General features: G+C 70.0%; 49 protein-coding genes and 1 riboswitch (2 of these 50 only partly in view). Of the genes, 13 read left to right on the forward strand and 36 right to left on the reverse strand.

What is annotated here, in order from left to right:
- Together ACEYYH_RS19205 and ACEYYH_RS19210 are read right to left on the reverse strand one after the other, a co-directional pair.
- Nucleotides 1-825, reverse strand: partial view of an electron transfer flavoprotein subunit alpha/FixB family protein gene (locus ACEYYH_RS19205; protein ID WP_374975894.1) — the 5' portion only. Its footprint begins 141 nt before the window's first position; 825 of the gene's 966 nt are visible here — the first part of the coding sequence; it begins with the start codon at nucleotides 823-825; the stop codon falls past the left edge of the window.
- Between the two features lie 10 nt (nucleotides 826-835).
- Nucleotides 836-1,612: an electron transfer flavoprotein subunit beta/FixA family protein gene (locus ACEYYH_RS19210; protein WP_374975895.1), complete on the reverse strand. Its 777-nt coding sequence runs from the start codon at nucleotides 1,610-1,612 to the stop codon at nucleotides 836-838.
- Nucleotides 1,613-1,791: 179 nt separating this feature from the next.
- On the opposite strand from ACEYYH_RS19210, the gene ACEYYH_RS19215 reads away from it, so the two are divergent.
- Nucleotides 1,792-2,328 (forward strand): MarR family winged helix-turn-helix transcriptional regulator, encoded by a 537-nt coding sequence (locus ACEYYH_RS19215; RefSeq protein WP_374975896.1) that lies wholly within the window; start codon nucleotides 1,792-1,794, stop codon nucleotides 2,326-2,328.
- 8 nt (nucleotides 2,329-2,336) lie between these two features.
- Here ACEYYH_RS19215 and ACEYYH_RS19220 read toward each other — a convergent pair whose 3' ends face one another.
- From ACEYYH_RS19220 to ACEYYH_RS19230, 3 genes are all read right to left on the reverse strand, one after another.
- A complete protein-coding gene (locus tag ACEYYH_RS19220) occupies nucleotides 2,337-3,113 on the reverse strand; it encodes an enoyl-CoA hydratase (protein WP_374975897.1) in 777 nt (258 codons plus the stop codon).
- Nucleotides 3,114-3,281: 168 nt separating this feature from the next.
- Nucleotides 3,282-4,181 carry a 3-hydroxyisobutyrate dehydrogenase gene (gene mmsB, locus ACEYYH_RS19225; RefSeq protein ID WP_374975898.1) on the reverse strand — a complete coding sequence of 300 codons (900 nt, stop codon included), beginning with the start codon at nucleotides 4,179-4,181 and terminating at the stop codon, nucleotides 3,282-3,284.
- A gap of 25 nt (nucleotides 4,182-4,206) precedes the next feature.
- Nucleotides 4,207-5,379 carry an acyl-CoA dehydrogenase family protein gene (locus ACEYYH_RS19230; protein WP_374975899.1) on the reverse strand — a complete coding sequence of 391 codons (1,173 nt, stop codon included), beginning with the start codon at nucleotides 5,377-5,379 and terminating at the stop codon, nucleotides 4,207-4,209.
- 207 nt (nucleotides 5,380-5,586) lie between these two features.
- On the opposite strand from ACEYYH_RS19230, the gene ACEYYH_RS19235 reads away from it, so the two are divergent.
- Nucleotides 5,587-9,402 (forward strand): choice-of-anchor I family protein, encoded by a 3,816-nt coding sequence (locus tag ACEYYH_RS19235; protein ID WP_374975900.1) that lies wholly within the window; start codon nucleotides 5,587-5,589, stop codon nucleotides 9,400-9,402.
- Nucleotides 9,403-9,458: 56 nt separating this feature from the next.
- Here the strand turns inward: ACEYYH_RS19235 and ACEYYH_RS19240 are convergent, their stop codons facing one another.
- Entirely contained in the window at nucleotides 9,459-9,791 is a 333-nt protein-coding gene (locus tag ACEYYH_RS19240; RefSeq protein WP_374975901.1) for a YciI family protein, read from the reverse strand.
- A 298-nt stretch (nucleotides 9,792-10,089) separates the two neighbouring features.
- Here ACEYYH_RS19240 and ACEYYH_RS19245 point away from each other — a divergent pair, with 298 nt between their 5' ends.
- Nucleotides 10,090-10,269: a hypothetical protein gene (locus ACEYYH_RS19245; RefSeq protein WP_374975902.1), complete on the forward strand. Its 180-nt coding sequence runs from the start codon at nucleotides 10,090-10,092 to the stop codon at nucleotides 10,267-10,269.
- Between the two features lie 64 nt (nucleotides 10,270-10,333).
- On the opposite strand, the gene pulA is transcribed toward ACEYYH_RS19245, so the two are convergent.
- Nucleotides 10,334-16,057: a pullulanase-type alpha-1,6-glucosidase gene (gene pulA / locus ACEYYH_RS19250; RefSeq protein WP_374975903.1), complete on the reverse strand. Its 5,724-nt coding sequence runs from the start codon at nucleotides 16,055-16,057 to the stop codon at nucleotides 10,334-10,336.
- A 255-nt stretch (nucleotides 16,058-16,312) separates the two neighbouring features.
- Here pulA and ACEYYH_RS19255 point away from each other — a divergent pair, with 255 nt between their 5' ends.
- Complete coding sequence (locus ACEYYH_RS19255) at nucleotides 16,313-16,543, forward strand: DUF1232 domain-containing protein (RefSeq protein ID WP_374975904.1); 231 nt, start codon at nucleotides 16,313-16,315, stop codon at nucleotides 16,541-16,543.
- A gap of 196 nt (nucleotides 16,544-16,739) precedes the next feature.
- Here ACEYYH_RS19255 and ACEYYH_RS19260 read toward each other — a convergent pair whose 3' ends face one another.
- The 6 genes from ACEYYH_RS19260 to ACEYYH_RS19285 all read right to left on the reverse strand — a co-directional run bounded on the left by ACEYYH_RS19260 (nucleotide 16,740) and on the right by ACEYYH_RS19285 (nucleotide 22,847).
- A complete protein-coding gene (locus ACEYYH_RS19260) occupies nucleotides 16,740-17,918 on the reverse strand; it encodes a thiolase family protein (protein ID WP_374975905.1) in 1,179 nt (392 codons plus the stop codon).
- 78 nt (nucleotides 17,919-17,996) lie between these two features.
- Nucleotides 17,997-18,452: a hotdog fold thioesterase gene (locus ACEYYH_RS19265; protein ID WP_116195546.1), complete on the reverse strand. Its 456-nt coding sequence runs from the start codon at nucleotides 18,450-18,452 to the stop codon at nucleotides 17,997-17,999.
- Nucleotides 18,453-18,456: 4 nt separating this feature from the next.
- Entirely contained in the window at nucleotides 18,457-19,647 is a 1,191-nt protein-coding gene (locus tag ACEYYH_RS19270) for a bifunctional 2-methylcitrate synthase/citrate synthase (protein ID WP_374975906.1), read from the reverse strand.
- 82 nt (nucleotides 19,648-19,729) lie between these two features.
- The gene (gene prpB / locus ACEYYH_RS19275) at nucleotides 19,730-20,638 is read right to left on the reverse strand and encodes a methylisocitrate lyase (RefSeq protein ID WP_374975907.1); all 909 of its coding nucleotides are present in this window, start codon (nucleotides 20,636-20,638) and stop codon (nucleotides 19,730-19,732) included.
- On the reverse strand, nucleotides 20,638-22,164 hold the full coding sequence (locus ACEYYH_RS19280; protein ID WP_374975908.1) for an MmgE/PrpD family protein: 1,527 nt from the start codon (nucleotides 22,162-22,164) through the stop codon (nucleotides 20,638-20,640). Before ACEYYH_RS19280 ends, prpB begins: the two co-directional genes overlap by 1 nt.
- On the reverse strand, nucleotides 22,161-22,847 hold the full coding sequence (locus tag ACEYYH_RS19285; protein WP_374978263.1) for a GntR family transcriptional regulator: 687 nt from the start codon (nucleotides 22,845-22,847) through the stop codon (nucleotides 22,161-22,163). The genes ACEYYH_RS19280 and ACEYYH_RS19285 overlap by 4 nt, the downstream gene beginning before the upstream one ends.
- 164 nt (nucleotides 22,848-23,011) lie before the next feature.
- Between ACEYYH_RS19285 and ACEYYH_RS19290 the strand changes: the two genes are divergently transcribed.
- The 4 genes from ACEYYH_RS19290 to ACEYYH_RS19305 are packed head-to-tail and all read left to right on the forward strand — an operon-like array spanning nucleotide 23,012 to nucleotide 26,616.
- Nucleotides 23,012-23,935 (forward strand): ATP-binding cassette domain-containing protein, encoded by a 924-nt coding sequence (locus ACEYYH_RS19290; protein ID WP_374975909.1) that lies wholly within the window; start codon nucleotides 23,012-23,014, stop codon nucleotides 23,933-23,935.
- A complete protein-coding gene (locus ACEYYH_RS19295; protein ID WP_374975910.1) occupies nucleotides 23,932-25,551 on the forward strand; it encodes an ABC transporter permease in 1,620 nt (539 codons plus the stop codon). Before ACEYYH_RS19290 ends, ACEYYH_RS19295 begins: the two co-directional genes overlap by 4 nt.
- Nucleotides 25,552-25,559: 8 nt before the next feature.
- Nucleotides 25,560-26,075 (forward strand): GbsR/MarR family transcriptional regulator, encoded by a 516-nt coding sequence (locus ACEYYH_RS19300; protein ID WP_374975911.1) that lies wholly within the window; start codon nucleotides 25,560-25,562, stop codon nucleotides 26,073-26,075.
- A gap of 10 nt (nucleotides 26,076-26,085) precedes the next feature.
- Complete coding sequence (locus ACEYYH_RS19305; protein ID WP_374975912.1) at nucleotides 26,086-26,616, forward strand: ribonuclease H; 531 nt, start codon at nucleotides 26,086-26,088, stop codon at nucleotides 26,614-26,616.
- A 9-nt stretch (nucleotides 26,617-26,625) separates the two neighbouring features.
- On the opposite strand, the gene ACEYYH_RS19310 is transcribed toward ACEYYH_RS19305, so the two are convergent.
- The 7 genes from ACEYYH_RS19310 to rlmN form a co-directional block, all read right to left on the reverse strand.
- Nucleotides 26,626-26,988 carry a VOC family protein gene (locus ACEYYH_RS19310; protein WP_374975913.1) on the reverse strand — a complete coding sequence of 121 codons (363 nt, stop codon included), beginning with the start codon at nucleotides 26,986-26,988 and terminating at the stop codon, nucleotides 26,626-26,628.
- A gap of 167 nt (nucleotides 26,989-27,155) precedes the next feature.
- Complete coding sequence (locus tag ACEYYH_RS19315; RefSeq protein ID WP_374975914.1) at nucleotides 27,156-27,641, reverse strand: NUDIX domain-containing protein; 486 nt, start codon at nucleotides 27,639-27,641, stop codon at nucleotides 27,156-27,158.
- A 3-nt stretch (nucleotides 27,642-27,644) separates the two neighbouring features.
- Complete coding sequence (locus tag ACEYYH_RS19320; protein WP_374975915.1) at nucleotides 27,645-28,658, reverse strand: aldo/keto reductase family protein; 1,014 nt, start codon at nucleotides 28,656-28,658, stop codon at nucleotides 27,645-27,647.
- Between the two features lie 53 nt (nucleotides 28,659-28,711).
- Complete coding sequence (locus tag ACEYYH_RS19325) at nucleotides 28,712-30,838, reverse strand: ABC transporter ATP-binding protein (RefSeq protein ID WP_374975916.1); 2,127 nt, start codon at nucleotides 30,836-30,838, stop codon at nucleotides 28,712-28,714.
- A complete protein-coding gene (locus ACEYYH_RS19330) occupies nucleotides 30,835-32,568 on the reverse strand; it encodes an ABC transporter ATP-binding protein (protein ID WP_374975917.1) in 1,734 nt (577 codons plus the stop codon). The genes ACEYYH_RS19325 and ACEYYH_RS19330 overlap by 4 nt, the downstream gene beginning before the upstream one ends.
- 273 nt (nucleotides 32,569-32,841) lie before the next feature.
- Nucleotides 32,842-34,458, reverse strand: coding sequence for a DUF4407 domain-containing protein (locus tag ACEYYH_RS19335; RefSeq protein ID WP_374975918.1), 1,617 nt, complete (start codon nucleotides 34,456-34,458; stop codon nucleotides 32,842-32,844).
- A 104-nt stretch (nucleotides 34,459-34,562) separates the two neighbouring features.
- Entirely contained in the window at nucleotides 34,563-35,804 is a 1,242-nt protein-coding gene (gene rlmN, locus ACEYYH_RS19340; protein ID WP_374975919.1) for a 23S rRNA (adenine(2503)-C(2))-methyltransferase RlmN, read from the reverse strand.
- A 65-nt stretch (nucleotides 35,805-35,869) separates the two neighbouring features.
- Here rlmN and ACEYYH_RS19345 point away from each other — a divergent pair, with 65 nt between their 5' ends.
- Complete coding sequence (locus ACEYYH_RS19345) at nucleotides 35,870-36,508, forward strand: LysE family translocator (RefSeq protein WP_374975920.1); 639 nt, start codon at nucleotides 35,870-35,872, stop codon at nucleotides 36,506-36,508.
- Nucleotides 36,508-37,389: an HAD family hydrolase gene (locus ACEYYH_RS19350; RefSeq protein WP_374975921.1), complete on the forward strand. Its 882-nt coding sequence runs from the start codon at nucleotides 36,508-36,510 to the stop codon at nucleotides 37,387-37,389. Before ACEYYH_RS19345 ends, ACEYYH_RS19350 begins: the two co-directional genes overlap by 1 nt.
- A 10-nt stretch (nucleotides 37,390-37,399) precedes the next feature.
- Here ACEYYH_RS19350 and ACEYYH_RS19355 read toward each other — a convergent pair whose 3' ends face one another.
- From ACEYYH_RS19355 to ACEYYH_RS19400, 10 genes are all read right to left on the reverse strand, one after another.
- The gene (locus tag ACEYYH_RS19355; RefSeq protein ID WP_374975922.1) at nucleotides 37,400-38,407 is read right to left on the reverse strand and encodes a LacI family DNA-binding transcriptional regulator; all 1,008 of its coding nucleotides are present in this window, start codon (nucleotides 38,405-38,407) and stop codon (nucleotides 37,400-37,402) included.
- 2 nt (nucleotides 38,408-38,409) lie between these two features.
- A complete protein-coding gene (locus ACEYYH_RS19360) occupies nucleotides 38,410-41,469 on the reverse strand; it encodes a glycoside hydrolase family 2 TIM barrel-domain containing protein (RefSeq protein ID WP_374975923.1) in 3,060 nt (1,019 codons plus the stop codon).
- A complete protein-coding gene (locus ACEYYH_RS19365; RefSeq protein ID WP_374975924.1) occupies nucleotides 41,466-42,284 on the reverse strand; it encodes a carbohydrate ABC transporter permease in 819 nt (272 codons plus the stop codon). The genes ACEYYH_RS19360 and ACEYYH_RS19365 overlap by 4 nt, the downstream gene beginning before the upstream one ends.
- Nucleotides 42,268-43,239: a carbohydrate ABC transporter permease gene (locus tag ACEYYH_RS19370; protein WP_374975925.1), complete on the reverse strand. Its 972-nt coding sequence runs from the start codon at nucleotides 43,237-43,239 to the stop codon at nucleotides 42,268-42,270. The genes ACEYYH_RS19365 and ACEYYH_RS19370 overlap by 17 nt, the downstream gene beginning before the upstream one ends.
- Nucleotides 43,240-43,324: 85 nt before the next feature.
- Complete coding sequence (locus tag ACEYYH_RS19375) at nucleotides 43,325-44,629, reverse strand: extracellular solute-binding protein (RefSeq protein ID WP_374975926.1); 1,305 nt, start codon at nucleotides 44,627-44,629, stop codon at nucleotides 43,325-43,327.
- Nucleotides 44,630-45,041: 412 nt separating this feature from the next.
- Nucleotides 45,042-45,407, reverse strand: a complete 366-nt coding sequence (locus tag ACEYYH_RS19380) for a VOC family protein (RefSeq protein WP_374975927.1) — start codon at nucleotides 45,405-45,407, stop codon at nucleotides 45,042-45,044.
- A 121-nt stretch (nucleotides 45,408-45,528) separates the two neighbouring features.
- On the reverse strand, nucleotides 45,529-46,368 hold the full coding sequence (locus tag ACEYYH_RS19385; protein WP_374975928.1) for an SDR family oxidoreductase: 840 nt from the start codon (nucleotides 46,366-46,368) through the stop codon (nucleotides 45,529-45,531).
- A 23-nt stretch (nucleotides 46,369-46,391) separates the two neighbouring features.
- Nucleotides 46,392-47,168: an enoyl-CoA hydratase/isomerase family protein gene (locus ACEYYH_RS19390; RefSeq protein ID WP_374975929.1), complete on the reverse strand. Its 777-nt coding sequence runs from the start codon at nucleotides 47,166-47,168 to the stop codon at nucleotides 46,392-46,394.
- 8 nt (nucleotides 47,169-47,176) lie between these two features.
- Nucleotides 47,177-47,938: an SDR family NAD(P)-dependent oxidoreductase gene (locus ACEYYH_RS19395; RefSeq protein ID WP_374975930.1), complete on the reverse strand. Its 762-nt coding sequence runs from the start codon at nucleotides 47,936-47,938 to the stop codon at nucleotides 47,177-47,179.
- A gap of 120 nt (nucleotides 47,939-48,058) precedes the next feature.
- A complete protein-coding gene (locus tag ACEYYH_RS19400; RefSeq protein ID WP_374975931.1) occupies nucleotides 48,059-48,574 on the reverse strand; it encodes a hypothetical protein in 516 nt (171 codons plus the stop codon).
- 68 nt (nucleotides 48,575-48,642) lie between these two features.
- On the opposite strand from ACEYYH_RS19400, the gene ACEYYH_RS19405 reads away from it, so the two are divergent.
- Both ACEYYH_RS19405 and ACEYYH_RS19410 read left to right on the forward strand, forming a co-directional pair.
- On the forward strand, nucleotides 48,643-49,368 hold the full coding sequence (locus tag ACEYYH_RS19405) for a phosphotransferase (RefSeq protein WP_374975932.1): 726 nt from the start codon (nucleotides 48,643-48,645) through the stop codon (nucleotides 49,366-49,368).
- Nucleotides 49,365-49,871: an SRPBCC domain-containing protein gene (locus ACEYYH_RS19410; RefSeq protein WP_374975933.1), complete on the forward strand. Its 507-nt coding sequence runs from the start codon at nucleotides 49,365-49,367 to the stop codon at nucleotides 49,869-49,871. The genes ACEYYH_RS19405 and ACEYYH_RS19410 overlap by 4 nt, the downstream gene beginning before the upstream one ends.
- 12 nt (nucleotides 49,872-49,883) lie before the next feature.
- Here the strand turns inward: ACEYYH_RS19410 and ACEYYH_RS19415 are convergent, their stop codons facing one another.
- From ACEYYH_RS19415 to ACEYYH_RS19425, 3 genes are all read right to left on the reverse strand, one after another.
- Nucleotides 49,884-50,681, reverse strand: a complete 798-nt coding sequence (locus ACEYYH_RS19415) for an energy-coupling factor transporter transmembrane component T family protein (protein WP_374975934.1) — start codon at nucleotides 50,679-50,681, stop codon at nucleotides 49,884-49,886.
- A complete protein-coding gene (locus tag ACEYYH_RS19420; protein WP_374975935.1) occupies nucleotides 50,678-52,153 on the reverse strand; it encodes an ABC transporter ATP-binding protein in 1,476 nt (491 codons plus the stop codon). Before ACEYYH_RS19420 ends, ACEYYH_RS19415 begins: the two co-directional genes overlap by 4 nt.
- A 1-nt stretch (nucleotide 52,154) precedes the next feature.
- Nucleotides 52,155-52,799: an ECF transporter S component gene (locus tag ACEYYH_RS19425; RefSeq protein WP_374975936.1), complete on the reverse strand. Its 645-nt coding sequence runs from the start codon at nucleotides 52,797-52,799 to the stop codon at nucleotides 52,155-52,157.
- Nucleotides 52,792-52,901: riboswitch (TPP riboswitch) on the reverse strand. (Overlaps the previous gene by 8 nt.)
- 36 nt (nucleotides 52,902-52,937) lie before the next feature.
- Between ACEYYH_RS19425 and ACEYYH_RS19430 the strand changes: the two genes are divergently transcribed.
- Complete coding sequence (locus ACEYYH_RS19430; protein ID WP_374975937.1) at nucleotides 52,938-54,587, forward strand: D-alanyl-D-alanine carboxypeptidase family protein; 1,650 nt, start codon at nucleotides 52,938-52,940, stop codon at nucleotides 54,585-54,587.
- 18 nt (nucleotides 54,588-54,605) lie between these two features.
- Here the strand turns inward: ACEYYH_RS19430 and ACEYYH_RS19435 are convergent, their stop codons facing one another.
- The 3 genes in view from ACEYYH_RS19435 to ACEYYH_RS19445 are tightly spaced (at most 13 nt apart) and all read right to left on the reverse strand, a layout consistent with a single transcriptional unit that may run on beyond the window.
- Nucleotides 54,606-55,019, reverse strand: coding sequence for an RbsD/FucU family protein (locus tag ACEYYH_RS19435; RefSeq protein ID WP_374975938.1), 414 nt, complete (start codon nucleotides 55,017-55,019; stop codon nucleotides 54,606-54,608).
- A 13-nt stretch (nucleotides 55,020-55,032) separates the two neighbouring features.
- Nucleotides 55,033-56,010, reverse strand: a complete 978-nt coding sequence (locus tag ACEYYH_RS19440) for an aldo/keto reductase (RefSeq protein ID WP_374975939.1) — start codon at nucleotides 56,008-56,010, stop codon at nucleotides 55,033-55,035.
- Nucleotides 55,997-57,146, reverse strand: the 3' portion of a protein-coding gene (locus ACEYYH_RS19445) for an L-fuconate dehydratase (protein ID WP_374975940.1). Its footprint extends 146 nt past the window's final position; the window shows 1,150 of its 1,296 coding nt (coding positions 147-1,296); its start codon lies off the right edge, out of view; it ends in the stop codon at nucleotides 55,997-55,999. Before ACEYYH_RS19445 ends, ACEYYH_RS19440 begins: the two co-directional genes overlap by 14 nt.

A 57,146-nucleotide genomic window follows, 5' to 3' on the forward strand; every position in this document is an offset into this window, starting at 1 on the left:
GCCGGCCTTGTGCTGGATCGCGCCCGAGATGCCGAGAGCCACGTACAGCTGCGGCGCCACCGACACACCGGTCTGACCCACCTGGTACGAGTACGGAACATAGCCGGCGTCGACCGCGGCGCGCGACGCGCCCACCGCCGCGCCGAGCGCATCGGCCAGCTGCTCGACGAGCGCGAACTTCTCGCCGGATCCGAGACCGCGCCCGCCCGACACCACCTTCGCCGCACCACGCAACTCCGGACGCGACGACGACACCACGGCCTCGTCCACCGAGGTCACGGTCGCGGCGCGACGGCCGGACGCACGCACCTCGAGCGGCTCGGCCTCGACGCCGGCGACCGCCTCGGCACGGGCATCGATCGAGCCCTGCCGGATCGTGATGACCGGCGCGCCCCACGTGACGGCCGAGTCGACGTTGTAAGCCCCGCCGTAGACCGAGTGGTGCGCCACCACACCCTCCGCGTCGCGCGAGACGCCGACCGCGTCGACCGCGACGCCCGAGCGGGTGCGGGCGGCGTACCGGCCGGCGACCTCGCGGCCCTCCACCGAGTTCGCCACCAGGATCGCGTCGGGGCGCACCAGATCGGCGGCCTCCGTCAGCGCGTCCACCCGCGGAACCGTCAGAGAGTCGCCGGCCGGCGCGACCAGCACCGACGCGGCGCCCAGGGCCGCAGCATCCGTCGCCAACGCGGCATCACCGACGATCACCGCGACCGGCGTGCCCACCGAGGCGGCGGCACCCAGCAGCTCGGCCGCCGTCTTGGCCAGCCCGCCCGAGGGCGTGGTGTCGAGGAGGACCAGGATCGAGTCGTCCGCAAAAGTCATGGGAGCCACCTCACGCGAGCCGGTTCTGGATGAGGAAGTCCGCGAGCTTCTGCCCCGCGTCCCCCTCGTCGACGATCTTCACGCCGGCCGCACGCGGCGGCTTCTCGCTGAGCGAGATCACGATCGAGCGCGACGCGTCGGGGTCGTGCGGGTCGATCTCGAGCTCGGCGAGAGACAGGGTCTCGAACGGCTTCTTCTTCGCCGCCATGATGCCCTTGAAGTTCGGGAAGCGCGCGTCGGGCAGCGCCTCGGTGATCGAGATCACCGCCGGCAGCGCCGCCGTCACCTGCAGCGTCGCGCCGTCGGACGCACGCGTGCCGAGCACCTCGCCCTCGCGGATCTCGACCGCGCTCAGATACGTCGCCGACGGCACGTCGAGGATCTCGGCCACCATCGCCGGGACGATCCCGCCCACCCCGTCGGTCGACAGGTTGCCGCCGATCACCAGATCGAACCCGGTGCGCTGCAGCGCCGCCGCGAGCACCTCTGCCGTCAGCCCCAGGTCTGCCCCGAGAAGGCCCTCGTCGACGACCTGCACGGCCGACGCGGCGCCCATCGCAAGACCCTTTCGCACCGTCGCCGACGCCGATTCCGGCGTCATCGAGAGCACGACGACCTCGGTTCCCGGCGTCTTGTCGGCGTACGACAGCGCCACCTCGAGCGCACGTTCACCGATCTCGTCGATCACGGTCTCGCTCGCGGCGCGATCGGCAAGTCCCGTCTCCAGCGACAGCTTGCGATCCCCATAGGTATCCGGGACTTCCTTGACCAGGACGACGATCTTCATACGATCTCCTCACGCTGGGCACGAGTCTATGGCGCGCGGCGCAATGTACCCAATCCCGTGTCACGAACCGGCGATGAGCGACGCGTGACCCGCCGTGTGTATACATAAAGCGGGTTTCGACGTATCCGCCGTCCCTCACCACACCCCCGGACCGATACGGTGGGGACGAGGAGGTCGTCATGGCAGCACCCAAGCGTCTTCCGGTCGACCCGATCGCCGAGGCCAAGCGCCAGTGGATCGCCCATGGCTGGGAGAGCGCCGCCGCGGGGATGACCGCCGTGACGTCGATCATCCGAGCGCAGCAGCTCCTGTTCGCGCGCATCGACACCGCCTTGAAGCCGTTCGGCCTGTCGTTCGCGCGGTACGAGATGCTGCGCCTGCTCGGCTTCACCAGAGAGGGACGGATGCCGATGGCCAGCGCCATCGCCCGCCTGCAGGTGCATCCGACCAGCGTCACTAACACGGTCGAGCGTCTCGCTCGCGACGGCCTCGTGTCGCGCGAACCGCACCCCGGCGACGGGCGCGCGGCGATGCTCGTGCTCACCGACTCCGGCCGCGAGCTCGTGGAGCGGGCGACGGCGGCCCTCAACACCGAGGTCTTCGAGGATCCCGGCCTGACCGACGCCGACACGACCGAGCTCGTGCGCATCATCGCGCGCTTCCGCAAGGACGCCGGCGACTTCACCGAGCCCCGCCCTCAGCCCGACCCGCTCTGAGCCGAGACTCAGCGGCCCGTGAACTCGGGGGCGCGCTTCTCGCGGAAGGCGGCCATGCCCTCCTTCTGGTCCTCGGTGTCGAAGAGGCTCGCGAACACGTGCTTCTCGAGGCGCAGGCCCTCGGCCAACGGGGTCTCGAGCGCGGCATCCAGCACGGCCTTCGCCGCGTACAGCGACGGCAGGCTCTTCGACGCGATGGTCTCGGCGGTCTTCTGCGCCTCGGCGAGCAGGTCGGCGGCGGGGACGACGCGCGAGACGAGTCCCGACCGCTCGGCCTCCGCAGCATCCATCATCCGTCCCGTGAGGATCAGCTCGGCCGCCTTGTAGTAGCCGACCGCGCGGATGAGGCGCTGCGAACCGCCCATCCCCGGGATGACCCCGAGGTTGATCTCGGGCTGGCCGAAATTCGCGGAGTCGGCGGCCAGGATGATGTCGCACATCATCGCGAGCTCGCACCCGCCCCCGAGCGCGTAGCCCGAGACGGCGGCGATCACCGGCGTGCGCACGGCGGCGAACTGCGTCCAGCCGCCGAAGTGGTCGCCCATCAGCATCTCGAGCCCCGACTTCGACTCCATCTCCTTGATGTCGGCGCCGGCGGCGAATGCACGCTCCGAGCCGGTCACGACGATCGCGCCGATCCCTTCATCGGCATCGAAGACGGATGCTGCGGCCACCACGTCGCGGCACACCTGCGCGTTCAGCGCGTTGAGCGCCTCGGGCCGGTTGAGGGTGATCCAGCCGACCCGGCCGCGGGTCTCGACGAGGATGGTGTCGTACTCGGTCATATCTCTCCTCGGTTGCGGGCTGCTGTTTGCCTGTCACATTGTGTCGCCCCGGGCGTCACTTCGTGACAGGTGAGCTGATGGGAGCCAGGGGTGCTGCTGCTCACCTGTCACAACGTGCCGAGCTCGGCGGCAGATCGTGACAGGTGAGCGACTCGGGGCGGAGCCGGGTCAGTCCGAGAACTCGCGGATCGAGTTGATGATGCCCGAGAAGTCCTGGCCCGCGCCGGGGCCGTCGGCGTAGTGCGCGTAGATCTCGCGCGCGAGCATGCCCATGCGGGCGTCCACTCCGGTGAGCTGCACCGCCTGCTCGGCAAGGCCCAGGTCCTTGTTCATGAGTGCACCGGCGAATCCGGGCTGATAGTCGCGGTTCGCCGGACTCGTCGGCACCGGCCCGGGCACCGGGCAGTTCGTCGTCAGCGCCCAGCACTGCCCCGACGCATTCGAGGCGACGTCGAACAGCGCCTGGTGCGAGAGCCCCAGCCGCTCCCCCAGCACGAACGCCTCGGCCACCGCGATCTGCGACACCGCGAGGATCATGTTGTTGCACACCTTCGCGGCCTGGCCGAGTCCGGCCCCGCCGCAGTGCACGACGCGGCGGCCCATCGCCTCGAGCAGCGGCCTGGCCGCTTCGAAGTCGTCGTCCGTGCCGCCCACCATGAACGCGAGCGTGGCGTTCTCGGCGCCGACCACCCCACCCGACACGGGCGCGTCGAGCGAGCGGTGCCCGGCCGCCTCGGCGAGCGCGTGCGCGGCGCGCGCCTCGTCCACGGCGATCGTCGAGCAGTCGATGAACAGTGCTCCGGATGCTGCGACCCCGAGCAGCCCCGCCGCCCCCTCCGAACCCCGATAGGCGTCGAGCACTTGCGCGCCGGTCTGGAACATCGTGATGACGACGTCCGCGGCGGTGGCAGCATCCGTTCCCGAATCCGCGACGGCGAGCCCGGCGCCCCGTGCCGCCTCGACCGCGGCGGGGAAGACGTCGAAGCCGACCACCTCGTGACCGGTGCCGGCGAGATTCCGCGCCATGGGCAGGCCCATGTGGCCGAGCCCCAGGAATGCGATCTTCATGTCGGACCTCCTCGTCCTGAGATCGTCAGTGCGCGAGCAGCTGGCGGCCGATGATCACGCGCATGATCTCGTTGGTCCCCTCCAGGATCTGATGCACGCGCAGATCGCGCACCACCTTTTCGATCCCGTACTCGTGGAGGTAACCGTACCCGCCATGCAGCTGGAGGGCCTGGTTGGCGACGGTGAAGCCCGCATCGGTCGCGAACCGCTTGGCCATCGCGCACTGCATCGATGCGTCCGGCGCCTTCGCATCGAGGGCGGCCGCCGCATCGCGCACGAGGGCGCGCGCCGCACGCAGCTCGGTGGCCATATCGGCGAGCGCGAACACCACGGCCTGCTTCTCGGCGAGCGGCTCGCCGAAGGTGAAGCGCTCGTGCACATAGGTGACGGCGCGGTCGAGCGCCCACTGCGCGCCGCCCAGCGAGCACGCGGCGATGTTGATGCGGCCGCCGTCGAGCGCCGACATCGCGATCTTGAAGCCCTGCCCCTCACCGCCGAGGACGTTCGCGGCGGGCACCCGCACCTCGTCGAGGATCACCTGCCGCGTCGGCTGGGCGTTCCATCCCATCTTGTGCTCGACCTGGCCGAACGAGAGCCCAGGGGTGTCGGCCGGAACGAGGAACGCGGTGATGCCGCGACCGCCGGCGTCGGCATCCGTGCGGGCCATCACGATGTAGACCGATGCCTCGCCTCCGCCGGAGATGAACTGCTTGACGCCGGTCAGCACGTACTCGTCGCCCGAGCGGATCGCGCTCGTGGCGATCGCGGCGGCATCCGATCCCGCCCCCGGCTCGGTGAGGCAGTAGCTGCCGAACCCCTGCATCGACGTCAGGAGCGGAAGCCACTCGTGGCGCTGAGCGTCGGTCCCGTAGGCGTCGATCATCCACGCGACCATGTTGTGGATGGAGATGTACGCGGCGATGGCCGGGTCGCCCTTCGCCAGCTCCTCGAAGATCAGCACCGCGTCCGAGCGCGAAAGGCCCGAGCCGCCGATGTCCTCCTGGACGTAGATCCCGCCGAGGCCGAGGTCGCCGCCGAGCTGCAGCGTCTCGCGGGGGAAGTGCGATGTCGCGTCCCACTCCAGCGCGTGCGGCGCGAGTTCGGACTGCGCGAAATCGCGCACGGCTTCGATGATGGCTGCGCGCTCGTCCTCGCTGATGGCGGCGGGAGCGAGCACGGGGACAGGGGTGGCGTCCATTACGTCTCTCCGGTGAGTCAGGGTGACGGCTTCGTCACGACTACCAGAATACTAGGACATCCATGTAATTGCTCGGGATCCCGTGCACCGGAATCGTCCAGCGCTGTTCACCCCGGGGTCATCTTCGCCATCCAAGCTCGAGCCGATTCGGTGTGGACGCTGGGTTCCATTCCGTGTCGCACCCGCACCCCCTTACCGAGGACACGCATGCCTTCGCATCTCTTCCGCCGCGCCGTCGCGTTCACCGCGACGACCGCGGCTGTCTGCGCGCTCGCGCTGACCAGCAGCACCGCGGCATCCGCCGCGCTCGTTCCGGACTACTTCAGCGACTCCGCCCCGAACGCCGCACTCGCGCTGACCCCGCTCGGCTCCCACGAGTCCGGCGTCTACGGGGAGTCCGCCGCCGAGATCGTGCAGGCGTACCGCGACCGCCTGTTCGTTGTCAACGCGCAGGCCGGCACGGTGCTCGTGCTCGACAACAGCGGCCCCGAGCAGCCGACCGCGCTGTTCTCGATCGCCTCGAAGGGCGTCGCGAACTCGCTCGCCATCCGCGACGACGGCCTCGGCGTGGTCGCGTTCGAGGCGGAGACCAAGACCGACAAGGGTCACCTCGTGTTCTTCGACGCGAACAAGGACTCGGCCGAAGCCTCAGTGCTCGGGCAGGTCGAGGTTGGCGCCCTCCCCGACATGGTCACCGTCTCGAAGGACGGCAAGTACGCGGTCGTGGCGAACGAGGGGGAGCCCGCCGACGACTTCTCGCTCGACCCCGAGGGCTCGATCAGCGTCGTGACGCTTCCGGCCGGCGTCGCCGCTCCGGCCCAGAGTGCGGTCAAGACCGCCGGCTTCGGCGCCTTCGAGGCCGGTGGCACCAAGACGCTCGACCCGAGGGTGCGCGTGTTCGGCCCCGACGTCGCTGCACCCGACCAGGGCGACAAGGCGCTCACGGCCAACCGCGTGAGCCGCAACCTCGAGCCGGAGTACATCACGGTCGACGGCACGACCGCCTACGCGGCGCTGCAGGAGGGCAATGCGATCGCGGTCATCGACCTCACCAAGGCCGAGGTCACCTCGATCCTGCCGCTCGGCTACAAGGACTACGGCGTCGCAGGCAACGGCCTCGACCCCAGCGACCGCGACCCGCAGGGCGCACCCACGGTCAACATCGCGACGTATCCCGGCCTCAAGGGCCTGTACATGCCCGACGGCATCCAGTCGTTCTCGGCGACGGTCGGCGGCAAGACCGCGACCTACCTCGTCACCGCGAACGAGGGCGACGCGCGCGAGTGGGGCGTGGAAGACACCGACTCGTACTTCATCGACGAGGCCCGCATCAAGGACTTCGGCAAGGACGGCCTCGCCGGCATCTGCGCCGACAGCCCGCTCGCCGGCCTGCAGGGCGGCCACGACCTTGGCCGCCTCAAGGTCGTGGCCGACCTCGGCCAGGCCGAGGGTGCCGACTGCTACAGCGAGCTGTACGCGTACGGCGGCCGCTCATTCTCGATCTGGGACACGAAGGGCACCCTGGTCTTCGACTCGGGCGACGACTTCGAGCAGATCACGTCGCAGATCCCGGGCCTGGTCTTCAATGCCAGCAACGACAACAACAACAGCAACGACCGCAGCGACGACAAGGGCCCCGAGCCCGAGAACGTCACGATCGGCGTCGTCGGCGGCAAGACCTACGCCTTCGTCGGCCTCGAGCGCGTCGGCGGCGTGATGGTCTACGACATCACCGACCCGACGGCGGCCCAGTACGTCACCTACGTCAACAACCGCGACTTCACGCAGGACGTCGAGTCGGCGGCGGCGGGCGACCTGGGCCCCGAGGGCATCCAGTTCATCTCGGCGCTGCGCTCGTCGACCGGCACACCGCAGCTCGTCGTGGGCAGCGAGGTCTCGGGCACGACCACCGTGTGGGACGTCGCTCAGCTCACCGCCTCGCAGCCCGATGTGCGCGTGCTGACGATCAACGACTTCCACGGGCGCCTCGTGCAGGAGACCGGCGGCGTCGCGGGCGCCGCGGTGCTCGCGGGTGCGGTCGACAAGTACCGTCAGCAGAACCCGAACACGCTGTTCGTCTCGGCCGGTGACAACATCGGCGCCTCGGCGTTCGAGTCGTTCATCGACGACGACGACCCCACCATCGACGCGCTCGTCGCGGCCGGCCTCGACGCGAGCGCCGTCGGCAACCACGAGTTCGACCAGGGCTTCGACGACCTCGTGAACGACGTCATCCCGAGCTTCGAGGGCGACGAGAACGCCGACGCGATGAGCGACTTCGCCCTCGGTGCGAACGTCTTCGTGAAGGGCACCGACGACCACGCGCTGCAGCCGTACACGATCAAGACGGTGAACGGCACGAAGATCGCGTTCGTCGGCGTCGTCACGACTCAGACGGCCGGCATGGTGAGCCCCGACGGCATCGCCGACATCGAGTTCCGCGACCTGGTCGACTCGGCCAACGATGCGGCGGCGGATGCTGCGGCGGAAGGCGCCGACGTCGTCATCCTGCTCGCCCATGAGGGCGCCGCGAGCTCGGCGCTCGAGGCCAGCCAGGCCGACGACGCGTTCGGCGACCTGGTCGAGAACGCGTCGGACGACATCGACGCCATCGTCTCGGCGCACACGCACCAGCGGTACGCGCACGAGATCGGCGGTCGCCCGGTCATCCAGGCGCACCAGTACGGCACCGCGCTCGGAACGCTCGACATCGAGCTGACCGAGACCGGCGAGCTCGAGTCGATCACCGGCGGCACCGTGTCGCTGTACGACTCGGTGGTGAGCCAGCACGTCGCCTACCCTCAGACCGCGACGAAGTCCATCGTCGACCAGGCCGTGACGGTCGCGACCGAGAAGGGGCAGGTGCAGGTCGGCTCGATCACCGCCGACATCCTCCGCGGCAAGACCTCGACCGGCAGTGAGGACCGCGGCGTGCACTCCACGCTCGGCAACACCATCGCCGACGTCTACCTGTGGGCGACGAGCGCCAATCCGGGCTACGGCGGCCAGGACGCGCAGATCGCGTTCATGAACCCGGGGGGCCTGCGCAACGACCTGCTGTTCGGCGACGACGACGGGGCGATGTCGTACCGTGAGGTCGCGAACGTCCAGCCGTTCGGCAACACCCTGGTCACGCTCGACCTGACCGGCGTGCAGATCAAGGAGATCCTCGAGCAGCAGTGGCAGCCCGACGGCGCGTCGCGCCCGAAGCTCGCCCTCGGCGTCTCGAAGGGCTTCACCTTCGAGTACGACCCGTCGGCCGCCCGCGATGCGCACATCGTGTCGATGCAGTATCAGGGTGAAGAGATTTACCCCACCGACACCTTCCGCGTCGTGACGAACTCGTTCCTGTCGGCCGGTGGAGACAACTTCTTCTCCTTCGCCGACGGCACGAACGTGCTCGACTCGGGCCAGATCGACCTGCAGGCCACGGTGGACTTCTTCGCCGCAGCCGGTGGCCCGGTCGCCCCGTCGCCTGCGGACCGCGCGTACCTGCTCGGCGAGCAGCCCCCGGTCGAGGGCACGGACCCCGGCACCGGCCCGGGGACCGACCCCGGCACCACCACCCCGCCCACTCCCGTGAACCCCGGCGGCAACCCGCCGGCCGCGGGTGCGCAGCGCGGCGGCGACTGGGCCAAGGTCGACGTCGGCCCGGGCCGTGTCGAGCAGGGCGGCACGCTCCGCGTCTCCCTCTCGGGCCTCGAGCCGGGTCAGACCGTGGCCGCGACGCTGTTCAGCGACCCGGTGGTGGTCTCGGGCATCCCCGCCGCCGACGCACAGGGCCGCCTGAGCTTCACCGTGGTCATCCCGTCCGACATCGCGCTCGGCGACCACCGCCTGGTGATCACGTCGGCAGGTCTGGACCCGATCGAGGTCGGCGTCACGGTCGTCGCGCCCGGGGCCCTCGCCGCCACCGGCTCGGAGTTCCCGTGGGGGATCACCGTCGGCGGCGCCGCAGTGCTGATGATCGCCGGTGCGGCGCTCTTCGTGATCCGCAGGCGTCGCGAGACCACCGCGGACTGACGTCCTCCTGCACGACGAGGCGGCCCCCACCTTCGGGTGAGGGCCGCCTCTGCGTGTCACTGGTCCCAGACCATGAACGGGCGCAGTTCCAGCTGTCCGTTGCGGGCCATCGGATGCCGCGACGCGATCTCGATCGCCTCCTCCAGGTTCTCGACCTCGAGGATGTCGAAGCCGCAGATCACCTCGGCGGTCTCGACGAACGGACCGCGGCTCGTGAGCACCTTGCCGCCGCGCACCTTCACCACCGTGGAGTCGGACTGCGGCGCGAGCACCTCGCCGATGACCCGCTTGCCGCTGGCGTCGAGCGGATCGACCCACAGGTCGACGTCCGACTCGTCGGCCTCCGCGTCGGGCTCGAGCGACGTGACGACGAACATCATGTACTTCATGGGGTGATCCTTCCGGTTGTGGGCGGCCGTCCGCCAGCCTCACTCCGGTCGTCGCACGGCCGCCGGCGAAGTCGACAATTCGGTGTCGCGGATTCTTCGCGCTGTCCGAATCGGCATTCGCGGCCCGATCAGACGACCGCGGATGCCGATTTCGACAGCGCGGCCGCAGGACTCCGGCCGCGGATGCCGATTTCGACCGCGGATGCTGATTCCGACCGCGCAGAATCATCCTCCGGGCGGACTCGGATGAGACTCCGGGCTGACGCGGTGGCGCGCCTCGCTCCGTAGCGTCGAAGGCATGGTCAGCACCACGTCCACGATCCCGGTCACCCGTCGCCGCGAGCTCTCCGCTACCGCGGCGCTGCTTCTCACCATCGGGGGCAACATCCTCGTCGTCACGATCGCCGCGCTCGCGGTCGCCGGTGTCGCCGTCGCGGCCCTCGCGGTGTTCGGGCGGCAGCTGATGGAACTGCTCTAGCCACGCCGCATGACCGCGCCCGCCCGTCACGATGACGGGCGGGCGCGGTGGTGCGACGACGGTGTCAGCGGCGCTGGTTCTCGACCAGCACCACCGCGGTGCGCGCCGGCACCGTGACCGTTCCGGTCGAGGCGTTCCACGTGGTCGTCTTCACGACGGGGTCCGAGCCCTTCGCCAGCGCCGGCGTCAGGGCGAACGAGCGGCCCTTCAGCTCCGCGACCGTCTGCGTCGCCGGGGCGGTCCCCGCGTTGAAGACCACCAGCGCGCCCTTCAGCTTCGGGTCGACGTCCTTGCCCACGAGGTCGTCGATGAGCACTACGATCACGCCGGGGTCGGCATCCGTCCCGCTGTTCGGGAACGAGACCTTCTGGTCGATGAGGTCGGCAGACCCGAGCCGGAGCAGCCCCACCTCGTCGCGCACGCGGAGCAGATCGAGAGCGGATGCCTCGGCCGTGGCGATGTCGGAGGCGCCGGGCTTGTTCGCCGGGTCGGCGAGGAGCGGCTGCTTGATCGCCCACGAGGTGCCGTTGTCGGCCTGGCGCGGGAGGCCCGACCCGAAGGTCGACTCCTGCCCCGTCCAGTCGATGCGGTTGAACCAGTCCCCCGCGTTGTAGCTGTTGCGGTCGAGCGACTTCGAGCGCAGCAGCTCGGTGCCGGCGTGCCAGAACGACGGCGTCTGCGCGTAGGTCGTCGTCGCGAGCGACAGCGTGTTCATGCGCACGCGGTCCGCCATCGCCGTGTCGGCCGGGAGCTTCAGCACCGACAGGTCGTAGAGCGTCTCGTTGTCGTGCGCGTCGACGTACGTGATGATCTCGTCGGGCTGATCGGCGTAGCCGGCCGGCGAGCCGCGGTAGTCGAGCTCGTCGCCCGCCTTCACGGTGCCCGTGTGGTCGGTCAGCGTGTAGTCGCGGAGGTTGCCCGCGAGGCCCAGCTTCACGAGGTCGGTCTGGTGCGCGAGGTCGGCGAGGGCCTGCTCGGTGGTGCCGTTGATCGGCGCGCCGTTGGGGTCGGTGCCGAGGCCGGTGCCGAAGCCCTGCTGCTGGATCGTGTCGCTCGCCACCGGGCTGCCGCCGTGTACGGCGTCGCGCAGCCGGTCGCTGAACGTGCCGATGCCGGTGCCGCCGAGCTGCCCCTGCGTGGCCTGCTCGAAGAGGGCGTTGTTCGCGACCTCGCCGAAGTTCCAGCCCTCTCCGTAGAGATAGATCGCCTTGCCGTCGACGCCGTCCTTCTTCAGCGTGAGCTCGTCGAGCGCCGCGCGGATCGCGAGCATGTTCTCCTTCGAGTGGTGGCCCATGAGGTCGAAGCGGAAGCCGTCGACCTTGTAGTCACGCGCCCACGTCACGACCGAGTCGACCATGAGCTTCTGCGCGACCTCGTGCTCGGTGGCCACGTTCTGGCAGCACGTCGAGGTCTCGACGCCGCCCGCGAGGTTGAGCCGCTGGTAATAGCCGGGCACGACCTGATCGAGCACCGACGTCGGCGCCTGACCCGATGCCGAGGTGTGGTTGAACACCTGGTCGAGCACGACCTGCAGGCCCATGCCGTGCAGCGCCCCCACCATCGAACGGAACTCCGCCACGCGGGCGCCGCCCTCGGGGTCCGTGGCGTACGAGCCCTCGGGCACCGAGTAGTGGTACGGGTCGTAGCCCCAGTTGAAGCCGTCGGCGTCGACGACCTTCTCGACGCAGGCCTGCTGCTCGGTGCTGTCGGGCGTGAACGACGCGAGGTCGCAGTCCGGCGTCAGCTGCTTCGAGCGGTCCTCCTCGATCGTCGCGATGTCGAAGGTCGGCAGCAGGTGCACCGTGTTCACGCCCGCATCGGCGAGCTGGCGCAGCTGCGTCGCACCCGCGCTGTCGCGCGAGAACGCCGCATAGGTGCCACGCTCGGCCTCGGGCACGGACTCGTCGGTGATCGAGAAGTCGCGCACGTGGAGCTCGTAGATCGCGCGGTCGACCGGGCGGTCCACCACGGGCGCCTTCGTCTTCTCCCAGCCCTTCGGACGCCAGTCCTTGTCGTCGAGGTCGATCGCGACGGAGCGCTCGGAGTTCGTCGTCAGCGCGACCGAGTACGGGTCGGTGACGTCGTTCGTCTCGATCTTCCCGGTGGTCGGCGCGTAGACGACGACCTCCCACAGGTATTCGTCGCCCTTCAGCGCCTTCGTACCCTTCACGGTCCAGATTCCGGATGCCGCGTCCCACGCCGCCTCGTGGCGCACGGGGTCGCCGTCGGCTCCGGCCTCCCACGTGAGCAGCGTCGCGCTCTGGGCGGTGGGCGCCCACAGGCGGAACGTCGGCTTGTCCTTCGAGAGCGTGACACCGAGGTCGGCGTCGGCCACCTCGTCCGCGTAGAGGTCGTCGAGCACACCCGGGATCTGCACCCCGGTGAAGCCCGCAAGCACGCCGTCGGCGTCGCGCTGCGACACCGCGAGCTGGCCGCGGACCAGAGCCGCAGCATCCGTCCCCGCAGGCACGCTCAGCGCGACGAAGCTCGCGAGAGCCGGGAACCGCGCCTTCTGCTCAGCGGTCAGACCGCCCTCGATCACCGTGAGGTCGACCGCGTCGCCGCCGGTGACCTCGCCGTCGACGAGAGCGACGGATGCCTCGGCCGACGCGTGCAGCTGCCACGAGGCGTCGGCAGGGACGGCGCCGAGATCGGCCGGCCAGGCGATCGTGTCGGCGTCGATCCAGTGCGCGCGCTGCTCGCCCACACCGGCGAGCGGCGGGTCGGTGACCTCGATCTCGAGCACGTGGGTGGAAAGGGTGTACCGGAACACGATCAGCTTGCCGTCGCTCGCGCTGAACGAGTAGTTCGCGCCGCCGGGCGCGCCGCCCACGCCGTAGTTCTCGTTCCAGCTGAGCCCGTGCGCGACCTTGATCTCGTAGGCGCCGGCCGGGATCTCGTCGGTCGAGAACTCGTAGACGCCATCCTTGTCACCATCGGCCATGAGGGTCGCGAGGCAGCCCGGGTCCCAGTCGCCGGCACACCCCAGCTCGCTCTGCGCGGAGCCCGGCAGCGTCACGGTGGGGCCTTCGGCCGTCGACTGCACGACGTTCGAGCGCGGGTCGAAGTAGAAGGTGATCGGGCCGCCGGCGTGAGCCATGGTGATGTTCGCACCGCCCGGAGCGCCGTTCGCGCCGTAGTTCACGTCCCACGTGCCGTTGATCGCGACCTTGTACTCGTACGTGTTCGCCGGAAGGTCGAACGTGCCGGCCCAGATGCCGTCGGCGCGCAGCGTGAGCTTCGCCGCCTCGCAGCCGGGGGTCCAGTCGCCCGCGCAGCCCATCTCGGAGTTGAGGTTTCCGGGCACGGTCACCATGTCGATCGGCGACTCGGGCTCCTCCTCGACGACGAGCGACACGGCGTTGCCCACCGACGCGTAGGTCGAGGCGGCGGCGTGGCGTCCGGCGGCGTCGGTCGTGACCGCGCGGTACTCGACGAGCGTGCCGTTCGCGAGGCCTTCGATCGTGTGGAAGACGCGCGGGTCGGTGTCTTCTGCGGTACCGAGCGCGTGCCACTCGTCCGATCCGGCGACGCGCCACGAGAAGCTCGTCTCCTGCCACGTCGCGTCATCGACGTCGGCGCTGATGGCGACGGAGCCCGTGAGACCCGCACCGGCGGCCGGCGCGTTCACCGAGATGGCCAGCGGCGACTCGGGAGCCGACACCGTCGCGCCGGCACGATAGACGACGGCCGACAGGGCCGGGACGGTGACGGATGCCGCGGCCGAGGCGTCCGTCGACAGCGCCGCGTCGGCGCCGTAGACCGGCGCGAACGACGCGTTCGCAGTGAGCGTCGTGAGGTTCACCGTCTTGGCAGCCGTCGTGTTGTTGAGCGCGACCAGGTACTCGACCTCGTCCTTGCGGTCGACGCGCGAGAAGGCGTAGACGCCGGCGCCGTTGTCGGCGTAGCGCTCGATCTGCGCCCCGGTGACGAGCGTCGGGTGCGCCGCACGCAGGGCCGCGAGATCGGCGATGCGCTGGTAGACCGGGGCGGCGGTGTCGTAGCGGTCGACCGACCCTGCGGTCGTGCCGTCGATGAGCTTCTGGTTCTGATACTCCGCGACCTCGGTCGCGAAGAGCGTCTGGCGTGCGTCCTTGTCGCCGCCGGTGCCCGCGAAGCCCTGCTCGTCGCCGTAGTAGACGACGGGCTGGCCGCGGCCGAGGAACATCAGGTCGTGCGCGAGCAGGTCGCGCCCGAGGGCGTCAGGGGTCGACTGCAGCATGTAGCCGACACGGCCCATGTCGTGGTTGCCGAGGAAGGTCGGCAGCGCCGTGGCGGACGTGTCTGTCGTCGTGTACCAGTCGTCGCCCGCGTACAGAGCCTGCAGCCCCTTCGCACTGTTGCCCGCGGCGAAGCTGACGGCCGACGACTGGAAGGTGAAGTCGAGCACCGAGTTCATGTCGGTGTCGCGGACGTACGGCGACAGCTTGACCGGGTCGGCGTCGTAGACCTCGCCGAACATGAAGAAGTCCTTCTTGCCGAGGGAGTGGGCGTAGTCGAGCACCTCGGTGGTCCACTGCTCCCAGAACTCGAAGTTCACGTGCTTGGCGGTGTCGATGCGGAAGCCGTCGATGCCGAGGTCGATCCAGTTCTGATAGACGGCGACGAAGCCGTTCACGACCGTCGGGTGCTCGGTCATCAGGTCGTCGAGGCCCGAGAAGTCCCCGTACGTGACCGACTCGCCCGACCACGTCGAGTCGCCGCGGTTGTGGTACATCGTGGGGTCGTTCAGCCACGCCGGGACCTTCGCGGTCGCGTCGTCGACCACGGGGGTGTACGGGAACGAGGTCGCGGCGTCCAGCTCCGGGAAGGTGTCGGTGCCCGCGTAATCCGCCGGATCGAAGGCCGTGCCCGAGGCGTCCTTGTACGGGCTCGTCGCCTGGTCGATGTACGAGTACTGCCCCTGGGTGTTCGAGATCAGGTCGGCGGTGTGGTTGGTGATGATGTCGAAGTAGACCTTGATCCCCTTGGCATGCGCCTCGTCGATCAGTGCCTCGAGCTCAGCGTTGGTGCCGAGGTGCGGGTCGATCTGCGTGAAGTCGGTGATCCAGTACCCGTGGTAACCGGCGCTCGCGTTCGCGCCTTCGCCCTGCACGGGGTTGTTCTTGAAGCTCGGGGTCAGCCAGATCGCGGTCGTGCCGAGGCCGTCGATGTAGTCGAGCTTCTCGCGCAGGCCCGCGATGTCGCCGCCGTTGTAGAAGCCCTTGTCGGCCGGGTCGAAGCCCGTGGTGAGCCGGTCCCCGGCGAGCCCGCCCTGGTCGTTCGCGGTGTCGCCGTTCGCGAAGCGGTCGGTCATGACGAAGTAGAACTGCTCCTGGCTGCCCGGCTGGCGCACCGGTGCCGCGACGAGCGCGTCGTCGTCGGCCGTGTACCCGGCACGCAGGCTCTTCGCCTCGAGGCCCACGCGATGGGTGTTGTCATCGAACACGAAGCGCAGCTTCGACGGGCCGGCGATCGTCAGCGGGACGTTGTCACCCCCGCCGCCCAGTCCGTACGACTCGTCCCACGCGTCGTTGACGGCCACCTTGTACTCGTACGAGCCGGCCGGCACGTCGAACTCGGCGGCGTACACGCCTGCTGTGTCGGTGGCGGCGAGCTCGGTCGCCGCGCAGTCGGGCTTCCAGTCGTCGGCGCAGCCGAGTTCGGATTGCAGGCTGCCGACGAGCGCGAACGTGCGCTCGGCGGCGGCTGCGGGCGCGATCTGGACCACTCCCCCCGTCACGATGAGCGCCGCCGTGGCAAGGCTGGCGGTGAGTGTTCGGGCACGTCCTGGGGTCGACTTCGACACGGGAGCTCCTGGGGTGGGGCGATGGGCACGCCGACGTGCCCGCGGTGCAGTTGTGCGGCCGACACTAACAGCGGCATCGCGAGAATTGCAAGCGCTTACAGAATGAGAAGGCTTTCATCGAGCCGATGCTGCGGGCCGAGGCATCCGTTTGCCTGCTATTCACGCAACCGCTTGCAGAACGGCGGCGACCCGCCGAAGGTCACAAGTTGATACCGCCGGGCCCCGTATCCGGCATCCCGACGCACACTGGACTGCATGTGGTGGACGTTCCTCAAGGCACTCAAGGGCGGTGAGCACCGCGTCGCGCCCACGACGTGGATCGCCGCGACCGCCGCGGTCGTCTACGCGGTCTCGCCGATCGACCTGATCCCCGAGCTCGTGCTCGGGCCCCTCGGATTCACCGACGACCTCGGCGTCTGGAGCATCCTCGCCCTGCTCCTGGTGCGCGAGCACCACCGGTGGCAGGCGGGCCTGCAGGCTCCGTAGGGTCAGTCGTCGCCCGCGACCGCGCAGGCGCTCCCGAAGCCCAGGTGCAGGAGCCCGTCGACCGTGGTCCTGTCCCGGATGCTCATGCGCTCGATCGGCAGCGTCGCCGAGACAGGGGATCCGCGCCGACCCCGAGGGCGATCTCCCCGGTCTCGGCGGAAATCCCTTGCCTCGACGACACCGTCGGGTGGGCGCCCTAGAGCCGTTCGATGATCGTCGCGTTCGCCATGCCGCCGCCCTCGCACATCGTCTGCAGCCCGTAGCGCCCGCCGGTCGCCTCGAGGTGGGAGACGAGGGTGCCGAGCAGCCGTGTGCCCGATGCCCCGACCGCGTGGCCGAGGGCGATCGCGCCGCCCCACGGGTTCAGCTTCGCCGGGTCGGCATCGAGGTCCTGCTGCCAGGCCAGCGGCACCGAGGCGAACGCCTCGTTCACCTCATAGGCGTCGAGGTCGGCGATCGACAGCCCGCTGCGCTCGAGGATGCGCCGAGTCGCGGGGATGGGCCCCGTCAGCATCATGATCGGGTCGTCGCCGACGACGGCGAACGAGTGGAACCGCGCCCGGGGCGTGAGTCCGAGCTCGGTCGCCTTCTCCTCGCTCATGATGAGAGCAGCGGATGCCGCATCCGTGAGCGGCGACGAATTGCCTGCGGTGATGCGCCAATCGAGGTCGGGGAACCGCGCGGCGAGCTCGTCGGTGCGGAACGCGGGATTCAGCCCGGCCAGCGATTCCACGGTGGTGCCGGCGCGCACGGTCTCGTCGAACGCGACCGCGTCGGAGTCGCCGGCGAGGACCGGGACCACCTGCGAGTCGAAGGCGCCGTGGTTCCAGGCCTCCACTGCCCGCCGATGCGACTCGGCGGAGTACGCGTCGAGCTGCTCGCGGCTGAGGCCCCACCTGTGCGCGATGAGCTCGGCGGAGACGCCCTGGTTCACGAGGCCGTCGGGGTAGCGCCGCATGAGGCCGGGGGCCTTCGTGCCGCCGATGCGCGACGAGCCGAGCGGCACGCGACTCATCGACTCCACGCCCGCGGCGATCACGATGTCGTACGCGCCCGCGATCACGCCCTGGGCCGCGAAGTGGGCGGCCTGCTGGCTCGAGCCGCACTGACGGTCGATGGTGACAGCGGGCACGGTCTCATCGAAGCCTGCGGCCAGCACGGCGTGCCGTGCGACGTTCATGGCCTGGTCGCCGACCTGACTCACGCACCCCATGAGCACGTCGTCGATCTGCCGCGACTCGAGGCCGTTGCGCTCGAGCAGCGCGCGCAGCACGTGCGCCGCGAGATCGATGGAGTGGACGGCGCTCAGCGCTCCCCCGGGCTTGCCGCGCCCGGACGGCGTGCGGACGACATCGACGATGACGGCGTGGGGCATGGGAGACCTCCTCCTCAGAAGCCTAAGACGGTGACGGATGCTGCGGCCCGGCGCTCGTGCACGGGCCGCGGAACCGCGTCAGGCGCGAACGTCGGGGGTCGCGTAGGTGCTGCGCTGCTCGATGACCGCCAAGGTGCAGCGCGAGACGCACACGAGGCGGCCGGCCTCGTCGGCGATGCGGATCTCCCACACGTGCACCCGACGCCCGACGTTGATCGGCGTCACCGTGCCGATGACCCAGCCCGACGAGATCGGGCGCAGGTGGTTGGCGTTGATCTCCATGCCCACGACATGGAACCGCTCACGGTCCACGGCGAGGTAGCCGGCCCACGACGCGAGCGTCTCTGCGAGCGCGACCGAGGCCCCGCCGTGGAGCACGCCCGCGGGCTGCACGGAACGGTGGTCCACCGGCATCCGTCCCACCAGCGCATCGTCGCGGATCGCGACGATCTCGATGCCGAGGTTCTCGATGAGCGTGCCCGGCGCCATCGCCGACAGGTCGATGGCGGCGACGTCGCCGAACCAGAGGCTCATGGCCTCACCCCGCGGCTTCCTCTGCACGTTCGGCGGCGGCCTGGTGCGCAGCATCCGGAACATAACCGTCGATGTGGCGCTCATGGGGCCCGTTGTACTCCGACAGCGGGCGGATGAGCGCGTTCGAGGCGAGCTGCTCCATGATGTGCGCGGTCCAGCCGGTCACGCGGGCCGCGACGAACAGCGGTGTGAAGGTCAGCGTGTCGAAGCCCATCAGGCTGTACGCCGGACCCGACGGGTAGTCGAGGTTCGGGTAGATGCCCTTGCGGCCCACGAACTCGCTCTCGAGCGTCTCGTAGAGCGCGGCCACGTCGGGCCGGTCGTAATGCTCGACGAGCGTGTCGAGCGCCGCCTTCATGGTGGGCACCCGCGAGTCGCCCTTCTTGTACACGCGATGGCCGAAGCCCATGATCTTGCGCTTCTCGGCGAGCGCCTGGTCGAGCCACGGCCCGACGTTCTCGGCGGTGCCGATCTCGTCGAAGATGTGCAGCACGGCCTCATTGGCGCCGCCGTGCAACGGGCCCTTCAAGGCGCCGATCGCCGCGACGACCGCCGAGTAGAGGTCGCTGAGCGTCGAGGTCACGACACGGGCGGTGAACGTCGAGGCGTTGAACGAGTGCTCCGCGTACAGGATCATCGAGCGGTTGAACGCGTCGACCACGACGTCGTCGGCGGTCTCGTCGAACGTCATCCACAGGAAGTTCGCGGCGTAATCGAGGTCGTCGCGCGGAGCGACGGGCTGCAGTCCGCGGCGGCGGCGTTGCCCGTAGGCGACGATCGCGGGAAGCACGGCGAACAGTCGCACGCTGCGCGCCAGGTTCTCCTCCTCGCTCCCGGCCACATCGAGCACCGAGCCGGTGCCGGCCAGGTCGCGCGCGCCGATGAGGCTCACCGCGGTGCGCACCTCGTCCATCGGATGCGCGTCGATCGGCACGAGATCGATCGCGGCACGCACATCGGCGGGGAGGTGCCGGTACGCACGCTCGGTCGCGCGCAGCTGCGCGAGCTGCACGTCGGTCGGGAGCTCGCCGTGCCACAGGAGGTAGGCGACCGCCTCGAACGACTGCGTCGCGGCGAGCTCCTGCACCGGGTAACCGCGGTACAGCAGCGAGTTCGTCTCGGGGTTGACCTTCGAGACCGCCGTGTAGTCCACGACGACGCCGGCGAGCCCCTTCTTGATGTCGGGTTCGGTCATAGCCTTGCTCCTTTGCTTGGCCCGGTCGTTGAGCGAGCGTAGCGAGTCGAAACGCGTTTCGTCTCGTCGCTGCGCTCCTCGCTCAACGACCGGGAGCGTCGATCTGGAAGTTGAAGACGTCCTGGTCGAAGTGGTTGTACTGCTCGTAGTCGATGAGGTCGTAGAGGTCCGCGCGGTGCTGCATCTCGCCGAGCTTGGACGTGAGGTGTCCTTCGTCGATGAGCGTATCGAGAGCGCGGGATGCTGCGCCCATCGCGATGCGCAGGAGCGAGACCGGCCAGATCACGATGTTGACGCCGACGCCCTGCAGCTGGTCGACCGAGAAGAGCTCCGACTTCCCGAACTCGGTCATGTTGGCGAGGATCGGCACGTCGACGGCGGCGCGGATCGCGGCGAACTCCTCGAGCGTGCGCATCGCCTCGGGGAAGATCGCGTCCGCGCCCGCGTCGACGAGCGCCTTGGCACGGTCGATCGCGGCCGCCATCCCCTCCACGGCGCGGATGTCGGTGCGCGCCATGATCAGGAAGTTCGGGTCGCGGCGCGCGTCGGCGGCCGCCCGGATGCGCTTGATCGCGGTGTCCTCGTCCACGACGGCCTTGCCGTCGAGGTGGCCGCACCGCTTCGGGTTGATCTGGTCCTCGATGTGCGTGCCCGCGAGGCCCGCGTCTTCGAGCGTCTGGATCGTGCGGGCGACGTTCATCGGCTCGCCGAAGCCGGTGTCGGCGTCGATGATCGCCGGCAGGTCGGTCATGCGCGCGATCTGCTGGCCCCGCGCCGCCACCTCGGTGAGCGTCGTGAGCCCGATGTCGGGCAGGCCCAGGTCGGCGCTGAGCACCGCACCCGAGATGTAGACGCCCTCGAAGCCCTTGCGCTCGATGAGCCGGGCGCTCAGCGGATTGAACGCCCCGGGGAACCGCAGCAGCTCGCCGGACGCGAGGCGCGCGCGGAACAGCCGCCGCTTCTCGTGCGAAGGCACGGTGGAGTACAGCATCAGAAGAGTCCCTTCGGGGCCGGCGCGGAGGCCAGCACGCCGAAGTCGGCGACGATGGTGAGCTGCTGGACCTCTTCGGCGGTGAGCTCGGGCAGGCGCTCGGCGAGGTCGAGGAAGCGCTCGATCTCGTCTGCCGTGAGCACGGGCTCGGCGAGCAGGCGGAACTTGCGCACGTAGTCTTCGCGCGCGAACGGCCGGGCGCCGAGCGGGTGCGCGTCGGCGACGGCGATCTCGTCCTCGATGGTCTCGCCGTTCGCGAGGCGGATCTCGACGCGGCCGCCGAACGCCTTCTCGTCCGGGTCCTCCGAGTGGTAGCGGCGGGTCCACTCCTCGTCCTCGGCCGTGGTGATCTTCTGCCACAGCGCGACCGTGTCCTCACGCCCCGCCCGTGCCGGCAGGTACGAGTCGACGTGGTGCCAGCCACCGTCCTGCAGCGCGACCGCGAAGATGTACGGGATCGAGTGGTCCAGCGTCTCGCGCGACGCGGCCGGGTCGTACTTCTGCGGGTCGTTCGCGCCCGAGCCGATCACGTAGTGCGTGTGGTGCGACGTGTGCAGCACGATCGCCTCGACATTCGCCGGATCGGCCAGCTCCGGGTGCTCGCCGTGCAGCTTGCGCGCGAGGTCGATCCAAGCCTGCGCCTGGTACTCCGCCGAGTGCTCCTTCGTGTACGAGTCGAGGATGGCCCGCTTCGGCTCGCCCTGACCCGGCAGCGGCACCTCGTACGAAGCATCCGGCCCGTCCAGCAGCCACGCGATCACGCCGTCCTCGCCCTCGTAGATCGGGCTCGGCGACGTCTCGCCACGCATGGCGCGGTCGACGGCCTCGACCGCCATCTTGCCCGCGAACGCGGGGGCGTGCGCCTTCCACGTCGAGATCTCGCCCTTGCGCGACTGGCGCGTCGCCGTCGTGGTGTGCAGCGCCTGGCCGACGGCCTGGTAGATCGTCTCGACGTCGAGTCCCAGCAGGGTGCCGATGCCGGCGGCCGCTGACGGGCCGAGGTGGGCGACGTGGTCGATCTTGTGCTTGTGCAGGCTGATGGCGCGCACGAGGTCGATCTGGATCTCGTATCCCGTCGCCAGTCCCCGCACCAGCGCCGCCCCGTCGGCACCGACGTGCTGCGCGACCGCGACGATCGGCGGGATGTTGTCGCCCGGGTGCGAGTAATCGGCCGCCAGGAACGTGTCGTGGTAGTCGAGCTCGCGCACGGCGACCCCGTTCGCCCACGCCGCCCACTCCGGGCTCGTCTTGCGATCCAGCGCACAGCCGAACACGGTGGCGCCCGAACCGCCGACCGACACGGCGTGGTCGAGAGCCTGCTGACGCGCGGCGCTCACCGGTGCCCGGGTGAGGGATGCTGCCGCCACCGCCGCGTTGTCGATCACGCGGTTGATGATCATGTCGACGACGTCGGCGTCGACCTCGACGGGGTCGGCGGCGACTTCGGCGATGTGCCACGCGAGCTGCCCCTCGCGAGCGAGGTTCTCGTCGCTGCGGTGGACACGGAGGTGGTGGATGACGGTCATAGCTGGCCTTTCAGGTCGAGCGCGGGAGAGTTCGCGGGAGCCGCCGCGGTGAGCGACTCGAGGATGCTGCGGAGGGCGTTGTGCAGGTGCACGTGCGTCGCGTGGGCGGCGAGATCCGCGTCGCGTGCCGAGATCGCCGTCGCGATGAGGCGGTGTTCGGCGACGGATGCGGCGAGCCGAGCGGGATTGTCGCGCGCGAGTCGCCGCACCCTGACGAGATGGGTGCGCACCGTGCGCAGCGCCGCGGTGAGGTAGTCGTTCGCGACCGCGGCGTCGAGCGCGAGATCGAAGTCAGCGATGAGCGCGTAGTAGGGGTCGCGCCCATCGGCGCCCGCCCCGCCGCCGTCGAGGTCGACCCGCGCGAACTCGCGAGCGAGATCGGCGAAGACCGCGGTGTCTCCCCGCTCGGCGGCGAGCCGCGCGGCGGACTCCTCGAGGGCGCGGCGCACTTCGAAGATCTCACGGATGTCGTCGGCGTCGATCGCGGTGACCACCGTCACGCGGGGCGACTGCTGGGCGACGAGCCCGTCGGCGGCGAGCCGGCCGAGGGCTTCGCGCAGTGGCGTGCGGCTGACGCCGAGCCGGGCCGCCTGCTCGACCTCGCCGAGCACGGCACCGGGCCGCAGGACGCCGGACTGGATCTCGTCGAGGAGGGTCGCGTAGGCGCGGTCACTGGCCCGCATCCGCATCACCTCCTCGTCCGACACCTCGGCCAGTGTATACATAAATGCGCATGCACGCACCAGGTACAGGGTTCAAGCCGCTGAGGGTATACAAACCGCGCACAGCCGTGAGGAAAGCGTGAGGAGTATTCAGGAATTTGTGAATCCGGCGTAGCGTCTGCGCCATGACCACAGTCATCCGCACGAGCGGCCTCACCAAGCACTACGGCCGCGTCCACGCCCTCGACGGACTCGACCTCGTCGTCGACGAGGGCCAGGTGCACGGGTTCCTCGGACCCAACGGGGCCGGGAAGTCCACCACGATCCGGATCCTGCTCGGGCTCGCGCGCAAGACCGGGGGCGAGGCATCCGTCTTCGGTCTCGAGCCCTGGCGCGACGCCGTCGAGATCCACCGACGAGTCGCCTACATCCCGGGAGATGTGAGCGTGTGGCCCAATCTCTCCGGAGGTGAGGCGATCGATCTGCTCTCGCGCCTCCGCGGAGCCGCTCGCCACGACCGGAATTACATCGGCGAGAAGGAGCGCCTCATGGAGGCGTTCCAGTTCGACCCGCGCAAGAAGGGCCGTGCCTATTCGAAGGGCAACCGGCAGAAGGTCGCTCTGATCGCCGCGTTCGCCGTGCCCGCCGACCTGTACATCTTCGACGAGCCCACGAGCGGCCTCGACCCGCTCATGGACGTGATGTTCCGTCGCGAGGTCGGGCGCGTCCACGCCACCGGCGCGACCGTGCTGCTGTCGAGCCACATCCTGTCGGAGGTCGAGCAATTGTGCGATCGGGTCTCGATCATCCGCGCGGGGCGCGTCGTCGAGAGCGGCACGCTCGCCGACATGCGTCACCTCACGCGCACCGAGGTGTCGTACGAGGGGACGGATGCCGCACCCGTGGCCGCGCTCGCGGCGGCGCACGACGCCCTTGTCGAGGACGGCCGCGTGCGCTTCACGGTCGACAGCGATCAGGTCCCGGGAGTGCTCCCCGAGCTCTCGCGCCTGGGCGTCGCGGGGCTTAGAGTCGCGCCGCCGTCGCTCGAGGAGCTCTTCATGCGCCACTACGGCGACGACCTCGCGGCACTGGAGGGGAACGGGCGATGAGCCGCCTGACGACCCTTCTCGGGCAGCGGCTGCGGCGCGACTGGCTGCAGCTGACGCTGTGGATCGGCGGCACCATGGGGCTGGCGCTCGTCGGCGTGTCGGCCGTCGCGAGCACGTACGGCACGGAGCAGGAGCGCGCGGCGCTGCTCGCCACCGTCATGGCGAACCCGGTGATCCTGCTGTTCCGCGGCCTGCCGTCCGGGCCCGGCGAGCAGGCGTTCATCGTCTTCCTCCTCATGCCGTTCCTCGTGATGATGGCCGCCTTCATGAGCTCGTTCCTCGCTGTGCGGCACACCCGCGGCGACGAGGAGTCGGGGCGCCTCGAGCTCGTCGCGGCGACGACGGCGGGCAGGACCGTGCCGACAATCGCCACGATCGTCCACGGCGTGCTCGCGAACCTCCTGCTCGGCCTGCTCGTCGCCGCCGCCTTCCTCACCGGCGGCTCCCCCGCCGAGGGGTCCTGGCTCGCCGGGTTCACCGCGGCGTGCGGTGGCCTCACCTACCTGGGCGTCGCGCTCCTTGCCGCGCAGCTCATGCGCACCTCGCGCGGCGCGAACTCCCTCGCGGTGTGGGTGCTCGTCGTGACTTACTTCATCGCCGGCATCGGCAATGCCGTCGGCACTCCGAGCGACGACCTCACGCACATGGAGAGCTCGTGGCTGACCTGGCTCTCCCCGTTCGGATGGGCCGAGAACACCCGCGCGTTCGACGAGAACCTCTGGTGGCCCGCGCTCCTGTGCCTGGGCGCCTTCGCCGTGCTCGCCGGAGCGGCGCTCGCCCTCCAGGCCGTGCGCGACCTCGGCGCGAGCATCGTCCCGGAACGGCAGGGCCGCGCCGCCGCTCGTGCGACGCTGTCGTCGCCCACGGCGCTCGTCTCGCGCCTCGCGACCGGGTCGACTGTCGGCTGGATGGCGGGCGCGTTCTTCACCGGGGCGCTCTCGACCTCCCTGGGGTCGGTCGTCAATGAGATAGGTGCGGAGAATCCCGCCGTCGCCGACCTGCTGAAGGCTCTCTCGGCCGAGGCGGACCTCGAGCAGGCAGTCGTGGTCGTCTTCTTCACCATGGTGGGGCTTCTCGCCGCCTGCGCCGGCGTGCAGACGGTGGCTCGCGCCCGCCAGGAGGAGGCGCACGGCACCGCCGAACCCGTCCTCGCGACACCGGTGCAGCGGGTCCGGTGGCTGGCCGACTTCGTCGTCATCGGGTTCATCGCCATCGTGCTGACCTGCGCGGCCGCGTACCTCGGCGCATGGGTCGGTGCCGCAGGGCGCGAGAACGGCGCCGACCTGACCAGCGACGCGTTCGTCGCCGCATGGGGGCAGGCCGTCGCGGCATCCGTGTTCCTCGCCCTCACCGCGCTCATCTTCACGATCGCGCCGCGGTGGACGATTCCCCTCGGCTGGACCCTGGTGACGACTGCGATCCTCTTCGGTCTGTACGGCCCTCTCCTGGGCCTCCCCGAGTGGGTGACGAACCTGTCGCCGTTCACGGTCGCCCCGATCCCGAGCGGCAGCGAGGTGGATCTTCGCGGGATGTGGTGGCTGTTGCTCGTCACGGGCGCCGGGGCGGCAGCATCCCTGACTCTCATGCAGCGACGCGAACTGGCTTCGGCAGGATAGGCGGCGCAGTGACCACCGAGCATCCCGGCGTCGAGCCGGCCGAGCAGGCGGCCGCCATGCTCACGGCCGTCGGCATGCCGCGCATGCCGGCGCGCGTCATGATGGCGCTCGCCGGCTCGCCGGACGACGGGTACACCGCCGCGGACCTCGCCGACCGTCTGGGCGTCTCCGCCGCGGCAGTATCGGGCGCGGTGCGCTACCTCGTGTCGATGCGACTCATCCACCGGCTCTCGCGGCCGGGCGATCGCCGTGACCGCTACGACCTCGCCGAGGACTCCTGGTCGGGCATGATCGCGGCGAACGCGCCCCTGTACGGCAGCCTCGCGGCCTACCTCGACCGCATCGCCGACGACAACGGGGCCGCGCCCATCTCGGCCACCCGCGCGCGGGAGATCGCCGACTTCCTCCGCTTCCTGTCTGAACGGATGCCGCAGCTCGCCGCCGAATGGCGCTCGGGGCGCGAGGCGCCCGAGGTCGACAGCACGGGGGCCGCGGCGGACGGCGAGATCGCGGCGGGCGGGTAGCCTTGCCCGAGTGACCGACGCGCCCCCCTACATCGTTGCCACCGACGGAGCCTGCAAGGGCAACCCCGGACCGACCGGCTGGGCGTGGGTCGGCGAGGACGGGCACTGGGCCGCGGGATCGATCCTCTCGGGCACGAACAACATCGGCGAACTGACCGGGCTGCTCAAGGCCATCGAGGACCACTCCGATGTCGCGAACCTCGTCGTGCAGGCCGACTCGAAGTACGCCATCGACACCTACACGAAGTGGATGGACGGCCACCGCCGCCGCGGCTGGAAGACATCGACGGGCGCGCCGACGAAGAACGTCGACATCCTCGAGCAGCTCATCGCCGCGCGCGACGCACGCCGCGCCGCGGGGCTCCCCGACGTCGAGCTCGAGCACGTGCGCGGCCACTCCGGCCATGTGCTGAACGCGTGGGCCGACGAGCGCGCGGTGCGCGCCTCGGAGCACGCTGCCAAGGGCATCGCGAGCGCGTGGTCGTCGCTCGGCGCGCAGGACCGCATCGACGTCTCCACCCGCCCGAAGAACGGGCGCTGACCCGGGCGGTCAGCCCTGCATGGCACCTTCGAAGAGTCCGATCTGGTTGCCGTCAGGATCGGCGATGACCGCCCACCAGCTGGTCGGCGTGATCTCCTGCTTCTCCCGCACCAGGCTGCCACCGGCCTCGGTGGCCCTGGCGACGATGTCGTCGATGGAATCCACCTCGACGTAGGAGCGGGTGTTCGTGAAGCCCTCTTCGCGCAAGCCCAGTCCGCCGCCGGAGATTCCATTCGGTGCCTGCCACATCGGGTAGCCCTCGAAGCCCGGCACCTCGGCGATCTGCCAGCCGAAGAGCCCGGAGTAGAACGCGGCTCCCTCCTCGAGGTCGCTGACCGGGATGTCGATGTGCGTGATGTCGCCGTGAGCCATGGCGCTTCCTCTCGTTGGGTCGGACCCGGTCAGTCTCCGCCGCCCGTCGACCGCCCACAAGACCCCGCGAGAGAACAGCTGGTGGACGAGAGGTAGGGAACCAACCACCCTCTCGTCCACCAGCTGCACTTTCGCGGAGATGAGGGTGGACGCCGGGGACCGACGGGTCAGGTAGAGGCGTCGGCGGCGGCGTCGGCGAGGTGCCGCTCGAGTGCGTCGATCGCGGGACGCTGACCCTTCACGACTCTTTCGCGAGCGGCATCGAGTGACACCCACTCCACGCGGTCGACCTCGGGGAACCGGGCCGTCTTCCCCGAGCGCGGTGGCCACTCCAGCTCGAACTCGCCGAACTCCAGCCCGTCGAGGGAGAACCCGGTCCCGTCGGCGACGAACACCGTCACGCGCTTGCCCGACGCGTAGGCGAAGGTGCCGAGCTCGGCGTAGGGCGGCTCAGGCGCGTCGATGCCGAGCTCCTCGCGGAACTCGCGGCGCGCAGCATCCAATGCGCCTTCCTCCCCCTCGGCGAACTCGCCCTTGGGGATCGACCATGCGCCGGCATCCTTGCTCGCCCAGAACGGCCCGCCCATGTGCGCGATGAGCACCTGGGATTCGGGCGCGATCCGGTACAACAGGATGCCGGCGCTGGTGATCACGGGTCAGACGATACGGGTCTTCGGCGAGACCGTGTAGGTGTCCTCGGGGTCGCTGAACACGACGTCGCCCAGCGCGGTGTCGATCGCAGCCAGGGTGTCGGCGTCGAGCACTACGCCCGAGGCCTTGACGGTCTCGGCGAGCTGCTCGGGTCGGGATGCCCCGACCAGCGCCGACGCGACGTTCTTGTTCTGGAGCACCCACGCGATGGCGAGCTGCGGCATCGACAGGCCCGCCTGCTCGGCGACGGGCTTCAGGCGCTGGACCGCCTCGAGCACGTCGTCGCGGAGGAAGGACTGGATGAACCGCGCGCCGCTCTTGTCGTCGGTCGCGCGCGAGCCCTCGGGTACCGGCTGGCCGGGCAGGTACTTGCCGCTCAGGACACCCTGCGCCATCGGCGACCACACGATCTGCGAGATGCCGAGGTCCTCCGACGCCGGCACCACCTTGCCCTCGATGACGCGCCACAGAGCCGAGTACTGCGGCTGGTTCGAGATGAGCTGCACGCCGTAGCTCTTGGCGAGCGCGTGACCCTCCCGCAGCTGCTCGGCGGTCCATTCCGAGACGCCGATGTAGAGCGCCTTGCCCTGGCGCACGACGTCGGCGAAGGCCTGGAAGGTCTCTTCGAGCGGCGTCTCGTAGTCGAAGCGGTGCGCCTGGTAGAGGTCGACGTAGTCGGTGCCGAGGCGCTTCAGCGACCCGTTGATGGACTCGAAGATGTGCTTGCGGCTGAGTCCGGTGTCGTTGGGGCCCTGCGGGCCGGTCGGGAAGTAGACCTTCGTGAAGATCTCGAGGGATTCGCGGCGCTGCCCCGAGAGCGCCTTGCCGAGGACCTCCTCGGCGGCCGTGTTGGCGTAGACGTCGGCCGTGTCGAACGTGGTGATGCCGGCGTCGAGCGCCGCGTGGACCGTCGCGATGGCGGCCGAGTCGTCGACCTGCGAGCCGTGCGTGACCCAGTTGCCGTAGGTGATCTCGCTGACCTTGAGACCGCTGTTTCCGAGGTACCGGTAATTGACCATGAGAAAACGCTACCCGCCCCGATGGGTGCATCGGAGCGGGCAGCGTCGACGGGTCAGAGGACAGGTGCGGTCTCGTCCTCGATCGCGTCGTCCTCGGCGGCCTCGGCGCGCTCGCCGGCCTCCGCGTCGACGGCGAGGGCACGGGCCTCGTCGTCGAGATCAGCCGCGGCCTGCTCGAACTGCGAGTTGTACAGGCGGAAGTACGCCCCCTTGGCCGCGATGAGCTCGTCGTGCGCGCCCTTCTCGACGATCCCGCCGTTCTCCATCACGAGGATGAGGTCGGCGTCGCGGATGGTCGACAGGCGGTGCGCGATCACGAACGACGTGCGTCCCTCTCGCAGCGCCGCCATCGCGTGCTGCAGCAGCAGCTCGGTACGGGTGTCGACGGAGCTCGTCGCCTCGTCGAGGATCAGCACCGACGGCTGGGCCACGAACGCGCGCGCGATCGTGATGAGCTGCTTCTCGCCCGCCGAGATGTTCGATGCGTCCTCGTCGAGGAGGGTGTCGTACCCGTCGGGCAGCGAGTGCACGAACCGGTTGACGTACGTCGCCCGTGCGGCGGCGAGAATCTCGTCGTCGGTGGCGTCGGCGCGGCCGTAGCGGATGTTCTCGCGGATCGTGCCCGCGAACAGCCATGGGTCCTGCAGCACCATGCCGGTCTCGGCGCGGATGTCGCGGCGGGTGAGGTCGGCGATGTTCTGCCCGTTGAGGAGGATGCGACCGCCATCGAGCTCGTAGAAGCGCATCAGCAGGTTCACCAGCGTCGTCTTGCCGGCGCCGGTGGGACCCACGATCGCGACCGTCTGGCCCGGCTCGACCCGGAACGACAGGTCGTGGATGAGCGGCCGGTCGGGCGAGTACGAGAACGCGACGTCCTGGAATTCGATCGTGCCGTCGCCCTCGACCAGCGCGGGCGCGTCCTCGGCGTCGGGCTCCTGCTCGGGCTCGTCGAGCAGCTCGAACACGCGCTCGGCCGAGGCGGTGCCCGACTGCACGACGGCCGCCATGCCGCCGAGCTCCGCCAGCGGCTGCGTGAACTGCTGCGAGTACTGGATGAACGCCTGCACGTCGCCGAGCCGCAGCTGACCGCTCGCGACCATCAGCGCGCCAAAGACCGCGATGCCGACGTAGGTGAGGTTTCCGATGAACATCATCGCGGGCATCATGATGTTCGACAGGAACTGCGCCTTGAACGAGGCCTGGTAGAGCTCCTCGTTCTCTTCACGGAAGGCCTCGCGCGACGCCTGCTCGCGGCCGAAGACCTTGACCAGCGCGTGCCCGGAGAACGACTCCTCGACGCGCGCGTTCAGGCGACCCACCTTGCGCCACTGGATGCCGAACGCCTTCTGCGAGCGCGGCCCGATGACGCCGAACAGGATGCCCATCAGCGGGAAGCTGATCAGCACCACGAGGGTCAGCTGCCACGAGATCGTCAGCATCATGATGAGCACGCCGATCACGGTGAGCACGCTCGTCAGCGCCTGCGACAGCGACTGCTGCATCATCTGCGTGATGTTGTCGATGTCGTTCGTGACGCGCGAGATCAGCTCGCCGCGCTGCACGCGGTCGAAGTAGCGCAGCGGCAGGCGGTTGATCTTCGCCTCGACCTGTTCGCGCAGGCGCCACATGACGCGCACCATGATCACGTTGATGACGTAGCCCTGCAGCCACATCAGCAGAGACGACGCGAAGTACAGCACGAGCACGATCAGCAGCACGCGGCTGAGCGCCAGGAAATCGACGCCCGCCCCCGGCACGAAGTGCTCCATCGCCGAGACGATGTTGGCGAGGTCCTGCTGCCCCGTGGCCTCCAGCCCCGCGACGACCTGCTCCTTGGTCGTGCCGGCGGGCGCCATCGACGACACGACGCCCTCGAACAGGATGTTGGTCGCCTCGCCGAGCACCTTCGGCGACAGCACCGCGAGGACGACGCCGATCGAGCCGAGGATCGACACGAAGACGAACGCCCAGGCGTTCGGACGCAGCAGCCCGATCAGCCGGCGGAAGGCAGGCCAGAAATGCGCGGCCTTGCCCGGTGCGACGGCGCCGCTCCAGTCGTCGGCCGCGATGCGCGCCTGCTCGCCGAGCTCGATCTCGGCCTTCTCCTCGGCGCTCAGCTCCGCGACGGCCTGACGCACCCGGCGGCGGCTGGTCTTCTCGGTGTTCTTCTCGTCGCTCATCGGGCGACCTCCGCTCCGAGCTGGGATTCGACGATCTCGCGGTAGGTCTGGCTCGTCTCGAGCAGCTGCTCGTGCGTGCCGGTCCCCACGATGCCGCCGTCGTCGAGGACGACGATGCGATCGGCGTCGGTGATCGACGAGACGCGCTGCGCGACGACGATCTTGGTGACGTCCGGGAGTTCCCGCCACAGCGCCTGCCTCAGCCGCGCGTCGGTGGTGAGATCGAGCGCCGAGAACGAGTCGTCGAAGACGAGCACCTGGGGCCGGTGGACGATGGCCCGCGCGATTGCGAGCCGCTGCCGCTGTCCGCCCGACACGTTGGTGCCGCCCTGCGCGATCGGGGAGTCGAGTCCGGCGTCCATCTGGCTCACGAAGTCGCTCGCCTGGGCGATCTCGAGAGCGTGCCAGAGCTCAGCATCCGTCGCGTCCTCGCGGCCGAACCGCAGGTTCGACGCGATCGTGCCCGAGAACAGGAACGGGCGCTGCGGAACGAGCCCGATCGTGCTCCACAGCGCATCGAGGTCGGCACGCCGCACGTCGACGCCACCCACCTCGACGACGCCGCCGGTGACGTCGAACAGTCGCGGGATCAGCGACACCAGCGTGGTCTTGCCGGCGCCGGTCGAACCGACGACGGCGACCGTCTCACCCGGATCGGCGCGGAAGGTGATGCCCGACAGGATCGGATGCTCGGCACCTGGATAGGTGAACGCGACGTCGCGGAAGGCGACGGTTCCGGGCGTCGGGAACGCGCCGACCGCATCAGACGGACGCTCGAGCGACGAGTGCGTGTCGAGCACCTCGCCGACGCGATCGGCAGACACCGCGGCGCGCGGGATCATCAGCGTCATGAAGCTCGCCATCATCACGCCCGAGAGGATGATCATGGCGTACTGCATGAACGCGAAGAGCGTGCCGATCTGGATCTCGCCGCTGTCGACCTGCATGCCGCCGAACCAGATCACGCCGATCACGGTGACGTTGAGGATCAGCATGACCGCCGGGAACAGCACCACGAACAGCGACCCGACCTTGCGGCCGACGACCATGATGTCGGTGTTGGCCTCGCGGAAGCGCTCCTCTTCGATGGGCTCGCGAACGAACGCGCGGATGACGCGGATGCCTGTGAGCTGCTCGCGCATCACCCGGTTCACGCCGTCGAGTTTTCCCTGGTAGCTGCGGAACAGCGGCACCATGCGGGCGATGAGCAGACCCGCGACCAGGAGCAGCAACGGCACGGCGACCGCGAGGATCCACGCGAGGCTGGCGGCCTGCTCGATCGCGAGCACGATGCCGCCGATCGCGAGCAGCGGCGCGGTGACGAGGAACGTCGCGCCCATCATCGCGAGCATCTGCACCTGCTGCACGTCGTTCGTGTTGCGCGTGATGAGGGACCCCGCGCCGAAGCCGGTCACCTCGCGCTCGGAGAAGCCCGAGACGCGCTCGAAGATGTCGTCGCGGATGTCGCGGCCGAGGCTCATCGCGGCGCGCGCGGCGAAGTAGGTCGCGATGATCGACGCGACGATCTGCCCCAGCGACACGGTCAGCATGACGATGCCGGTGCGCCAGATGTAGTCGGTGTCGCCCTTCGAGACGCCGTTGTCGATGATGTCGGCGTTCAGGCTGGGCAGGTACAGCGAGGCGACGGCGGAGGCTGACTGGAACAGCAGCACGCCGAGCAGGAGCCAGCCGTACGGCTTGAGATATCGGACGAGGAGTTTTGCCAGCACGAGGGTTCTCCCGGACGCGGCGAAGCCATGGCAAGGCTCCGCCTCTGCAGATGTGAGGGTGCCGACCCACCTTCGCACGGGCCGCCGACATCGCGGCAGTCCCGTTCACCGAGGGCGGAACCGGGGGCGTGGGCGCCTCCCAGCGGCGACCCGCCGGTCACTCTAACACGATATATCGCGAGGCGCGAGACCGCTCCCACAGAGGCCCGCAACACGACGGACGGGATGGGATGCTGCGACCCGCGGCATCCCATCCCGTCCGTGGCGTCCGGGTCAGGCCTCCCCGCCCTGCGCGATGTCCGCGCGCTCTCGCCAGCTGCGCGCCGTGACACGGTCGAGCGCGACCTGGCGGCGCAGCGCGTCGGCCTTCTCGTAGAGCGAGGGCTCGCCGTAGCTGGTGAGCACCTTCACGAGCACCGGCAGCAGCTCGATCATGAAGAACAGGCCGGCGATCAGCCAGTGCGCCCATGCGAGCGTGGGCTCGCGCGCCGACAGCCGCTCGAGCCCGCTGATCTGGCTCAGCAGTCCCACCGCGCCGGAGTTGCCGCTGGCGATCTCCGCCGCGCGGGCGTCGTAGGCGGCGAGCGCCGCCTGGTACTGCTCGCGCGCGCCGGGCAGCTCGTCCTTCGCCTGCTGCTTGTTGACCTCCTCCGAGGCGCTCGCGTCGGCCGTGCCGGCCGCCTGCGCCGCGGCGAGGTCGGCCTGTGCCGCCGTCAGCTGCGAGTTCAGGTCGTCGTACGCCGACTGGGCGGCCGCGAGCTGCGCCTCCGCGGCATCCGAGCTCGCACCCTCGCCCGCGACGCCGCTGCAGCCCTGCACCTCACCGGCGCCCTGACCGGTCAGCTCGCACTGGTAGATCGCGCGCGCCTGGTCGATGACCTGCTGCTGCGCGGCGAGCTTCGCGGTGAGGTCGTCCACGGTCTGCTGCGCCGATGACGCCGACGCCGACGTGGTGTCGGCCCCTGCCACGACGCCGCTCGCCGCCTGGCTCTCGAGCGCCGCGACACGTTCGCTCGCCGCATCCAGTGCCTGCTTCTCGGGTCCGGCGGTGACGGCGTCCTGATCCGACTGCGCCTGCGTGATGTTCGTCGCGTTGACCTCGCGCGCGATGTCGTTGTGGAAGATCTGCAGCACCAGCGGCTCGGCCACGACGATGCCGATCACGGCGGCCATGATGACGCGAGGGATGGCGAGCGCGATCAGCCGCCCGATGCTCTGCGAGGAACGCATCGTCGAGGTGAGGAAGCGATCGAGGTTGAAGATGATGAGCATCCACACGATCGCAAGAGGCAGCGCGCCCCACGCGACGATCCGCACGCCGGTGGTCAGCGCGAAGTACATAGAGATCGCCGAGATCAGCGCGGTGCCGGCGATCACGAAGAACATCTGCACGAAGCGCGGCGTCTCGGTCGGCACCTCGTCGAGCACCGATCCGTCCGCACCGCCGAGGATCGCGAGCCTGCGCCAGCCCGAGGTCCGCTCCCTACGCGGGCGCTTCGCCCGCTTCGCACGGACGGGGGGAACGGATGCTGCCGCCTCCGGCTCCTCATCGCGCGAGGCTTCCTCGGCGACGGGCTCATCCTCACGCGGCTCGTCGATGGCGCCCCACTCGCCGATGGTCGTCGTCTGCTCCGCCACGACCGGCTCGGCCACGGCGATCGGCTGCGTCGGGTTCATCGCGAGGGCGTCCTCGAGGAGGTCCTTCGTCACCGGGAACGGGTCTTCGGGGCCGTCGTCGCCGGGGCGCTGGTCGGCCCCGGGCTCACCGGCCGCCTGCTGGGCGCGCACGTCGTCGAGGTACAGATCCTCGGCCTGCTCGCCGTCCGTCTCGAACTCGATCCGGCCGTCGGAGCCGAACCGGCCCGGCCGGTGTGCGGAGTAAGAAGACATCCGCACACCCTAGAGGGGGCTACCTGTGCGGCGGGTGTGTGAGAGGAGCGCGAGATCGCGCATGCCGCGCGTTTCGACTCGCAAGCTCGCTCAACGACCGGGGGTCAGTCCTCCAGCGGGGTGACGGCGGCGACCGCCTCGTCTTCCTCGGTGGCGACGAGCTGGCCGCAGGCGCCGTCGATCTCCTTGCCGCGGGTGTCGCGGAGGGTCGTCGGGATGCCGGCGTCGTTGAGGCGGCGCACGAACTCGTTCTGCACATCGACCTCGGACGCGGTCCAGATCGAGCCGGGAGTCGGGTTCAGCGGGATGGGGTTCACGTGCACCCAGCCGCGGCCACGGTCGTTGAGCTTCTTCGCCAGCAGGTCGGCGCGCCAGCCGTGGTCGTTCATGTCCTTGATGAGGGCGTATTCGATCGAGACGCGGCGGCCCGTCTTGTCGAAATAGGCGCGCGCGGCGTCGAGCGCCTCGTCGACCTTCCAGCGCGAGTTGACGGGGATGAGCTCGTCGCGCAGCTTGTCGTCGGGCGCGTGCAGCGACAGCGCGAACGTGACGGGGATGTCCTCCTGCGCGAGCTTCGTGATGGCCGGCACGAGACCGACCGTCGAGACGGTGATGCCACGGGCGCTCATGCCGAGGCCGTGCTGCTTGTCGGTCATCACGCGCACCGCCTGCATGACACGTGCGTAATTGGCGAGCGGCTCGCCCATGCCCATGAAGACGATGTTCGACACCCGCTCGGCGGAGTGGTCGTCCTTCTTCTTGCCGCCCAGACCGCCGTCGGCGATCAAGCGGTTGGCGCGCACGACCTGCTCGACGATCTCGCCGGCCGACATGTTGCGGGTGAGCCCGGCCTGGCCGGTCGCGCAGAAGGGGCAGTTCATGCCGCAGCCGGCCTGCGACGACACGCACAGGGTGATGCGGCCGGGGTAGCGCATGAGCACGGACTCGACGAGCGCGCCGTCGTGCAGCTTCCACAGGAACTTGATGGTGTCGCCGCGGTCGGTCTCGAGGCGGCGCACCTCGGTGAGGAGGGCCGGCAGCATGCCGTGCACGAACTCCTCGCGCCCGTCGGCGGGGAGGTCCGTCATGTCGGCGGGGTTGTGGGTCCAGTGCTGGAAGTAGTGCTTCTCGAGCTGCTTCGCCCGGAAGCCGGGCAGCCCGAGCTCCTTGACCTTCTCGACGCGCTGCTCGGGGGTGAAGTCCGCCATGTGCACGGGCGGCTTGCCGCGCTTCGGACTCGCGAACTGGAGGAGGGGCCGCCCCTCGGCGTCCTTCTTCTGGGTCCATCCCTCGGTCGCCGGACGCACCTGCCTCGGTGTGGTCGTGCGAACAGGCGAATCGGTCATGCGTCCAGGGTACGCGGAGACATCTGGACGCAGGCCGAACCTCGCGCCCGGACTAGGCTCGGCCTGTGGTGCCCGCCCCGAACCTGCTCGCCTTCACGCTCGCCGCCCTCGTCCTGATCGTGATCCCGGGTCCGAGCGTGCTGTTCACGATCGGGCGCGCACTCGCCCTCGGCCGCATCGGCGGGCTGCTCAGCGTGCTCGGCAACGCGCTCGGCCTGCTGCCGATCATCGGCCTGGTCGCGATCGGCGTCGGCGGCATCGTGGCGCAGTCGGTCGTGCTGTTCACGATCGTCAAAGTCGCCGGCGCGCTGTACCTCATGTACTTGGGTGTGCAGGCGATCCGCCATCGCCACCGTGCCGCCGCGGAGGCGAGCGGGGGCGCGCTCCCCCGCTCGGCCTGGCGCCAGCTCGGCGAGGGGTTCGTCGTCGGCATCACGAACCCGAAGACGATCGCGTTCTTCGTCGCGGTGCTCCCCCAGTTCGTCGACCTGAACGCCGGCATGGTGCCGCTGCAGATGATCGAGCTCGGACTCGTGTTCTTCGTCATCGCGCTCATCTCCGACGGCATCTGGGCACTGATCGCGGCCGGCGCACGGGAGTGGTTCGGGCGCTCCCCTAAGCGCATCTCCACCCTGTCGGCCACCGGAGGCGGTCTCATGATCGGCCTCGGCGGCATCCTCCTCTTCACCGGGAACAAGCACTGATGACAACGGATGCTGCAGCCCAGCCCCGCCCGGATCGCCGGCGCATCATCTTCCTCGACGTCGACGGCACGATCCTCGAGCACGGCTCGCACGTGTCGCCGTCGACCGGCCCGGCCATCCGCGCGCTGCGCGAGGCGGGGCACCTGGTCTACCTGAGCACCGGAAGGTCGGCCTCCGACATCCATCCGGACGTGGCCGAGATCGGCTTCGACGGCGCGGTCACCAACTCGGGAGCGCTCGTCGTCTCGGACGGACAGGTGGTCGTCGACCGTCCCCTGTCGCCGGAGGCGACGGACCGCATGCTGACGTCGCTGCGCAGCCGCGGCATCCGTTATTTCCTGCAGACCCGCGATGCGGTCTACGCGAGCGACGACATGGCCGAGCTGATGCGTGACTACGCGGCGGCGCTCGAGGTGCGTGAGGCGGCGGGTCAGCAGGTGCGGCCCGAGGACTCGCTCGTCGGCCTCGCGCAGCGCACGTTCCCGAGCGTCGACGAGGCGGACCTCACCCGCATCGACAAGGCCGTGTTCGTCAGCGACCACCCGGAGGGTCTCGAGGAGCTGCGCGCGGACCTCGGCGACGAGTTCCTGATCGTGCCGGGGAGCATGCCGCTGCCGGGCGGCTCGAACGGCGAGATCAGCGAGCGCGAGACGACCAAGGGCTCGGCGATCGAACTGCTGCTCGCGCACCTCGGCGTGGACGCGGCGGACGCGATCGCGGTGGGCGACAGCTGGAACGACATCGAGATGTTCCAGGTGTGCGGGGTCTCGGTCGCGATGGGGAACGCCCAGCCCGAGCTCAAGGAGCTCGCCGACTTCGTCACGACGGACGTGCTCGACGACGGGATCGCGAACGCATTCCGCCGCCTCGGCCTGATCTGACGCGGCCCGCTCAGCCGGCGCTCGGCGGCGCCGTGGAGGCGCGAAGCACCAGCTGGGTCGCCAGCTCGACCTGTTCGGGCGGTGCGCCGCCCTCCATCTCAAGCGCGACCCGCAGGGACTCGCGGCCGAGGAGCCCCCAGTCCTGGCGGACGGTGGTGAGAGGCGGCGCGAACATCTCGGCCTCGTCGATGTCGTCGAATCCGAGGACTGAGACGTCCTCCGGAATGCGGAGACCGGCCTCGATGATCGCGCGGTAGGCGCCGAGCGCCATCTGGTCGTTCGCGGCGAAGACCGCGGTCGGGCGCTCGTGCTCGGCGAGCAGCTGCTGCATCGCCCGGTAGCCGGAGCGCGGGCTCCAGTCGCCGGGCTGGGTCGCGGGAAGCGCGCGACCGGTCTGCGTCAGCACGTCCCGCCAGGCATCGAGCCGGGATGCCGCTGAGAACGAGCCAGGCGGGCCCGTGATGTGGTGCACCGTCTGGTGGCCGAGGTCGAGCAGGGAGCGGACGGCCTGGCGCGCGCCGACCGCTTGATCGAAGTCGACCGTCGCGACGCCCTCCACGAGCGGCGGCCCGAGGATCACGGCTGGCACGCCCTCGGGAAGATGGAGCGCCTCATCGACCCCGAACGGGGCCGGGAGGATGACGATGAGGACGTCGACCGCCATCTCGCCCAGCCGCGTGAACGCCCCGTTGGCCGCCTGCCCGGAGGAGGCGGCCAACGGCATGAGCGTCGTCGCGTAGCCGCTCTCGGCGGCCCGCTCGGAGATCTCCTCGAGCGAGCGGTGCGTGCCCACGGAGTGGAGGCTGTGGTACACGACGCCGACCGTGCGGAACGACCCCCGCCGGATCGCCCGCGCCGCCGCGTTGGGCCGGTAGCCCAGCTCGCGCATCTTGGCGAGCACGAGCTCGCGCTTCTCGGGCGCCACGTTGGGCTCGCCGTTCGCGACCCGCGAGACCGTCTGCACCGAGACGCCGACGGCCTGGGCCACATCCCGCAGCGAGGTGCGGCGCTCCTGCACTCTCAGACCCCTCGGAAGGCGAAGTCGAACACGAGGTCCCCGCTGGTGGGCAGGAGGTACTGCGCGAGAGTGCGCGCACCCCAGGCGTCGTCGCCGCCCACACCGCGCCGCATGAGCGCCGGCCGCAGCACGGTGCGATGGATCGGCGGCAGCTCGGTGTGGTGCAGGGCGTTCTCCACTTCGTCGGGCGTCCACGGCAGTGCCGAGAACTCCATCGCGCCGGCGGATTCGACGCGGAGGCCAGCTCCTCTGCCGTCGGTGACCTCGGCCCACCGCACGCCGGTGCGGCTTCCCGCCTCCTGCGGACGCAGATAGGGAGTGAGCTCCGTCGTCACGTCGCGATCGTACACGCCGAGTCGTGCCCCGCCGCGGCGGTCGATATAGCACTCCTCGGGCCCGTCGCCGTACCAGCGCAGCCGGCGGAACTCCGGCAGCGTGGTGAGCAGCATCCCGAACTCGGGCAGGCTCGGCAGGCCCTCGACGAGGTGCAGGGTCTGCGTCACCTCGACGCGGCCGGAGCCGTCGACGCGGTACGAGACGTCGCACGTCGTGGCCGGTCGGGTGGGCAGCTCGTACTCGTACGTCACCGTCACCGCGGTGTCGTCCTGCGCGACCCGAGTACGGGTGAGCGGATCGCGCACACGTCCGTAGCGGCTCGCGAGAAGCCACTGGCCGTCCTCGAAGGGCGCCTCCCACCCGCGCTCGTTCGACGTCGGCGCGTGCCAGAAGTGCGGTCGCGGCATCCCTTTGAGAAGCTCACGGCCGCCATCCGACGTCATGCCGAAACGGTAGGAGGTGAGCCCGCCGTACAGCGTCGAGAACAGCGCGCTGAACCCGGGACCGCGCACCCCGATGTTGTGCGCGCCGCGGATGAGCTCGGGTGCCGGCGCCGCGACCCGTGCGGGCGGCGGTCCCACGGAGACGACCCGCTGCTCGTAGGCGACCTCGTGTCCTTCCTCGGCCCACGCCGTCGCCGACCGCAGGCGGAACGACACGTCGATCGCATACTCCCCGGGCTCGGCGGGGACCACGAGCGGCAGGGCCACGCGACCGGTGTCGCCGGCGGCGATGGCAGTCTCGACCTCTTCGGTGCGCAGCATCCGTCCCTCGCGCGAGAGTGTGACGACACAGCGGTACGCGGCGCTCGACGTCGACAGGAGGCGGTTGTGCACCGTGAAGCCGTCGTCATCGATGCGGATCTTGAAGCCCTGGTAGAGGTACGCGACCTCCTGGAGCTTCGGCGTCGGCGTGTGGTCGGTGAAGAAGATGCCGTTGCCGCAGAACTCGGCGTCGTTCGGGGAGTCGCCGAAGTCGCCGCCGTAGCCGAAGTACTCCTTGCCGTAGCGGTCGGTCAGAGCGATCGCCTGGTCGGCGAAGTCCCAGATGAACCCGCCCTGGAAGAGCGGCTCACGGTACGCCAGCTCGATGTACTCGTCGACGGCGCCGAACGAGTTGCCCATCGCGTGGGCGTACTCGCACAGGATGAACGGCTTGTCGCGGCGGTGGCGCAGGTACTCCTCCACCTCCGCGGCGGGCGTGTACATCTGACTCGCGACGTCGGTCGTCTCCTCGTAACGCGGATCCCAGAACACGCCCTCGTAGTGCACCGGGCGGCTGTCGACCTCGCGGAAGCAGTCTGCAACGTCGCGGATGTTCGTGCCGCCGAACGACTCGTTGCCGCACGACCACATCACGATGCTCGGGTGGTTCTTGTCGCGCTCGTACATGCTCGCGGCGCGGTCGAGGAGGGCGGGCAGCCACTCCGGCCGGTCGCCTGGGACCGCCTCTTCGATCGGCGCGCCGAGCTTGCGGACGCGGTCCCACACACCGTGGCTCTCGAGGTTCATCTCGTCGATGACCAGGAGTCCGTGCCGGTCGGCGAGCTCGTAGAACGGAGTGCTGTTGGGGTAGTGGCTGGTGCGCACGGCGTTGACGCCCACGGCCTTGAGGGCGAGCAGATCCGCCTCGATCTCGGCCGCGGTCTGCACGCGCCCGGCGAGGCCGAACTCGTGCCGGTTCACTCCGAAGAAGACGACGCGTCGCCCGTTGAGCTTCAGCAGCCCGTCCTCGATCGCGAAGCGCCGCACGCCGACACGCTGCACGATGACCTCGGCGATCTCGCCCGCGGCATCCTGCACCTCGATCTCGAGGTCGTAGAGCCACGGATCCTCGGGGCTCCACAGCCGCGGATTCTCGAGACGGATGGCGAAACCGCCGTCGCCGCGGTCTTCGAGGTCTCCGACCCCGGCGAGGCGGGCCCGAACGCTTCCCTCCCCGCGCAGGTCGACACGGAGCCCGATGTCGGCCGTCGCGTCGTCGAGGGCGAGGTCGACGTCGACGCGGAGGTCTTCGATGTGCGCGGACGGACGGCGGTAGACGACGACGTCGCGGAACAGGCCGGAGAACCGGAAGAAGTCCTGGTCCTCGAGCCACGAGCCGCTGGAGAACTTGAACACCTGCGCCGCGAGCTTGTTCTCGCCCTCGACCAGGGCGTCGGTCACATCGAACTCCGACGGCGTGAAGCTGTCGGTGGCGTACCCGAGGTAGCGCCCGTTGAGCCAGACCGCGATCGCGCTCTCGGCCCCCAGGAAGCTGATGCTCACGCTCTCACCCGCCTCGACCGGACAGTCGAGGACGAAGCTCTTCACGTACGAGGCGACCGGGTTGTAGCGCCCGGGCACCTCGCCGGGGTCGATCTGCTCGACGCCGTCCCAGGGGTACTGGACGTTGACGTATTGCGGACGGTCGTAGCCGTGCAGCTGGATGTGCGCGGGAACCGGGATGTCGTCCCAGCTCTCGCAGTCGTACTCCGGGCGGAAGAACCCGGCCGGGGCCGCCGCGGGGTTCTTCGCGTAGTGGATCTTCCAGCGCCCACTGAGCGACTGCTCGTAGCCGCTCGCGCCGGCCGCCGCCTCCGCCGTCGTGCGGAACCAGCGGTGGTCCGAGTGGGCGGGCCGGCGGTTCTCATGCACGAACCGGGGATCCGCGATCCGTGTGGCGTCGAACATCGCGCCCTCCTTTTCCGAGCTCTCGATCTGGATGCCGGTGGTGTCGAGCGTCACTTGACCGCCCCCGTGATGCCCTGCGCGAACTGCCGCTGCAGGAGGAAGAACACGATCATCGTCGGCAGCGACGACAGCAGCACGGCGAGCATCAGCACGCCGTAGTCGGTCACGTACCCCGCGCTGATGTTCGCGGTGAGCATCGGCATCGTCAGCACGCTGTTGTTGACGAGGATCACCTTCGGCCACAGGAAGTTGTTCCACGCCATCATGAAGGTGATGACGGCGGCGGCAGCGAAGGTCGAGCGCATCGTGGGGACGTAGATCCGCGCGAAGATCGACAGCTCGCTGAGGCCGTCGATGCGCGCCGCCTCGATGATCTCGTGCGGGAACGAACGGGACGCCTGGCGGAACAGCAGGATGAGGAACGGCGTCGAGATCATGGGGATCACGACCGCCCACAGTGAGTTCACCATGCCGACCCGCGCGAACAGCTGGAACAGCGGGATCATCGTGGCGGCGAACGGGATCATCATCGCCAGCAGCAGGATCGCCATGACGACGTCCTTGCCCTTGGAGTGATAGACCTCGAAGCCGTAGCCGGCGATCGAGCACACCGTCAGGGCGAGGATCGTCGTGCCCACAGCGATGAGGAACGAGTTCGTCATCGCGCCCACGACGTTCTGCGTCGAGAAGAGCACGGCGATGTTCTCGAAGAGAGCCGTGCCGGGCAGCATCCGTGAAGAGAGCACATCCTGGCTGGTGTTGGTGGCCGAGACCGCCATGAAGTACAGCGGGAAGACCGAGAACAGGGCCCAGATCGCCAGCAGGGCGTATCCGGGCAGGCTGCGGAGCTTGTTAATCACGCTTGTCACCGACCTTCATCTGGATGAACGAGAGGATGGCGACGAGCATCAGGATCACGTACGAGATCGCCGCGGCGTAGCCGAAGTTGGGGTTCTTCTGGAACGACACCTCGTAGAGGTAGTGCGCCATCGACATGGTCTGGTGCGCGGGCCCGCCCTGCGTGAGCGCCCACGACTCGTCGAACAGCTGCAGGGTGCCGTTGATCGACAGGATCGCGGTGAGCACGATCATGGGCTTGAGCTGCGGAACGGTGACGTACCAGAACGTCTGGAACGCGTTGGCGCCGTCCATGCGGGCGGCCTCGATGCTCGAGTGGTCGACGTTCTGCAGTGCCGCGAGATAGAAGACCATGTTGTAGCCGGTCCACCGCCACAGCAGGCCGAGGATGATGACGAACCGGGCCGTCTCGGGCTGGCCGAGCCAGTTGATCGGACTGCCGATGGCGCCGAGCGACATCAGCGCGTCGTTGACGAAGCCGTCGTTCGCGAAGAGGGTGCGGAACACCAGCGAGTACGACACCAGCGACACGGCGCACGGCAGGAAGATCGCCGTTCGCCACAGCGCCTTGAACCGCAGCTTCGGGTTGTTCAGCAGGTTCGCCAGCACGAGCGCCAGCGTCAGCATGATCGGCACCTGGATGATCAGGTAAATGAACGTGTTCGTCAGCGTGAGCCGGAAGATGTCGTCGTTCAGCAGGCGCTCGTAGTTGTACCAGAGCGGGTCGGCGAACTCGAGCCTCGTTCCGCGCCCCGTCTGCAGCGACAGGACGAACGCCTGCGCCATGGGGATGAAGCTCATGAACAGGATGAGCAGCGCGGCGGGAAGCAGGAACCCCCAGCCGGTGAGGCTGCGGCGGCGCGCGGTGTTGAGCCACGGCTTGCGGTCGCCGATGTAGTTGTTCAGCGGCGGCGGCTGGGTGCGCCTGCCCTCGGTCTTGATGCGGGTCTTCACGTCGGAGGCCACGGCGTCGTCTCTCTTCTCGGGCGGTCAGGGCCACGGTTCCGGTCCGGCGGGGCGGTTCGCCGCCCCGCCGGACCGTCGCGCGTGGTTACTCCATCGCGAATTCGACGTTGGCCTGCGCCTCTTCGAGCGCGGTCTGCATGTCGGTGCCGCCCATGATCTGCGTCATGGCCGTGCTCACCGCGTCGCGGGCCTCGTAGTAGTACGCACCCGTGTTGTTCGAGGGCACCTCGGGGCCGAACTTCACCACGTCGGCGAAGATCGGCTGGCCACCGAAGAACTCGATCGGCTCGTTGTACACGTCGCTGTCACCCGCGGGGATCCAGTTCGCGACCGCGCCGGCCTTCGGAAGGATCGTGTCGTAGAGCTCGGTGGAGCCGGCGAAGGTCGCCGCGAGGAAGTCCGACGCCAGGTCGACGTCGGCGGTCGACGAGATCGCCCAGGACGAGCCGCCGTTGGCCGAGTAGTTCGTCGCGCCCGAGACGGTGTCGAGCTTGGGCAGGTTCGTGACGCCCCACAGGCCGTCCTGGTCCTCGGCGGTCTGGATCGAACCGACGATCCACACACCGTTGATCGTGCCGCCGACGGTGCCGTTCACGAGCGTGCCGATGTACTCGTCCCACGAGTTGACCTCGACCAGCACGCCCGTCTCGACGAGCTGCGTGTACATGTCGATGGCGGCCTCGAGCGCCTCGTTGTCGACGATGGTGGGGTTGCCCTCGTCGTCGAACAGGCTCGCGCCGGCCGACTGCAGCATCATCATCGGGATGTCGGCGGACCCGGCCTGGCCCGACAGCAGCGGCTGACCGGTCTTGGCGAGCACGTCCTCGCCGATCGTGAGGTACTCGTCCCACGTGATGTCGGTGAAGTCGTCGACGGTGTACCCGGCCTCGGTGAGCACGTCGGTGCGGAGGGCCGTGATCGCCGTGCCGGCGTCGAACGGCACGCCGTAGTTGATGTCGTCGATGGTCGAGTAGTCCACGACCGACTGCGGGAACTCCGAGAAGTCGATGTCGGAGTCGCTGAAGTCCGAGAACAGGTCGGGGTAGTTGAGCCCGTTCTTCTGGAACGCGTTGTTCTGCATGAGGAAGATGTCGGGCAGCTCGCCGAACGCCTGCGACTGGGCGATCGTGGTCAGCTTCGTCTGCAGGTCGTCCCAGGGCACTTCGACGATCTCGAGCTCGAAGTCCGGGTGGTCCTCCTGGTAGACCTTCTCGGCCTCCTCCATCGCGTAGATGTTGAACGCGGGGTCCCAGGTCCAGACGGTGAGCTTGTCGTCGCCGTCGCCCTCGCCCGAACCGCCGCCCGAGCTGCTGCTGCAGGACGTCAGGGTCAGTGCGAGGGGCACGGCGAGCACGAGGGCTCCCGCGGTCAGCTTGGTGAAGCGCTTCATGGGATTGCAGATCCTTCCGTGGATTCCGTGACGCCGGGGCGGTGCCCCGGCGGCGACACGCACCGCTCGTGGTGCCGTGCTGCGTGTGGGCGGATCAGTCGTCGACACGTCGGAACGCGCGACGAATCGAACAGAGACACTCCCGGAAGATCTCGGCGATGCGACGTCGCATCGTTGCGCTCTCCGGTGAGCACGCCGTCCTCTGATTCCGAAGGAAAGCTAACACTGGTAACGTCACCACGCCAGTGTTTTAGCGGATTCTCACTTTCGGGAATCATCCTCGCGGACGCCGTCGAGCACCGTCGCCGGCGGCGCATTCGGCGTGCACGCGGCACTCACGGCGGGAGAGCGGATGCTGCGTCCCCGGCCTCGCGGCCGCGCGCGGCGCGCGTCAGCTGTGAGCGGCGGGGGCCTACGCGCCGAGGTTCACGAGATTGCCGGCGGGATCGCGCACCTGCGCGACGCGCTCGCCCCATGGCATGTCAGCGGGCGGCTGAATCGGGTGTCCTCCGGCGGCGACCCAGGCCGCGTAGGCACGGTCGACGTCGTCGACGTAGAACCACAGTCCGACCCGCTCGCCCGCACCGGGCGGCAGCGCGTCCGCGTCACGGCCGATCCCGAGGGAGACACCGTCGATCTTCAGCGACACGTAGGCGTCGGCGCCGTGCTCGTCGGGGAACCGGTAGTCGACCGTTCCACCGAGCGCTCGCTCGTAGAACCTCACGAGCTCGGGGAGCTCGCGGGTCAGCAGGATCGGGAACAGGCTCCGCACCGCCATGGCCCCACGGTACGCCGCCACGCCCGCTCGAGACAGGGGATCCCCGCCGAGACCGAGGGCGACGACCCCGGTTTCGCGACGAGTCCCCGGTCTCGGCGGGACCGGGGACTCGCTCGGAGCTCTAGTCGAGGAAGATGTCGGGGAACAGCGCCGAGTCGGGGGTTCCCGGAACCGCGGCGTAACCCGAGAAGTCGGTCACGCCGACGGCCTCGAGCACGTCCTCGACGATGAGCGTCTGGCCGGTGTACTCGCGCGCGGGCTTCGTGAAGATCTCGTACGCGGCGTCGGCGTAGATCTCGGGCGTGCGGCTCACCTTCATCATGCGGTCGCCGCCCAGGGCGAACTGCACGGCCGCGGTGGCGATGGTGGTGCGCGGCCACAGCGTGTTCGCGGCGATGCCCGCCTCGGCGAACTCCGCCGCGATCCCCAGCGTCGCCATCGTCATGCCGTACTTCGCGAGGGTGTAGCCGGTGTGCCCGCCCAGCCACTTCGGCGACAGGTTGAGCGGCGGTGAGAGCGAGAGGATGTGCGGGTTCGCAGCATCCTTCAGAATCGGCACCGCGGCGCGCGAGAGCATGAACGTGCCGCGCACGTTGACGTCCTGCATGAGGTCGTACTTCTTGGCGTCGAGATCGAGCGAGCGTGACAGGTCGATGACCGAGGCGTTGTTCACGACGATGTCGATGCCGCCGAACTCGCCCTCGGTCTTGAGCACCGCCTCGGTGACATCGTCGTCGTTGCGCACGTCGCCGACGATCGGCAGCGCGTTGCCGCCGGCCGCGCGGATCGCTTCCGCCGCCGAGTGCACGGTCCCCTCGAGCTTCGGGTGGGGCGTGTCGGTCTTGGCCAGCAGCGCGATGTTGGCGCCGTCGCGCGCCGCGCGCAGCGCGATCGCGAGGCCGATGCCGCGGCTGCCGCCCGACATCAGGATGGTCTTGCCGGCGAGGGGCTTGTCGCTCATCGGGGTCTCCTCAGGTCAGGAAGTCAGGATCGGGACTTGGCGGATGATGCGGCGAAGGCCGCGACGCGCGCTCTGGCGTCGCCGGTGTCGAAGCGGGCGCCGATCGAGCGCGCCTCGTCGTCGAGGTTCTCGGCGAACGAGCGCCCAGCGCCGGTGCGGACGAGGCGCTTGGCCTGCCCGAAGGCACCGGTGGCGTTGTCGAGCCAGAACCGCGCCACCGTCTGGGCGCGGGAGGCCACGTCGGCCGCGGGCACGACCTCGGTCACGAGGCCCCAGTCGAGTGCCGTCGGGGCGTCGATCGTGAGATCCTGCAGCAGGAGCTGCAGCGCGCGGCGCTGGCCGACCGCGGCCGGCAGGAGCGTCGAGACGCCGAGGTCGGGGGTGAGCCCGATGTTGGCGTACTTGCTGACGAACTTGGAGTGCTCCGACGCGACGATGTAGTCGGCCGTGAGCATGAGCCCCAGTCCGCCGCCCGCGACCGCGCCCTGGACCGCGGCGACGATGGGCTTGTCCGACTCGACGAACGTCCGGATGCCGTCGTGGATCGTGTGCGCGGCGCCGGTGACCTCCGCGCCCGACGCCCCCGAGGTCGCCATCTCGAGCACGTCGCCGCCGGCGCAGAAGGCCGGGCCTGCAGCATCCACGATGATGGCCCCCACCGACGCGTCGGACGTGAGCTCGTGCGCGACGTCGCGCCAGCGGGCACCCATCTCGAAGCCCATCGCGTTGAGGAACGCCGGCCGGTTGAAGGTCACGCGCGCGAGGGCGCCGTCGCGGGTGACGAGGATCGAGTCGCTCACGTTTCTCCTTACTTCGGTGCCATGCGGATGGCGCCGTCGAGGCGGATGGTCTCACCGTTGAGGTAGCCGTTGTCGACGATCGACATGACCAGGCGCGCGTACTCGTCGGGCTTGCCGAGACGCTGCGGGTACGGCACCTGCTCGCCGAGGGAGTCCTGCGCGGCCTGCGGCAGGCCCATCAGCATGGGGGTCTCCATGATGCCGGGCGCGATCGTCACGACACGGATGCCGTAGCGCGCGAGCTCGCGGGCGATCGGCAGCGTCATCGCGTGCACGCCGCCCTTCGACGCCGAGTACGCCGGCTGCCCGATCTGGCCGTCGAACGCGGCGACGCTCGCGGTGTTCACGATGACGCCACGGTCGCCGTCGGCGGTGGGCTCGTTCTTCGCGATCGCGGCCGACGCCTGCGAGATGACGTTGTAGGTGCCGATGAGGTTGACGCGGACGATCCGCTCGAAGCCCTCGAGCGGCGACGGGTTGCCCTCGCGGTCGAGCACCTTGGCGGGCGGGGCGATGCCGGCGCAGTTCACGACGACGCGGAGGGGAGCGGATGCTGCGGCCGTGGCGACGGCGGCAGCCACCTGTTCCGGGTTCGTGACGTCGGCCGGCGCGAACGATCCCCCGAGCTCTGCGGCGATGTCGGCGCCCGCCGAGGTCGGCAGGTCGACGATCGTGACGGTCGCGCCCGCTGCGGCGAGACGCCGTGCCGTGGCGAGGCCCAGCCCGCTCGCGCCACCGGTGACGAGTGCGGCGGTGCCCGTGAGGTCCATGGATTCTCCTTCGAAGTCCGGATTCTGCGGAACCGCGTATCAGCATACGCGGGACTCAGTCCCATCGCTCACCAGTCGGCGGCGCCGCGGGACCAGGCTAACGGGCGCTCGCCGGGGCCGTCACGGCCCGAACTGCGGACCGATGCGCGTGAGGGCCGAGATGCGGTCGATCAGCTCGGCGGGCCGCGCGAGGAGCAGGCGCGCCTCGCCACGTGCGGTCAGGTACTCCACCAGCCGCGCCGTCACCTGTGCGTCGCCGCGGCGGTAACCCGAGAGATAGTGCTGCGTCGCGCGCCATTCCAGCCGCTCCCCGTCGAGCGTCGTGATCACGACGAGGAAGGTCGGCGTCTCGGCCGCCTCGCCGGTCTCGAGGCCTGCGGCCACGCCGCCGAGCAGCGCCGCCGCCATGTCGGAGATCGCCGGGTACGGCCACCAGGTCGCCGGCGGATCGACGGTGACCGTGTGCACCTCGGCCCACGGCACGAACTGCGACCGGGGCTCGCCGATGTGACGGGAGAGCCCCTCGGGCGAGAGCCGCACGTGCCGCGCCGCGGTGTCGCCGATCGCGACCGCCGGCTCCGCGCCTTCGAGTGCCGTGAGAGGTCCTCGGCGGCGGGTGGCGCGCGTGGTGGGCATGCCCCCATCCCACCACGCCGGTGGCGCGCGGTGCGGCAGGCGTCCTGAGCGCCCGGCAGGATGGGAGCGTGTCGATCCCCGTCGAAGACGTCGCCGTCCCCGAACGCGTGCGTGCGCTTGCGCGCGGCGCGGAACTCACCCCCGTCTGGGCCAACGAACTCGGCGGCCTCACCTTCCGCACCGACGACGGCAGGTACCTCAAGTACGGCCCCCGCAACGCCGAGACGTCGTTCGCGCGCGAGGCCGAGCGACTGCGGTGGGCGGCCGCGTACATCGCTGTGCCGCGGGTGCTCGAGGCCGGAGGCGACGACGGACACGAATGGATGGTGACGGCGGCGCTGCCGGGCTTGTCGGCGGTCGATCCGCGATGGATCACGGATGCCGCCACCGCCGTCCGCGCGGTCGGCCGGGGTCTTCGCGCCCTGCACGACGCGCTGCCGGTCGACGACTGCCCCTTCGACTGGAGCGTGCCCGGGCGGATCCAGAACGCGGCGGGACGCGGCATCCGTGTTCCCGAGGCGTTTCTCGACGCGCCGCCGATCGACCGGCTCGTCGTATGCCACGGTGACGCGTGCTGCCCCAACACGCTGATCGGCGACGACGGACGGTTCAGCGGGCATATGGACCTCGGGGCACTGGGCGTCGCCGACCGCTGGGCCGACATCGCCGTGGCGTCGATGTCGACGGCGTGGAACTATGGCGAGGGATGGGAGGACGCCCTCATCGAGGCGTACGGGATCGACCCGGATCGCGAGCGCCTGTCTTACTACCGAGAGCTCTGGAACGCGACATGACCGACATCACCGGCAACGTCTGCGACATCGACGGCAAGCCGAACCTCGTGATCCTGCGGCGTTTCCGCGCGACGGCCGACGAGGTGTGGCGCGAGCTCACCGACTCCGCGCGACTCGAGCGCTGGATCGGCCGATGGGAGGGGGATCCGGCACACGGGCACGTCACGTTCTTCATGACGGCGGAGGATCCGGATGCTGCGGGCGAGGAGTACACGATCCTCGAGTGCGATCGCCCCCGGCGCTTCGCCGGCGACACCTCGGCAGGATCCGGTGCGTGGCATCTGTGGTTCGAGCTCGCGCAGGAGGAGCACGGCGACACCGTGCTCACGTTCGGTCAGCGGCTGGGCCCCGAGGACGAGGTCGGCTCGATCGGCCCGGGCTGGGAGTACTATCTCGATCGCCTGGTCGCGGCGCAGGCCGGGGTCGACGTCGGCACCGTGAAGTGGGACGACTACTTCCCGGCCCTGCAGCCCGGCTACGAGCGGCTCGTCGCCGGGGGCTGACTCCCGGGCAGCTCAGGACCAGACGAACCGGAAGGTGCCCGCGGCCACCGCGGCGCCGATCGCCAAGGCCATGATCACGGTGCCGCCGAGCAGCGCCACGGCGTCGCGCGGGTGCAGGCGCGACGGCCGCGCCCACGTGCGCGGGATGCCGGAGCCGAAGCCGCGCGCCTCCATCGCCATCGCGAGCTTGGTGCCGCGACGCACCGCGAACACGAGCAGCACGAACGCCATCGAGAAGAACCGGCGGATGGCGCCCGAGTCGCCGACGCCGCGCGCGCGACGGGCGAGGCTCATGCTGCGCCAGTCATCGAGGAAGAGCCCTAGCGTGCGGGTGCCCGCGAGCACGCCGAGCACGAACCGCGAGGGCAGCTTCGCGACCTGGGCGAGCGCGTCGGCGAGCTCGGTGGGGTCGGTGCGGCCGAAGAGCAGGATCGTCGGCAGCGCGAGCGCGACCACGCGCAGGCACACCGCGATCGCCAGGGCGATCGAGTCGTCGCTGATCGTCGCGTACCAGAACGACCAGTAGACGGTACCGCCGGGTTCTGCGTACAGCAGCATGCTGACACCCGCGACCGGCGCGAAGACCAGGATGGGCAGCATCCGCTTCAGCACCGTCATGGCTGCCAAGCCGGTCAGCGGGATGCAGGCGAGCTGGAGCACGATCGCCACGAGGGCGCTGGTGGCGTCGATCGAGGCGAAGAGCGGCACCGACAGCAGCAGCGCCAGCACGACCTTGGTGACGGGGTTGACGCCGTCGAGCCACGCCCGCGGCGCGGCCTCGACGTCGGCGCGCGCGTCGACGGCGGTCACGATCCCACCCCCACGTGCTGGGGCGCGCCGAGTTCGATGCGGTGGCCGCCGAGGTGGTGCAGCACGTCCTCGTCGTGGGTCACGGCGACGACCGTCGTGCCCGCGGCGATCTCGGACTGCAGCAGCTGCACGAGCTCGATCCAGCCGCAGCGGTCCTGACCGAAGGTCGGCTCGTCGAGCACGATCACCGGCGGCGCGTCGGCGAGCACGGTCGCGACCGAGAGCCGGCGCTTCTGCCCGCCCGACAGCGTGAACGGGTTCGCGGCGGCGAGGGGCGCGAGGTGCAGCCGCTCGAGCAGCTCGCCGACGATCTGGTCGACGGCGGCCGGGTCGACGCCGCGCGACCGCGGCCCGATCGCGAGCTCGCCCTGCACCGTCGACGCGAGGAATTGATGCTCGGGCTCCTGGAACACGGTGCCGATGCGCGTGAGCAGCTCGCGCGACGTCCACTTCGAGGGCCGGCGGCCCGAGCGGCCGGCCAGCTCCGGTGCCGCCTCGACGCGTCCCGCCGCCTCGGGGAGCAGTCCTGCGAGCGTCAGTGCGAGCGTGGACTTGCCGGCGCCGTTGGGCCCGGTGATCACGGTCGCCGCGGCCTGTGGGACGGCGAGGTCGAGCCCCGCGCGCACGATCGTGCGGCCGTCACGGGAGATCGAGAGAGCGGATGCTGCCACCGCCGTCGGCGCGTCCGCCGGCGCTGCGTCGAACACGGGCAGGTCGACCGGCCGGCCCGGCACCCACACCCCCGCGGCGGCGAGCGCGGCACTGTGGCGCGCGAACACCTCGGCCGGCGTGCCGTCGGCGAGGAGTCCGCCGTCGGCGCCGACCACGATGACGCGGTCCATGAGGTCGGCCCACACCGCGGTGCGGTGCTCGATCACGACGAGGGTCGCACCGGTCTCGCGCACCGCGCGCTCGACGGCGTCGCGCACCTCGCGAACGCCGTCCGGGTCGAGGTTGGCGGTGGGCTCGTCGAGCAGCAGCACGCCGGGGCGCATCGCGAGCACGCCGGCGAGCGCAAGCCGCTGCTTCTGCCCTCCCGAGAGCGCCTTCGTCGCGCGGGCGAGGGGCACGTCGAGTCCGACGGCGTCGAGCGCCTCGGCCACGCGGGAGGGGATCTCGGACGCCGGCACCCCGAGGTTCTCGCAGCCGAACGCGACGTCGTCGCCCACCTTCGACAGCACGACGCCGGCATCGGGGTCCTGCAGGACGAGCCCGACGCGGCCTCGGTGGGCTTCGGCGCGCTCACCGTCGATGAGGAGCGAGCCGGTCTCGTCGCCCTCGTCGGCGCCGCCGAGGAGGCCCGCCATGCCGGCGAGGAGCGTGGACTTGCCCGCGCCCGACGCTCCGAGCAGCAGAACCCGCTGGCCGGGCTCGATCGTGAACGAGACGTCGCGGACGGCGGGGGCCCGTCGCCCGCCGTAGCGCCAGCCCCAGCCCGCCGCTGTAATGCGAGCCGGGTGGGTCACCCTCACGTCAGACCTCGCGGCGCGCTTCGCGTCCGACCGCGAAGCGGTTGAGAGCGCCGGTCGCGGCGAGCCCGCGCACGGCGAACCAGCCGACGACGCCCGCGAGGAGGGCGCCCGAGACCGCCAGCGACACCAGGTAGATGACGTTGAACTCGAGGGTCTTCAGGATGTTGGGCGAGCTGCCGTAGAACAGTTCGAACACCCAGGCGCCGACCGCGGCGCCGACACCGGCGAGCATCGCGACGGGCAGCGTGAAGCGACGGTAGAGGAAGATCGCGAACACCAGCTCCGCGCCGAGGCCCTGTACGAGGCCCGAGAAGAGCGTCGAGACGCCCCACACGTTGCCGATGAGCATCGAGACCAGGGCGGCGATCACCTCGACCAGCAGCGCCGCGCCGGGCTTGCGGATGACCAGGCCGCCGATCACGCCGCCGATGAGCCAGATGCCGACGGCGATGCCGCCGAGACCGGGGGTGAGGCCGTCCATCGCGACGAACCAGGTGCCGCCGACGGTGTTCCAGAGCCAGAAGACGAGGCCGATCGCGACGCCGAGCACCGCCGCGACGACGATGTCGACGACCCGCCAGCGCAGGCTGCGCGGGGGCTGCGAGTGGTCCGCGACGGGGGTGGATGCGGACGTGGACGCGTGCATATGAGCTCCTCCCTGCGCCGGCATGATCCGGATCAGGTTCGACGGTCGAAGCGTGGGTCGCTTCCTCTCAGCCCGGCTCACCGGACTCCCGTGGTTGTGGCGACGAGTATACCGCCGCTTGAGCGGTATTTTGGGTGCGTGACATCGGACGACACCCCGGCACCCTCGCGTCGCGCGCGACGCGTGCGGACCGGTGCCGTGTCGACGCCGGCGTCCGACGATGCCCCGGACGGCGGCATCCTCACGATCCAGACGGGTGAGACGGAAACTGTCTACCCGCCGACGAGCACCGCTCCCGTGGACGTGTCCGCCATGGCGCCGACGATCGCGACCGTGCCCATCGCCGATGTGCCCACGGTCGCGACGTGGAACCCGACGGACCCGCTCGACCCGTCGGGCTTCGCCCTCCCCGGGGTGACGGCCGCCCCGACGGTCACCGGCATCCCCGACGGTCGCACGGCTCTCGCCTGGGTCGACGAGAGCGTCGTCGAGCACGGCGCGGCGCCTGTCGACCTGACCGCGGCATCCACTCCGTACGTCGCGGTCGAGACCGACCTCCTCTCCGACGCCCCGCGGCGCTCGCCGTTCCGTGCCGCGGTCGTCGTGCCCACGCTCGCGATCGCGGCTGTCCTCGGCGCCTACGCGGGGACGACGCTGCTGTGGCCGCTGCATGCGGTGGCGCCCACGGTGACCGCGGTCCAGGTACAGCCGATCCCGGCGCCCGCCGCCGCGCCCGCGTGGCCCGCGCAGGGCAGCGCGGCCGAGGCCGTCGCCGGCATCCCGGGGACGCTCGCCTCCACGGCCGACCCCGACGCCATCGCCAGCATCACCAAGATCGTGACCGCGCTCGTCGTGCTGGAGGAGATGCCGCTCGCTGTGGGCGAGCAGGGGCCGGAGTACCGCTTCACGTCCGCCGACCGCTCGCGCTACTGGCAGTACCGCTCCGGCGGCGAGTCCGCGCTCGACGTCCCTGTCGGCGGCTCGCTCACGGAATACCAGATGCTCGAGGGCATGCTGATCGGCTCGGCGAACAACTACGCCGATCGCCTGGCGCAGGGCATCTGGCCCTCCGACGCCGTGTACGCCTCCGCCGCCAACGCGTGGCTGAGCGCCCACGGCGTTCCGGGCATCACTGTTCGGGAGCCCACCGGCATGGATCCGCGCAACGCCGCGAGTCCCGAGGCCCTCGTGACGCTGGCGCAGAAGGCGCTCGCGAACCCGGTCATCGCCGAGATCGTGGCCAAGCGATCGGTCGACCTCCCCGGCGCCGGCCACGTCGAGAACACGAACGGACTCCTCGCCGATCCGGGCGTCGTCGGGCTCAAGACGGGCACACTCGACGCCTGGAACCTGCTGTCGGCGAAGGACGTCACCATCGGCGACACGACGGTGCGGCTGTACGCGTCGGTGCTGGGCCAGCCGAACGACGAGGCCCGGCTCGCCGCGTCGCGCGCACTGTACGCGCAGATGGAGGCGGAGCTGCAGCCCAAGCCCTCGGTGACGGCGAGCACCGTGGCCGGTCAGGTCGAGACGCTGTGGGGCGACAAGGTCGACATCGTCACGTCGGGCGACGCATCGGTGATCCTGTGGAACGGCGGCAGCGGCACCGTCGCGACGACCTACAACCTGGGCGACAGCCGTGACGCCGGCGATGTCGTCGGCTCCCTCAGCGTCACCGGACCGCTCGATGCGACCACCGTCGACCTGACGCTCGCCGCGGAGATCACCGAGCCGTCGCCGTGGTGGCGCCTCACGCACCCGCTGGACCTCTTCGGCCTCAACGGCTGAGGCGGTGCCGAGATCCGCTCAGGCGGACGGGTGCCCGACGACGCCCTTGCGCAGGAGCGCGTTCCCGTAGGTGCGGGTCTCCCCGGTGCGCACGATCACGTACGCGGTCTTCGCGAGCTCGTAATACTCGAACCGGTCGACGTATCGCGGATCCTCGACGCCGGCCGCGGTGGAGAGCTCGCGCTGCACGTCGAGCACCTCGCCGTCGGCGGACGCCATCAGGTCGAGCGCGGGCGCGTCGTCGAGCGGCACCACGCTGCGAACGGCCGCCAGCACGTCCGGCGTCGTCGTGCCGGGCAGGTCGACGACGCGTGTGCCGATCGCCCACGCCGGGAAGTGCGCGTCGGCGATCACCACCGCATCGGAATGGCCCATGCGGTCCAGGTGGAGCAGCAGCTCCCCCGTCAGCAGCGGGTCGATGCCCTCAAGCATGAGGATCCCTTCGTCAGCGGATGAGACCTGCGGCGGCCAGATCGTCCCACAGCGCGGTGGGGATGTCGATCGCCATGAGCTCCGCGTTCCGGCGCAGCTGCTCGGCACGGCTGCTGCCGACGACGACCGAACGCACGGCGGCGTCGCGGAGCGGGAACTGCACGGCCGCAGCAGGCAGCGGCACCTCGTGCGCGCGGCAGACGGCGAGGAGCGCCTGCAGGCGCTCCCACAGCGGCTCCGGCATGCGTCCGTACTCGTAGCGGTCGTCGCGCGACGGTTCGTCTTTCGCGAGCAGTCCGGAGTTGAAGACGGATGCTGCCACCACCCCGGTGCCGCGCGCGTGGCACGCGGGCAGCACGGCATCCGCGGCCGGCTGCTCGAGCAGCGTGTACCGGCCGGCGATCATGATGAGGTCGAGATCGGCGTTCTCGACGGCCGCGGCGAGCGCCTCGCTCACCATCGAGCCGATGCCGATGGCGTCGACCGCTCCCTCGGCGCGCAGCTGCTCCAGCGCGGGGAACGCCTCGCGCAGTGCCAGGTCGAGGTCGTGGCGCTCAGGGTCGTGCAGGTAGAGCACGTCGACGCGGTCGAGACCGAGGCGCTCGAGCGACTCCTCGAGGCTCGCGCGCACGCCCTCCTCCGAGAAGTCCCACTCGCGGCGCAGCGTCGTCCGCACGTGGAAGTCGGCGGCGAGGTCGAGGCCCCCGTCGTCGTCGGGGTTGGGACGGAGGAGGCGCCCGGCCTTCGTCGAGATCACGAACTCGTGGCGCGGCTTGGTCTGAAGGAACTCGCCGAGACGCCGCTCCGACAGCCCGAGGCCGTAGTGCGGAGCGGTGTCGTAGTAGCGGATGCCGCTTTCCCACGCCGCGTCGAGGATGGACCAGGCCTGGTCGTCGCTGAGCTCGCGGAACAGGTTGCCGACGTTCGCCGCGCCGTAGCCGAGACGTGTGAGCGCGGGGTTCTGGAGAGCAGCGCGCTCAGGCCGCGGCATCCGTCGTCCCGAACTCGTACTCGGCGCGGCTGGCCGCCTTCATCTCCATGCCGGTGCCGGGCGCGGTCGGCGCCACGTACACGCCGCCGCGCACCTCGGTCGGCACGACGAAGTGCTCGTGCAGGTGGTCGACGTACTCGATCATGCGGCCCTCGCGGGTGCCGGTGACGGCCACGAAGTCGAACATCGACAGGTGCTGCACGGCCTCGCAGAGCCCGACGCCACCCGCGTGAGGGCACACCGGCACACCGAACTTGGCCGCCAGCAGGAGGTTCGCGATGTTCTCGTTGACGCCGCCGACGCGGGCCGCGTCGATCTGCATCACCGAGATCGCGCCGGCCTGCAGCAGCTGCTTGAAGATCACGCGGTTCTGCGCGTGCTCGCCCGTGGCGACCCGCACGGGCGCGATGCCGCGCGCGATCTCGGCGTGGCCGAGCACGTCGTCGGGGCTCGTGGGCTCCTCGATCCACGCGGGGTCGAACTCGGCGAGCGCGTTCACCCAGTCGATCGCCTCCGAGACCTCCCACCGCTGGTTCGCGTCGATCGCGATCGGGAAGCCCGGGCCGCACACCTCGCGGGCGACGCGGAGCCGGCGGATGTCGTCGTCGAGGTCGGCACCCACCTTGAGCTTGATCTGACCGAAGCCGTCGGCGATCGCCTCGCGGCACAGGCGCGCGAGCTTCTCGTCGGAGTACCCGAGCCAGCCGGGGCTGGTCGTGTACGCCGGGTAGCCGGTGGCGAGGAGTTCGCGCTCCCGCCCGGCGCGGCCGGGCTCGGCGGCACGGAGGATCTGCAGCGCGTCCTCGGGGGTGAGGGCGTTCGTGAGGTAGCGGAAGTCGACGAGGGCGACGAGCTCCTCGGGGCTCATGCGCGACAGCAGCCGCCACAGCGGGAGTCCGGCGCGCTTGGCCTTGATGTCCCACAGCGCGTTGACGACCGCGCCGATCGCCATGTGCATGACGCCCTTCTCGGGACCGAGCCAGCGCAACTGCGAGTCGCCGATGAGTTCGCGGTTGGTCGCGCCCATGTCGTCGAGGAGCGGCTCGAGCTCGCGCCCGACGAGATGCCCGGCGAGGGCGTCGAGGGCGGCGACCTGCACGTCGTTGCCCCGACCGATCGTGAACACGAAGGCGTGC

The sequence above is a fragment of the Microbacterium trichothecenolyticum genome (assembly GCF_041938625.1).
Lineage (GTDB): Bacteria > Actinomycetota > Actinomycetes > Actinomycetales > Microbacteriaceae > Microbacterium > Microbacterium trichothecenolyticum_D.

Bases quoted from the DNA above. Each gene is read 5' to 3' on its own strand.
- ACEYYH_RS19210 (WP_374975895.1), bottom strand. From the start codon at position 1,612: ATGAAGATCGTCGTCCTGGTCAAGGAAGTCCCGGATACCTATGGGGAT.
- ACEYYH_RS19215 (WP_374975896.1), top strand. From the start codon at position 1,792: ATGGCAGCACCCAAGCGTCTTCCGGTCGACCCGATCGCCGAGGCCAAG.
- ACEYYH_RS19220 (WP_374975897.1), bottom strand. From the start codon at position 3,113: ATGACCGAGTACGACACCATCCTCGTCGAGACCCGCGGCCGGGTCGGC.
- mmsB (WP_374975898.1), bottom strand. From the start codon at position 4,181: ATGAAGATCGCATTCCTGGGGCTCGGCCACATGGGCCTGCCCATGGCG.
- ACEYYH_RS19230 (WP_374975899.1), bottom strand. From the start codon at position 5,379: ATGGACGCCACCCCTGTCCCCGTGCTCGCTCCCGCCGCCATCAGCGAG.
- ACEYYH_RS19235 (WP_374975900.1), top strand. From the start codon at position 5,587: ATGCCTTCGCATCTCTTCCGCCGCGCCGTCGCGTTCACCGCGACGACC.
- ACEYYH_RS19240 (WP_374975901.1), bottom strand. From the start codon at position 9,791: ATGAAGTACATGATGTTCGTCGTCACGTCGCTCGAGCCCGACGCGGAG.
- ACEYYH_RS19245 (WP_374975902.1), top strand. From the start codon at position 10,090: ATGGTCAGCACCACGTCCACGATCCCGGTCACCCGTCGCCGCGAGCTC.
- ACEYYH_RS19255 (WP_374975904.1), top strand. From the start codon at position 16,313: ATGTGGTGGACGTTCCTCAAGGCACTCAAGGGCGGTGAGCACCGCGTC.
- ACEYYH_RS19260 (WP_374975905.1), bottom strand. From the start codon at position 17,918: ATGCCCCACGCCGTCATCGTCGATGTCGTCCGCACGCCGTCCGGGCGC.
- ACEYYH_RS19265 (WP_116195546.1), bottom strand. From the start codon at position 18,452: ATGAGCCTCTGGTTCGGCGACGTCGCCGCCATCGACCTGTCGGCGATG.
- ACEYYH_RS19270 (WP_374975906.1), bottom strand. From the start codon at position 19,647: ATGACCGAACCCGACATCAAGAAGGGGCTCGCCGGCGTCGTCGTGGAC.
- prpB (WP_374975907.1), bottom strand. From the start codon at position 20,638: ATGCTGTACTCCACCGTGCCTTCGCACGAGAAGCGGCGGCTGTTCCGC.
- ACEYYH_RS19280 (WP_374975908.1), bottom strand. From the start codon at position 22,164: ATGACCGTCATCCACCACCTCCGTGTCCACCGCAGCGACGAGAACCTC.
- ACEYYH_RS19285 (WP_374978263.1), bottom strand. From the start codon at position 22,847: ATGCGGGCCAGTGACCGCGCCTACGCGACCCTCCTCGACGAGATCCAG.
- ACEYYH_RS19290 (WP_374975909.1), top strand. From the start codon at position 23,012: ATGACCACAGTCATCCGCACGAGCGGCCTCACCAAGCACTACGGCCGC.
- ACEYYH_RS19295 (WP_374975910.1), top strand. From the start codon at position 23,932: ATGAGCCGCCTGACGACCCTTCTCGGGCAGCGGCTGCGGCGCGACTGG.
- ACEYYH_RS19310 (WP_374975913.1), bottom strand. From the start codon at position 26,988: ATGGCTCACGGCGACATCACGCACATCGACATCCCGGTCAGCGACCTC.
- ACEYYH_RS19320 (WP_374975915.1), bottom strand. From the start codon at position 28,658: ATGGTCAATTACCGGTACCTCGGAAACAGCGGTCTCAAGGTCAGCGAG.
- ACEYYH_RS19325 (WP_374975916.1), bottom strand. From the start codon at position 30,838: ATGAGCGACGAGAAGAACACCGAGAAGACCAGCCGCCGCCGGGTGCGT.
- ACEYYH_RS19335 (WP_374975918.1), bottom strand. From the start codon at position 34,458: ATGTCTTCTTACTCCGCACACCGGCCGGGCCGGTTCGGCTCCGACGGC.
- rlmN (WP_374975919.1), bottom strand. From the start codon at position 35,804: ATGACCGATTCGCCTGTTCGCACGACCACACCGAGGCAGGTGCGTCCG.
- ACEYYH_RS19350 (WP_374975921.1), top strand. From the start codon at position 36,508: ATGACAACGGATGCTGCAGCCCAGCCCCGCCCGGATCGCCGGCGCATC.
- ACEYYH_RS19375 (WP_374975926.1), bottom strand. From the start codon at position 44,629: ATGAAGCGCTTCACCAAGCTGACCGCGGGAGCCCTCGTGCTCGCCGTG.
- ACEYYH_RS19380 (WP_374975927.1), bottom strand. From the start codon at position 45,407: ATGGCGGTGCGGAGCCTGTTCCCGATCCTGCTGACCCGCGAGCTCCCC.
- ACEYYH_RS19385 (WP_374975928.1), bottom strand. From the start codon at position 46,368: ATGAGCGACAAGCCCCTCGCCGGCAAGACCATCCTGATGTCGGGCGGC.
- ACEYYH_RS19395 (WP_374975930.1), bottom strand. From the start codon at position 47,938: ATGGACCTCACGGGCACCGCCGCACTCGTCACCGGTGGCGCGAGCGGG.
- ACEYYH_RS19400 (WP_374975931.1), bottom strand. From the start codon at position 48,574: ATGCCCACCACGCGCGCCACCCGCCGCCGAGGACCTCTCACGGCACTC.
- ACEYYH_RS19410 (WP_374975933.1), top strand. From the start codon at position 49,365: ATGACCGACATCACCGGCAACGTCTGCGACATCGACGGCAAGCCGAAC.
- ACEYYH_RS19425 (WP_374975936.1), bottom strand. From the start codon at position 52,799: ATGCACGCGTCCACGTCCGCATCCACCCCCGTCGCGGACCACTCGCAG.
- ACEYYH_RS19435 (WP_374975938.1), bottom strand. From the start codon at position 55,019: ATGCTTGAGGGCATCGACCCGCTGCTGACGGGGGAGCTGCTGCTCCAC.
- ACEYYH_RS19440 (WP_374975939.1), bottom strand. From the start codon at position 56,010: ATGCCGCGGCCTGAGCGCGCTGCTCTCCAGAACCCCGCGCTCACACGT.